This is a genomic window from Variovorax sp. GW822-FHT04A09, assembly GCF_058801005.1.
In genome coordinates this window covers 1852343-1905928 of sequence record NZ_JBXAMV010000001.1, presented here as the reverse complement: position 1 = coordinate 1905928, position 53586 = coordinate 1852343, and the positions used below count along the sequence as shown (strand labels likewise).

Annotated in this window: 60 protein-coding genes (1 of these 60 running past the window's edge); 21 read left to right on the top strand and 39 right to left on the bottom strand. The window is 68.0% G+C overall.

What is annotated here, in order from left to right; genetic code table 11:
• The 4 genes in view from AC1RLW_RS08735 to AC1RLW_RS08720 are tightly spaced (at most 10 nt apart) and all read left to right on the top strand, a layout consistent with a single transcriptional unit that may run on beyond the window.
• Positions 1 to 313 carry the 3' portion of a sugar phosphate isomerase/epimerase family protein gene (locus tag AC1RLW_RS08735; RefSeq protein ID WP_493192807.1) on the top strand. Its footprint begins 431 nt before the window's first position, so only the last 313 of its 744 coding nucleotides appear in the window; the start codon falls outside the window, past its left edge; its stop codon occupies positions 311 to 313.
• Positions 314 to 323: 10 nt separating this feature from the next.
• A complete protein-coding gene (locus AC1RLW_RS08730; protein WP_307694134.1) occupies positions 324 to 1277 on the top strand; it encodes a sugar kinase in 954 nt (317 codons plus the stop codon).
• On the top strand, positions 1277 to 2257 hold the full coding sequence (locus tag AC1RLW_RS08725; RefSeq protein WP_493192806.1) for a 2-hydroxyacid dehydrogenase: 981 nt from the start codon (positions 1277 to 1279) through the stop codon (positions 2255 to 2257). The genes AC1RLW_RS08730 and AC1RLW_RS08725 overlap by 1 nt, the downstream gene beginning before the upstream one ends.
• Position 2258: 1 nt before the next feature.
• Positions 2259 to 3287 carry a LacI family DNA-binding transcriptional regulator gene (locus AC1RLW_RS08720; RefSeq protein ID WP_062474737.1) on the top strand — a complete coding sequence of 343 codons (1029 nt, stop codon included), beginning with the start codon at positions 2259 to 2261 and terminating at the stop codon, positions 3285 to 3287.
• Here AC1RLW_RS08720 and AC1RLW_RS08715 read toward each other — a convergent pair.
• A complete protein-coding gene (locus AC1RLW_RS08715) occupies positions 3253 to 4914 on the bottom strand; it encodes a GMC family oxidoreductase (RefSeq protein WP_493192805.1) in 1662 nt (553 codons plus the stop codon). The genes AC1RLW_RS08720 and AC1RLW_RS08715 overlap by 35 nt on opposite strands.
• Positions 4915 to 5143: 229 nt before the next feature.
• Here AC1RLW_RS08715 and AC1RLW_RS08710 point away from each other — a divergent pair, with 229 nt between their 5' ends.
• Entirely contained in the window at positions 5144 to 5644 is a 501-nt protein-coding gene (locus AC1RLW_RS08710) for a hypothetical protein (protein WP_493192804.1), read from the top strand.
• 78 nt (positions 5645 to 5722) lie between these two features.
• Positions 5723 to 6370, top strand: coding sequence for a response regulator transcription factor (locus AC1RLW_RS08705; protein WP_139703137.1), 648 nt, complete (start codon positions 5723 to 5725; stop codon positions 6368 to 6370).
• A 12-nt stretch (positions 6371 to 6382) separates the two neighbouring features.
• Here the strand turns inward: AC1RLW_RS08705 and AC1RLW_RS08700 are convergent, their stop codons facing one another.
• From AC1RLW_RS08700 to AC1RLW_RS08690, 3 genes are all read right to left on the bottom strand, one after another.
• Positions 6383 to 7483, bottom strand: coding sequence for an agmatine deiminase family protein (locus AC1RLW_RS08700; protein ID WP_493192803.1), 1101 nt, complete (start codon positions 7481 to 7483; stop codon positions 6383 to 6385).
• A gap of 34 nt (positions 7484 to 7517) precedes the next feature.
• Positions 7518 to 8681, bottom strand: a complete 1164-nt coding sequence (locus tag AC1RLW_RS08695; RefSeq protein ID WP_493192802.1) for an agmatine deiminase family protein — start codon at positions 8679 to 8681, stop codon at positions 7518 to 7520.
• A gap of 77 nt (positions 8682 to 8758) precedes the next feature.
• Positions 8759 to 9652 (bottom strand): LysR family transcriptional regulator, encoded by an 894-nt coding sequence (locus AC1RLW_RS08690; RefSeq protein ID WP_493192801.1) that lies wholly within the window; start codon positions 9650 to 9652, stop codon positions 8759 to 8761.
• 98 nt (positions 9653 to 9750) lie between these two features.
• On the opposite strand from AC1RLW_RS08690, the gene AC1RLW_RS08685 reads away from it, so the two are divergent.
• Complete coding sequence (locus AC1RLW_RS08685; protein WP_493192800.1) at positions 9751 to 10818, top strand: agmatine deiminase family protein; 1068 nt, start codon at positions 9751 to 9753, stop codon at positions 10816 to 10818.
• Here the strand turns inward: AC1RLW_RS08685 and AC1RLW_RS08680 are convergent.
• Positions 10815 to 12560, bottom strand: coding sequence for an ATP-binding response regulator (locus AC1RLW_RS08680; protein ID WP_493192799.1), 1746 nt, complete (start codon positions 12558 to 12560; stop codon positions 10815 to 10817). The genes AC1RLW_RS08685 and AC1RLW_RS08680 overlap by 4 nt on opposite strands.
• A 159-nt stretch (positions 12561 to 12719) precedes the next feature.
• Between AC1RLW_RS08680 and AC1RLW_RS08675 the strand changes: the two genes are divergently transcribed.
• Positions 12720 to 13556 (top strand): MurR/RpiR family transcriptional regulator, encoded by an 837-nt coding sequence (locus AC1RLW_RS08675; protein ID WP_101492418.1) that lies wholly within the window; start codon positions 12720 to 12722, stop codon positions 13554 to 13556.
• Between the two features lie 24 nt (positions 13557 to 13580).
• Here the strand turns inward: AC1RLW_RS08675 and AC1RLW_RS08670 are convergent, their stop codons facing one another.
• Complete coding sequence (locus AC1RLW_RS08670; RefSeq protein WP_493192798.1) at positions 13581 to 14342, bottom strand: IclR family transcriptional regulator; 762 nt, start codon at positions 14340 to 14342, stop codon at positions 13581 to 13583.
• Between the two features lie 90 nt (positions 14343 to 14432).
• On the opposite strand from AC1RLW_RS08670, the gene AC1RLW_RS08665 reads away from it, so the two are divergent.
• The 5 genes from AC1RLW_RS08665 to AC1RLW_RS08645 are packed head-to-tail and all read left to right on the top strand — an operon-like array spanning position 14433 to position 20618.
• Complete coding sequence (locus AC1RLW_RS08665; RefSeq protein ID WP_070059491.1) at positions 14433 to 15230, top strand: enoyl-CoA hydratase; 798 nt, start codon at positions 14433 to 14435, stop codon at positions 15228 to 15230.
• Between the two features lie 6 nt (positions 15231 to 15236).
• On the top strand, positions 15237 to 17324 hold the full coding sequence (locus AC1RLW_RS08660) for an acetate--CoA ligase family protein (protein WP_493192797.1): 2088 nt from the start codon (positions 15237 to 15239) through the stop codon (positions 17322 to 17324).
• 38 nt (positions 17325 to 17362) lie between these two features.
• Complete coding sequence (locus AC1RLW_RS08655; RefSeq protein WP_493192796.1) at positions 17363 to 18331, top strand: tripartite tricarboxylate transporter substrate binding protein; 969 nt, start codon at positions 17363 to 17365, stop codon at positions 18329 to 18331.
• A 40-nt stretch (positions 18332 to 18371) separates the two neighbouring features.
• Entirely contained in the window at positions 18372 to 19562 is a 1191-nt protein-coding gene (locus AC1RLW_RS08650; RefSeq protein WP_493192795.1) for an acyl-CoA dehydrogenase family protein, read from the top strand.
• 24 nt (positions 19563 to 19586) lie between these two features.
• Positions 19587 to 20618, top strand: coding sequence for an acyl-CoA dehydrogenase family protein (locus AC1RLW_RS08645; RefSeq protein ID WP_493192794.1), 1032 nt, complete (start codon positions 19587 to 19589; stop codon positions 20616 to 20618).
• Between the two features lie 6 nt (positions 20619 to 20624).
• Here the strand turns inward: AC1RLW_RS08645 and AC1RLW_RS08640 are convergent, their stop codons facing one another.
• Positions 20625 to 21278, bottom strand: a complete 654-nt coding sequence (locus tag AC1RLW_RS08640; protein ID WP_493192793.1) for a TetR/AcrR family transcriptional regulator — start codon at positions 21276 to 21278, stop codon at positions 20625 to 20627.
• Between the two features lie 119 nt (positions 21279 to 21397).
• Here AC1RLW_RS08640 and AC1RLW_RS08635 point away from each other — a divergent pair, with 119 nt between their 5' ends.
• From AC1RLW_RS08635 to AC1RLW_RS08610, 6 genes are all read left to right on the top strand, one after another.
• On the top strand, positions 21398 to 21934 hold the full coding sequence (locus AC1RLW_RS08635) for a peroxiredoxin-like family protein (RefSeq protein ID WP_493192792.1): 537 nt from the start codon (positions 21398 to 21400) through the stop codon (positions 21932 to 21934).
• Between the two features lie 273 nt (positions 21935 to 22207).
• On the top strand, positions 22208 to 23662 hold the full coding sequence (locus AC1RLW_RS08630) for an MFS transporter (RefSeq protein ID WP_493192791.1): 1455 nt from the start codon (positions 22208 to 22210) through the stop codon (positions 23660 to 23662).
• A 40-nt stretch (positions 23663 to 23702) separates the two neighbouring features.
• The gene (locus AC1RLW_RS08625) at positions 23703 to 24362 is read left to right on the top strand and encodes an aspartate/glutamate racemase family protein (protein WP_493192790.1); all 660 of its coding nucleotides are present in this window, start codon (positions 23703 to 23705) and stop codon (positions 24360 to 24362) included.
• A gap of 269 nt (positions 24363 to 24631) precedes the next feature.
• Positions 24632 to 25384: a hypothetical protein gene (locus AC1RLW_RS08620; RefSeq protein WP_493192789.1), complete on the top strand. Its 753-nt coding sequence runs from the start codon at positions 24632 to 24634 to the stop codon at positions 25382 to 25384.
• Entirely contained in the window at positions 25381 to 26385 is a 1005-nt protein-coding gene (locus AC1RLW_RS08615; RefSeq protein WP_493192788.1) for a hypothetical protein, read from the top strand. Before AC1RLW_RS08620 ends, AC1RLW_RS08615 begins: the two co-directional genes overlap by 4 nt.
• A gap of 166 nt (positions 26386 to 26551) precedes the next feature.
• Positions 26552 to 28306, top strand: coding sequence for a carboxylesterase/lipase family protein (locus AC1RLW_RS08610; protein ID WP_493192787.1), 1755 nt, complete (start codon positions 26552 to 26554; stop codon positions 28304 to 28306).
• Between the two features lie 18 nt (positions 28307 to 28324).
• Here the strand turns inward: AC1RLW_RS08610 and AC1RLW_RS08605 are convergent, their stop codons facing one another.
• Together AC1RLW_RS08605 and AC1RLW_RS08600 are read right to left on the bottom strand one after the other, a co-directional pair.
• Positions 28325 to 28957: a response regulator gene (locus AC1RLW_RS08605; RefSeq protein ID WP_062476788.1), complete on the bottom strand. Its 633-nt coding sequence runs from the start codon at positions 28955 to 28957 to the stop codon at positions 28325 to 28327.
• On the bottom strand, positions 28954 to 30018 hold the full coding sequence (locus AC1RLW_RS08600; RefSeq protein WP_493192786.1) for a sensor histidine kinase: 1065 nt from the start codon (positions 30016 to 30018) through the stop codon (positions 28954 to 28956). Before AC1RLW_RS08600 ends, AC1RLW_RS08605 begins: the two co-directional genes overlap by 4 nt.
• Before the next feature lie 233 nt (positions 30019 to 30251).
• Between AC1RLW_RS08600 and AC1RLW_RS08595 the strand changes: the two genes are divergently transcribed.
• A complete protein-coding gene (locus AC1RLW_RS08595) occupies positions 30252 to 31337 on the top strand; it encodes an ABC transporter substrate-binding protein (protein WP_493192785.1) in 1086 nt (361 codons plus the stop codon).
• Positions 31338 to 31378: 41 nt separating this feature from the next.
• Here the strand turns inward: AC1RLW_RS08595 and AC1RLW_RS08590 are convergent, their stop codons facing one another.
• From AC1RLW_RS08590 to AC1RLW_RS08570, 5 genes are all read right to left on the bottom strand, one after another.
• The gene (locus AC1RLW_RS08590) at positions 31379 to 31837 is read right to left on the bottom strand and encodes a RidA family protein (protein ID WP_062476784.1); all 459 of its coding nucleotides are present in this window, start codon (positions 31835 to 31837) and stop codon (positions 31379 to 31381) included.
• On the bottom strand, positions 31834 to 32826 hold the full coding sequence (locus AC1RLW_RS08585; RefSeq protein WP_493192784.1) for a transglutaminase family protein: 993 nt from the start codon (positions 32824 to 32826) through the stop codon (positions 31834 to 31836). The genes AC1RLW_RS08590 and AC1RLW_RS08585 overlap by 4 nt, the downstream gene beginning before the upstream one ends.
• A gap of 15 nt (positions 32827 to 32841) precedes the next feature.
• A complete protein-coding gene (locus tag AC1RLW_RS08580; RefSeq protein WP_493192783.1) occupies positions 32842 to 33663 on the bottom strand; it encodes a basic amino acid ABC transporter substrate-binding protein in 822 nt (273 codons plus the stop codon).
• A 42-nt stretch (positions 33664 to 33705) separates the two neighbouring features.
• Positions 33706 to 36462 (bottom strand): circularly permuted type 2 ATP-grasp protein, encoded by a 2757-nt coding sequence (locus AC1RLW_RS08575; RefSeq protein WP_493192782.1) that lies wholly within the window; start codon positions 36460 to 36462, stop codon positions 33706 to 33708.
• Between the two features lie 78 nt (positions 36463 to 36540).
• The gene (locus AC1RLW_RS08570; protein WP_493192781.1) at positions 36541 to 40041 is read right to left on the bottom strand and encodes a transglutaminase family protein; all 3501 of its coding nucleotides are present in this window, start codon (positions 40039 to 40041) and stop codon (positions 36541 to 36543) included.
• A gap of 121 nt (positions 40042 to 40162) precedes the next feature.
• Here AC1RLW_RS08570 and AC1RLW_RS08565 point away from each other — a divergent pair, with 121 nt between their 5' ends.
• Positions 40163 to 42397, top strand: coding sequence for a DNA internalization-related competence protein ComEC/Rec2 (locus AC1RLW_RS08565; RefSeq protein WP_493192780.1), 2235 nt, complete (start codon positions 40163 to 40165; stop codon positions 42395 to 42397).
• A gap of 3 nt (positions 42398 to 42400) precedes the next feature.
• Here AC1RLW_RS08565 and AC1RLW_RS08560 read toward each other — a convergent pair whose 3' ends face one another.
• From AC1RLW_RS08560 to AC1RLW_RS08440, 25 genes are all read right to left on the bottom strand, one after another.
• A complete protein-coding gene (locus AC1RLW_RS08560; RefSeq protein WP_493192779.1) occupies positions 42401 to 42610 on the bottom strand; it encodes a hypothetical protein in 210 nt (69 codons plus the stop codon).
• Positions 42607 to 43203, bottom strand: a complete 597-nt coding sequence (locus tag AC1RLW_RS08555; protein WP_493192778.1) for an excisionase — start codon at positions 43201 to 43203, stop codon at positions 42607 to 42609. The genes AC1RLW_RS08560 and AC1RLW_RS08555 overlap by 4 nt, the downstream gene beginning before the upstream one ends.
• Positions 43200 to 43442 carry a hypothetical protein gene (locus AC1RLW_RS08550; protein WP_493192777.1) on the bottom strand — a complete coding sequence of 81 codons (243 nt, stop codon included), beginning with the start codon at positions 43440 to 43442 and terminating at the stop codon, positions 43200 to 43202. The genes AC1RLW_RS08555 and AC1RLW_RS08550 overlap by 4 nt, the downstream gene beginning before the upstream one ends.
• Positions 43439 to 43909, bottom strand: a complete 471-nt coding sequence (locus AC1RLW_RS08545; protein WP_493192776.1) for a hypothetical protein — start codon at positions 43907 to 43909, stop codon at positions 43439 to 43441. Before AC1RLW_RS08545 ends, AC1RLW_RS08550 begins: the two co-directional genes overlap by 4 nt.
• Positions 43906 to 44112 (bottom strand): hypothetical protein, encoded by a 207-nt coding sequence (locus AC1RLW_RS08540; protein WP_493192775.1) that lies wholly within the window; start codon positions 44110 to 44112, stop codon positions 43906 to 43908. Before AC1RLW_RS08540 ends, AC1RLW_RS08545 begins: the two co-directional genes overlap by 4 nt.
• The gene (locus AC1RLW_RS08535; RefSeq protein ID WP_493192774.1) at positions 44105 to 44638 is read right to left on the bottom strand and encodes a hypothetical protein; all 534 of its coding nucleotides are present in this window, start codon (positions 44636 to 44638) and stop codon (positions 44105 to 44107) included. Before AC1RLW_RS08535 ends, AC1RLW_RS08540 begins: the two co-directional genes overlap by 8 nt.
• Positions 44635 to 45300, bottom strand: a complete 666-nt coding sequence (locus AC1RLW_RS08530) for a hypothetical protein (protein WP_493192773.1) — start codon at positions 45298 to 45300, stop codon at positions 44635 to 44637. The genes AC1RLW_RS08535 and AC1RLW_RS08530 overlap by 4 nt, the downstream gene beginning before the upstream one ends.
• On the bottom strand, positions 45297 to 45587 hold the full coding sequence (locus AC1RLW_RS08525) for a hypothetical protein (protein ID WP_493192772.1): 291 nt from the start codon (positions 45585 to 45587) through the stop codon (positions 45297 to 45299). The genes AC1RLW_RS08530 and AC1RLW_RS08525 overlap by 4 nt, the downstream gene beginning before the upstream one ends.
• Positions 45587 to 47134 (bottom strand): hypothetical protein, encoded by a 1548-nt coding sequence (locus AC1RLW_RS08520; protein WP_493192771.1) that lies wholly within the window; start codon positions 47132 to 47134, stop codon positions 45587 to 45589. The genes AC1RLW_RS08525 and AC1RLW_RS08520 overlap by 1 nt, the downstream gene beginning before the upstream one ends.
• Positions 47131 to 47784, bottom strand: coding sequence for a hypothetical protein (locus AC1RLW_RS08515; RefSeq protein WP_493192770.1), 654 nt, complete (start codon positions 47782 to 47784; stop codon positions 47131 to 47133). The genes AC1RLW_RS08520 and AC1RLW_RS08515 overlap by 4 nt, the downstream gene beginning before the upstream one ends.
• Before the next feature lie 7 nt (positions 47785 to 47791).
• A complete protein-coding gene (locus tag AC1RLW_RS08510; protein ID WP_354342531.1) occupies positions 47792 to 48013 on the bottom strand; it encodes a hypothetical protein in 222 nt (73 codons plus the stop codon).
• Entirely contained in the window at positions 48010 to 48693 is a 684-nt protein-coding gene (locus AC1RLW_RS08505) for a hypothetical protein (protein ID WP_493192769.1), read from the bottom strand. Before AC1RLW_RS08505 ends, AC1RLW_RS08510 begins: the two co-directional genes overlap by 4 nt.
• Positions 48690 to 49223 carry an HNH endonuclease signature motif containing protein gene (locus tag AC1RLW_RS08500; protein WP_493192768.1) on the bottom strand — a complete coding sequence of 178 codons (534 nt, stop codon included), beginning with the start codon at positions 49221 to 49223 and terminating at the stop codon, positions 48690 to 48692. The genes AC1RLW_RS08505 and AC1RLW_RS08500 overlap by 4 nt, the downstream gene beginning before the upstream one ends.
• A 121-nt stretch (positions 49224 to 49344) precedes the next feature.
• Complete coding sequence (locus AC1RLW_RS08495; RefSeq protein WP_493192767.1) at positions 49345 to 49485, bottom strand: hypothetical protein; 141 nt, start codon at positions 49483 to 49485, stop codon at positions 49345 to 49347.
• Complete coding sequence (locus AC1RLW_RS08490) at positions 49482 to 49691, bottom strand: hypothetical protein (protein WP_493192766.1); 210 nt, start codon at positions 49689 to 49691, stop codon at positions 49482 to 49484. The genes AC1RLW_RS08495 and AC1RLW_RS08490 overlap by 4 nt, the downstream gene beginning before the upstream one ends.
• On the bottom strand, positions 49691 to 49843 hold the full coding sequence (locus tag AC1RLW_RS08485; protein WP_493192765.1) for a hypothetical protein: 153 nt from the start codon (positions 49841 to 49843) through the stop codon (positions 49691 to 49693). The genes AC1RLW_RS08490 and AC1RLW_RS08485 overlap by 1 nt, the downstream gene beginning before the upstream one ends.
• Positions 49840 to 50142 (bottom strand): hypothetical protein, encoded by a 303-nt coding sequence (locus AC1RLW_RS08480; protein ID WP_493192764.1) that lies wholly within the window; start codon positions 50140 to 50142, stop codon positions 49840 to 49842. The genes AC1RLW_RS08485 and AC1RLW_RS08480 overlap by 4 nt, the downstream gene beginning before the upstream one ends.
• Positions 50139 to 50486 (bottom strand): hypothetical protein, encoded by a 348-nt coding sequence (locus AC1RLW_RS08475; protein ID WP_493192763.1) that lies wholly within the window; start codon positions 50484 to 50486, stop codon positions 50139 to 50141. The genes AC1RLW_RS08480 and AC1RLW_RS08475 overlap by 4 nt, the downstream gene beginning before the upstream one ends.
• Positions 50483 to 50626 (bottom strand): hypothetical protein, encoded by a 144-nt coding sequence (locus AC1RLW_RS08470; protein ID WP_493192762.1) that lies wholly within the window; start codon positions 50624 to 50626, stop codon positions 50483 to 50485. Before AC1RLW_RS08470 ends, AC1RLW_RS08475 begins: the two co-directional genes overlap by 4 nt.
• Position 50627: 1 nt before the next feature.
• Complete coding sequence (locus AC1RLW_RS08465) at positions 50628 to 51071, bottom strand: HNH endonuclease (protein ID WP_493192761.1); 444 nt, start codon at positions 51069 to 51071, stop codon at positions 50628 to 50630.
• Positions 51071 to 51763, bottom strand: coding sequence for a pentapeptide repeat-containing protein (locus AC1RLW_RS08460; protein ID WP_493192760.1), 693 nt, complete (start codon positions 51761 to 51763; stop codon positions 51071 to 51073). Before AC1RLW_RS08460 ends, AC1RLW_RS08465 begins: the two co-directional genes overlap by 1 nt.
• On the bottom strand, positions 51760 to 51897 hold the full coding sequence (locus tag AC1RLW_RS08455; protein WP_493192759.1) for a hypothetical protein: 138 nt from the start codon (positions 51895 to 51897) through the stop codon (positions 51760 to 51762). The genes AC1RLW_RS08460 and AC1RLW_RS08455 overlap by 4 nt, the downstream gene beginning before the upstream one ends.
• Positions 51898 to 52053: 156 nt before the next feature.
• Entirely contained in the window at positions 52054 to 52494 is a 441-nt protein-coding gene (locus tag AC1RLW_RS08450) for a hypothetical protein (protein ID WP_493192758.1), read from the bottom strand.
• A gap of 267 nt (positions 52495 to 52761) precedes the next feature.
• Positions 52762 to 52923 (bottom strand): hypothetical protein, encoded by a 162-nt coding sequence (locus AC1RLW_RS08445; protein ID WP_493192757.1) that lies wholly within the window; start codon positions 52921 to 52923, stop codon positions 52762 to 52764.
• 43 nt (positions 52924 to 52966) lie between these two features.
• Entirely contained in the window at positions 52967 to 53554 is a 588-nt protein-coding gene (locus AC1RLW_RS08440; protein ID WP_493192756.1) for a helix-turn-helix domain-containing protein, read from the bottom strand.
• Positions 53555 to 53586 lie beyond the last annotated feature (32 nt).

Here is a 53586-nt window from a genome sequence, read left to right as displayed (position 1 = left end):
CGTGGCCGACCGCGCCGGCGTGCCGCTGGGCATGACCTTCGACATGGGCAACTGGCACTGGCTCGGCGAGTGCCCGCTGCAGGCCGCGCAGGCGCTCGGCCACCGCGTGCGCTACGTGCATTGCAAGGGCGCGCAGCGCCTGCCGCACAAGTGGGTGGCGGTGCCGCTGGGCGACTCGGTCGCGCCGTGGCGCGCGGTGCTGCGCGCACTGCCGGCCGACGTGCCCCACGCCATCGAATACCCTCTGGTGGGCGACGACCTGCCGGCCGTCACCCGCACGCAGATCGACTTCATCCGCGCCGCACGGGCGTAGGAACACACACATGACGCAACCCACCGCCTTCGACGTCGCGCTGTTCGGCGAAGCCATGCTGCTGCTCGTGGCCGACCGGCCGGGCCCGCTGGAAGACGCCCAGTCGTTCCACAAGCGCACCGCGGGTGCCGAGACCAACGTGGCCATCGGCCTGTCGCGCCTGGGCCTGAAGGTCGGCTGGGCCAGCCGACTGGGCACCGACTCCATGGGCCGCGCGCTGCTGGCCGCGATGCGCGCCGAGGGCATCGACTGCTCGCACGTGATCACCGACGCGACGCAGCGCACCGGCTTCCAGTTCAAGGGCCGCGTCACCGACGGCAGCGACCCACCGATCGAATACCACCGCAAGGGCTCGGCCGCCAGCCACATGGGCCCGGCCGACGTCGACGAAGCCTGGCTGCGCTCGGCGCGCCACCTGCACGCCACCGGCGTGTTCGCGGCCATCTCCGAGACCAGCCTGCAGGCCGCGCTCAAGTCGATGGACGTGATGCGCGCGGCCGGCCGCACCATCTCGTTCGACACCAACCTTCGGCCCACGCTGTGGTCGTCGACCGAGACGATGCGCCACTGGGTGAACGAACTCGCTTCGCGCGCCGACTGGGTGCTGCCTGGCATCGAAGAGGGCCTGCTGCTCACCGGCCACGACAAGCCCGAAGACGTGGCGAAGTTCTACCGCGAGCGCGGCGCAAAGCTGGTCGTCGTCAAGCTCGGCGCTGCGGGTGCGTACTACGACAGCGACGTGGCCGGCACCGGCCACGTCGACGGCTTCCCGGTGAAGGAAGTGATCGACACCGTGGGCGCGGGCGACGGCTTTGCGGCCGGCGTGGTGAGCGCGTTGCTCGAAGGTCGCAGCGTGCCCGACGCGGTGCGCCGCGGCGCCTGGATCGGCGCGCGCGCCGTGCAGGTGCTCGGCGACACCGAAGGCCTGCCGACGCGGGCGCAACTCGAAGAAGCGGGGCTCTGATGACCAAGAAGAATGTGCTGGTGTTCCGGGCCCTGCCCGAAGACCAGCTCGCGCGCCTGCAGGCCGTGCACCACGTCACCGTGGCCGATCCGCGCAAGGCGCCTGAGGCTTTTGCCTCTGCGCTCGCCACCGCGCACGGGCTGATCGGTTCGAGCTACAACGTCGACGCTGCGCTGCTGGATGCGGCGCCGCAGCTCGAAGTGATTTCGAGCGTATCGGTCGGCGTCGACAACTACCCGCTGGCCGAACTGCACAAGCGCCACATCGTGCTGTGCCACACGCCCGACGTGCTCACCGAGACGGTGGCCGACACGGTGTTCGCGATCCTCATGGCCACGCAGCGGCGCGTCGTCGAGCTGTCGACGATGGTGCGCGAAGGCCGCTGGACGAAGAACATCGGCGAGGAATTCTTCGGCACCGACGTGCATGGAAAGACGCTGGGCATCCTCGGTTTCGGGCGCATCGGCCAGGCTGTGGCGCGCCGCGCTGCGCTGGGCTTCGGCATGCCGGTGCTCTACCACGCGCGCCGCCCGGTCGACCTGGCCGCGCAGGCGCCCGAGCTGCAGGGCCGCGCCACGCACACGCCGCTGGACGACCTGCTCGCGCGCGCCGACATCGTGCTCGCGATGCTGCCGCTGACCGACGCCACGCGCGGCATGATCGACGCCGCTTTCTTCGCACGCATGAAGCCGGGCGCGTCGTTCATCAACGGCGGCCGCGGCGCCACCGTGAACGAAGCCGCGCTGCTCGACGCGCTCGACCACGGCACCTTGCGCGCCGCCGGCCTCGACGTGTTCGCGAAGGAGCCGCTGCCGGCCGACTCGCCGCTGCGCACGCACCCGCGCGTGACGCCGCTGCCGCACATCGGCTCGGCCACGCACGAGACGCGCCACGCGATGGCCGCGCTGGCCACGACCAATCTGCTGCAGGTGCTGGCCGGCCAGAAGCCCACGGCCCCCTACGACACCGCCGCCGCCTGACATGAAGCCCACAGGCCGCGCCACCATCGCCGACGTCGCCGAAGCCGCGGGCGTCTCCAAGGCCACCGTCTCGCGCTTTTTGAACCACCGCGAGCGCCTGCTGAGCCCCGATATCGCCGCGCGCGTCGAAGCCGCCATCGCCAAGCTGGCGTACTCGCCCAGCCCGATGGCGCAGGCGCTGAGCCACGGCCGTTCGCGGCTCATCGGCCTGATCGTGGCCGACATCACCAACCCGTACTCGGTGGCCGTGCTGCGCGGCGCCGAGAAGGCCTGCCAGGACGCAGGCTACCTCGTGATGCTGTTCAACCTCGGCAACGAGAGCGAACGCGAGCGCGAGGCCATCAATGCGCTGGCGGGCTACCAGGTCGACGGCTTCATCCTCAACACGCTGGGGCGCGGCAGCAACGTGGTCGATGCGGTCACGCTGCACGGCAAGCCGGCGGTGCTGGTCGACCGTCGGCACACGGGCATGCACACCGACTTCGTCTCGCTCGACAACCATGCCGCCATGCGCGACACCTGCGGCCACCTGGTCGAGGGCGGCTACCGCGAGCTGCTGTACGTCACCGAGCCGCAGAAGGGCGTGAGTTCGCGGCGCGAGCGCACGGCCGCCTTCGGCGCCTGCGTGGCCGCGCACGAGCCACGCGTGGCGGGCGAGGTCTTCGAATCGGTCGAGGGCGAGAACGACGCGCTCGACGAGGCCTTGCGCGCGCTGCGCCAGCGCGCCAAGCGCGGTCGCCGCGCGGCGGTGGTCGCGGGCAATGCCGTGGTCACGCTGCGCGTGGCGCAGGCCATGGCGCGGCTCGACTGGCGCTTCGGCGCCGACCTGGGCTTCGTGGGTTTCGACGATCCCGAATGGGCCTCGCTCATCGGGCCGGGCCTGAGCACCGTGGCGCAGCCGACCGACGAGATCGGCCGCGCGGCGGCCACCTGCCTCATCGAGCGCCTGCGCGGGCTCGACGCGGCGCCGCGTCAGTTGCTGCTGCCGGGCGAACTCATGGTGCGAGGCTCATCGACGGCACTGCCGTAGCGGATTCCGCAAAGGAGGCCGGCCCGCGCATCCAGCCGGCCGCGCGCTCCGCGATCATGACCGTCGGCGCGTTGGTGTTGCCGCCGATCAGCGTCGGCATCACCGAGGCATCGACCACGCGCAGGCCCGCGATGCCGTGCACGCGCAGTTGCGGGTCGACCACTGCCGCCGCATCCACACCCATCTTGCAGGTGCCCACCGGGTGGTAGATGGTGTCGGCGCGTGCGCGTATGTGCTGCTCGAGCTGCGCATCGGTGTGGGCGTCGGTGGTGTAGAGCTCACGGTGGCGGTACTTTTCGAGCGCGGGCGCGCGCATGATCTCGCGCGTCTTCTTCACGCCCTGCAGCAGCAGCGCCATGTCTTCCGGGTCGGCCAGGAAGCGCGGGTCGATGCGCGGCGCCGAGTCGGGGCTGGCATCGTTCAGCCGCACGTCGCCCCGGCCCTTGGGGCGCAGCACGCACACATGGCACGAAAAGCCGAAGCCCGCGTGCAGCTTGCGCGCATGGTCGTCGGTGATCGCGATCACGAAGTGCAGCTGCAGGTCGGGCCGGCGCAGCTCGGGCGACGACTTGATGAAGGCGCCGCCTTCCGCGAACGGCGTGGCTACCAGGCCCGTGCCGTCACGGCGCCACTGGGCGATGGCCTTCAGCAGGTGCAGCCCGCCGACCGGGCCGATGCCGAACATGTCGGTCTGCTTGGACTTGTAGGCGACGATGAAGTCGCAGTGGTCCTGCAGGTTCTGCCCCACGCCGCGCAGCGCATGCCGCACTTCGATGCCGTGGCGCGCGAGCTCGTCGGGGTCGCCGATGCCCGAGAGCATCAGCAGCTGCGGCGAGTTGAAGGCGCCGCCGCACAGCGCCACCTCGCGGCGCGCGCGAATGGTTTCGACGTTGCCGCCGCGCCGCACCTCGACGCCCACCGCGCGCCGGTCTTCGAGCACCACGCGCAGGGCCTGCGTGCCGGTCATCACCGAGAGGTTGGGGCGCTGGTCCATCACCGGGTGCAGGTAGGCCGCGGCGGCCGAGCAGCGCTCGCCGTTCTTCGCGCCGCCGTGGAACTGCGTGACCTGGTAGAGCCCCGCGCCTTCCTGCTCGGGGCCGTTGAAGTCGTCGTTGCGCGCAATGCCGCACTCGGCGGCGGCGCGCACGAAGGCCTCGGTGATGGCGCGCGGGCTTTGCTGTTCCGACACCTGCAGCGGCCCGTCGGCGCCGTGCAGCGCGCTGGCGCCGCGCTGGTTGCCTTCGGCGCGCAGGAAGTGCGGCAGCACCTCGTCGAAGCTCCAGCCGGCGCAGCCTGAACGTGCCCAGTCGTCGTAGTCCTCGCGGTGGCCGCGCACGTAGAGCATGGCGTTGATCGCGCTGGAGCCGCCCAGGCAGCGCCCGCGCGGCTGGTAGCCGCGCCGCCCGTTGAGGCCGGGCTGCGGCACGGTCTGGTAGGCGTAGTTGTTGATGCGCGGGCGGCCCGGCAGCATCGCCACCACGGCGGCCGGCGCCCGCACGAGGATGCCGCGTCCGTCGCCGCCGGCCTCGATGAGGCAGACCGTCACCGACGGGTCCTCGCTCAGGCGCGAGGCCAGCGTGGCGCCGCCCGAGCCGCCGCCCACGATCACGTAGTCGAATTCCGCCATGGCATCTGGTCCTTCTTGTCGTTGGATGTTGGGGGGGCCGTGCGCCGATGCGCGCACCGGCATTGTGGCCAGCGACCCCGGGGTCGGGCCCCACGGGTTTCCCCTGCCGTGGACGCACCTTGGGGCCTTTACCGATGCTTCACCCAGCGGACAAATTGCAACGCGCCGCCCGTGGCCCAATGCGCCTTCGGAGCGCCCGACCCTGCGCCCGCCCTTCAACGCTCTGCCCATGCACCTGCTTTCAGACGCGACGATATTCACCGAGGTCCGCTTCTGGGCGCTGGTGCTGTGCTCGCTGGTGCTGCCCGCCGCGATCTTCGTCACGCTGTTCGTACGGCGCGAGTTCTCCAAGACCACCGTGCTGGCCTTCGGCCTGCTGCTGATCGCGCTGGCGGGCGCGGACATCTTCCTGCTGCGCGCACTGGCGCGGCTGGCGCAGGCCACGCCTTCGCTGGCGGACGACCTCGTCTTCTCGTCGGAGCTGTCGATCGCGCTGTACATCTTTCCGGCGGCGTTCGGCACCCTCGGGCTGAACATGGTGTCGCACGTGCTCATGCACTACCTGAAGCAGAAGGAAGCGCGCTTCGAGGCCCACCGGCAGGCACCGACGTCGGCACCGCCACGGCGCCGAGGGTCGCGCGTGCTGCGCCACCGTCGCGTGGCATCGCGCATGTCGCCCCGGCCGGGCTCGCGCGCGGCGGCGGCGCGCCGTCCGCCCGCGGACCGCTGAGGGCGATACCCGGCGGGTTTCCTCCGGCGCCCACGGGGAACCGTGGGGTTCGACGCCGGTTGCCGCCAGAATCGAAGGATGCCCGCCACCATCCTGTTGATCGACGACCACGCGATGTTTCGCGAAGGCCTGTTCCTCGCGCTGCGCGAAGCCGAGCCGACGATGACCGTCGCCACGGCCCGCAACGGCGCCGAAGCGCTCGAGGCGCTCGCCACCTTGCCCCGGCTCGACGCGGTGATGACCGACTACTACCTGCCCGACCTCGGCGGTGCGGCGCTGCTGGCCGAGCTGCACCGGCGGCGCGGCGGCCTGCGCATCCTGGTGCTGTCGGCCTCCGAAGACCCGCAGGACATCGACACCGCGCTCGACGCCGGCGCGCAGGGCTTCGTGCACAAGTCGGCCGATAGCCAGCAGCTCATGGACGCGCTGCGCCGCGTCATGGCGGGCGAGCAGAACGTGGTGCAGGCCTCGCCGGCGGGCGGTGCGTCGCTGCCCGTGCTGTCGACGCCCACCGACGTGCTGAGCACGCTCACGGCGCGGCAGGCCGAGGTGCTGCAGCTCTTGTGCGAAGGGCTGCGCAACGCCGAGATCGCGCTGCGCCTGGCCACCAGCGAGAAGACGATCAAGGCGCACATCTCGGCGATCTTCGGCGCGCTCGGCGTGACCAGCCGCACGCAGGCCGTGATCGCGGCGCGGCGCGCGGGGATGCTCGGGCGCCCGCGCTAGCGCCGCAACGCATCAGCGCGGCTGCTGCTGCGTCGTGCAGTGGATGCCGCCGCCGCCCGCGGCAATGGCGTCGATGTCGAGCTGGACGATCTCGCGTTTGGGGAACAGCTCGCGCAGCAGCGAGCGAGCGTTGCCGTCGGCGCGCGCATCGCCGAACTGCGGCGCAATGACGGCGCCGTTGCAGACGTAGAAGTTGATGTAGCCCGCCGCGAATTCGTCCGACTCGTAGGTGCTGCGCACCGATTCCGGGCCGCGCAGCACTTCTACGCGCAGGCGCTGGCCGCGTGCATCGGTGGCCTGGCGCAGGATCTCCAGGTGGCGCCGGGTCACGGCGTGGTCGTAGGAATCGGGGTCGTCGTCCAGGCCCGCGACCACCACGCCCGGCGCGGCAAAGCGCGCATAGAAATCGGTGTGGCCGTCGGTGATGTCGCGGCCCGCGATGCCGGGCAGCCAGATGATCTTGCGCAGGCCCAGCAGGCGCTTGAGTTCGGCCTCGCAGGCCTCCTTGCGCAGGCCGGGGTTGCGGTTGGCGTTGAGCACGCAGCTCTCGGTGATGATCGCCGTGCCCGCGCCGTCGACCTCGATGCCGCCGCCTTCGAGCACGAGCCGCGTGCGCAGGCGCTGCACCTCGGCGGCGTCGGTCACGTACTCGGCCACTTCGGCGTCGCGCGCATGCGACTGCTTGTTGCCCCAGCCGTTGAAGTTGAAATCGACGCCGGCCCATTCGCCCGCGCCGTTGCGCACGAACACGGGGCCGGTGTCGCGCATCCAGAGGTCGTCGACCGGCTGCACCTCGAGCGTCACGCGGTTGCCGCACAGGCGCGCGGCCAGGTCGTGCTCCTGCTCGCGCACCAGCAGGTGCACGGGCTCGAAGGCGGCGATGGTGCGGGCGATCTGCGCCAGGTGCTCGCGCGCCGGCTTCAGCAGGCGCCGTCCCCAGACGCGTTCGCTGGGGCCGAAGGACATCCAGGTGGCGCGGTGCGCGTCGCCCTCGTCGGGCATGTGCCAGGTGTCGGGTGCTGCGGCCGTGGCCGTGGCGACCAGGCCCAACGAGGCCAGGGGCGCCAGGCCCATGCCGTGCAGCAGGCGGCGGCGGGTCAGGGGAAGGTGCATGTCGGTCTCCGGAATCAGGGGAGGGGGCGCGGCATCACGCCGGTTCCTGTTGCGTCGTGCAGTGGATGCCGCCGCCGCCCGCGGCGATGGCGTCGATGTCCAGCTGCACGATCTGGTGGCTGGGCAGGTGCGCGGCCAGTGCGGCGCGGGCCGCGCTGTCGGCCACGGCATCGCCGAACTCGGGCAGGAACACCGCCTTGTCGGTGAGGAAGAAGTTGACATAGCCGGCCGCGAACTCCTTGCGCGCAAAGGTGGGGCGCACCTGGCTCGGCGTTTTCAGCGTGACGATCTGCAAGGGGCGTCCGCGCGCGTCGGTGGCGCCGGTCAGCAGCTCCAGGTGGCGGTGTGTCACGGCGTGGTCGTACGATTTCGGGTCGGTGTCCAGCGCCGCCACGACCACGCCGGGCTTGAGAAAGCGCGCATAGAAATCGGTGTGGCCGTCGGTGATGTCGCGGCCCGCGATGCCCGGCAGCCAGATGATCTTGTCCAGCCCCAGCATGCGCTTGAGCTCGGCCTCCGCGTCGGCCTTGCTGACGCCCGGGTTGCGGTTCTTGTTGAGCACGCAGCTCTCCGTGATGATCGCCGTGCCCTGGCCATCGACCTCGATGCCGCCGCCTTCCATCACGAGGCTGCTGCGCAGCAACGGCACGCCCGTGAGGTCGGCCATGCGCGCGGCCACCGTGGCGTCGCGCGCATGGGCCTGCTGGTTGCCCCAGCCGTTGAAGTTGAAGCTCACGGCGGCGCGCTCGCCACGGGCGTTGCGCACGAAGACGCAGCCGGTGTCGCGCATCCAGAGGTCGTCGATGGCGTGTTCGATCAGGTGAACGTTGGAGCCGCACAGTTGGCGGGCCGTGGAAGCATCCGCGGGGTTCACCAGCATCTTGACCGGTTCGTAGACGCTGATGGCATTGGCGATGCGCGCCAACGCCTGGAACACCGGCTGGCGCATCTCGGCGGTCCAGATGGATTCGCGCGCGGCGAAGGCCATCCACACGGCGCGGTGGGCGTCGCCTTCGTCGGGCATGCGCCAGCCGGACGCGGGCGCCGGGGCGGGTGCCGGTGAAGGGGTCGGCATGGGCACGGGGAAGGGCGGCAGCATGCCGCTGCCGCTCCCACCACCGCCGCCGCCACAGGCGGTCACGAGTCCACCGAAAAGGCCCAGGCCGCCCAGGCCCAGGAGAGTGCGTCGCGTTGTCATTGGAATCAGGGTTATTACTAAGTTCTAAGAAGCCCCGAATTCTGTCGACGCCTATCTATCTACACAATTGATGTCTTTTAAAGGGATTGATCGATCTGGCTCATATCGCCAGCGTCTTCCTGCGCAAACAGCCGCAGGCTGTCGAACACCTCCCGCACCAGCGGCAGGCGTGAGGGGCCCTCGGCGCACGCGATCCAGAGGGTGCCCAGCGGCAGGCTCGGGCTGTCCGGCAACCGCCGCAATTGCCCGGTGCGCAAGGCGTCGTCGGCCAGCAGGCGCGACACCAGCGCGATGCCCCGGCCGCGCAAGGCCGCGTCGAGCACCAGGCGCGGGTCGTCGTAGATCGCGGCCTTGCGCAGGCCGCCGAAATGCGCGCGGATGAAGGGGCCGATGCGGTCGCTCGTGAGGTCTTCTTCGAGGCACAGCAGGCCCAGGTTGGCGTCTTCGTTCTGAGCGGGCGGGCCGACGGCCACGAGTTCGTCGGTGAGCAGCGGCACTTCGAACACGCCTTCCTGCCGCAGCGGCGCGCGGGTGATGGCGATGTCCACGTCGAGTTCGTCGATGAAGCGCGCGCTCTCGTCGACCGAGATGATCGGGCACAGGTCCGGGTGCGCCTGCAGCAGCCGGTCCACCCGCGGCTGCAGCCAGCCGCTGGCCACGGGCGCGGGGCACACCAGCGTGACGAGCCGGTCGTCCATGTAGGTCTCGATGCGGGCCAGCCCGTTGCGGATGTGCTCGAGCGACTTGCCCACGCTGTCCAGCAGCAGGCTGCCCGCCACCGTCAGCTCCACGCCGCGCCCCTTGCGCCGGAACAGCGGCTGGCCGACCTGCTGCTCCAGCTGCGAGATCTGGTGGCTGACGGCGGACTGCGAGACGAACAGCTCTTCCGCCGCGCGCGAGTAGTTGCCCAGGCGCGCCGCCGCCTCGAAGCCGATGAGGAACTTGAAAGAGGGCAGCCGGGTGTTGGACATATGAACGGGGTCGATGAATTCAGCCAAGAAATGTCGCTTTTTCATCGAAGGAATTCAAGTCAGAGTGAGCGTCCCTGCAATTTCTTCTGAAGGACCCTTTGATTTCCAACGATTTCGACGCTCGCCGCGCCGGCCTGCGCATGCCCGCCGAATGGGAGCCGATGGCCGCCACCTGGCTGGGCTGGCCGGTGCTCGACCACCGCGAGGCCCTGTGGGGCGCGCACTACGACGCGGTCTGCCGTGCGTTCGGCCTGCTGGCGCGCACCATCGCGCGCTACCAGCGCTGCATCGTGGCCGCGCACGCACCGCTGGCCGACGCGGCCCGCGCGGTCTGCGGCCCGCAGGTGCGCGTGGTGCCCATCGCGGCCGAGGACAACTGGCTGCGCGACTGCGGCCCGATCTTCCTCGTCGACGAGCACCACGTGAGCCAGACCGCGGTGGGCTTCCGCTTCAACGCCTGGGGCGAGAAGTACCACCCGCATGACGGCTGCCAGCGCGCCGCCGCGGACATCGCCGCGCTGGCCGGCGTGCCGCTGGTGCGTTCGGACATGGTGCTCGAAGGCGGCGCCTTCTACGTGGACGGGCAGGGCACGCTGCTCACCACCGAGAGCTGCCTGCTGCACCCGAACCGAAACCCGGGCCTGCGCAAAACGGAGATCGAGGCCGAGCTGCGGCGCATGCTGGGCGTGCACAAGATCGTCTGGCTGCCGGGCCACGCGGCCGAGGTAGAGACCGACGGCCACATCGACGGCATCGCGTCGTTCATGGCGCCGGCCCGCATTCTTTTCAATGCGGCCGACCCCGACCAGGGCGACTACTTTCGCGCGATGCAGGAGAACCGCCGCGCGCTCGAGCTGGCGACCGATGCGCAGGGTCGTCGCTTCGAGATCCTCGAGCTGCCCGTGCCGCGCGACGTGCACAGCTACGGGAGCGCGCGCTTTTGCGACCTCTATTCGAACTACATCCTCGTCAACGGCGCGGTGATCTCGACCGCCTTCGGCGTGCCGCGCGATGCGCAGGCGCGCGAGGTGTTCGCGCGTGCGTTCCCAGGCCGCCGCGTCGAGCTGCTGCCCATCGATGCGATCTCGCTGGGCGGCGGCGCCGTGCACTGCTCGACGCAGCAGCAGCCGATGCAGGGGAATCGCCTGGCCGTGCGCGGCTTCTAGGGCGCGATCAGCTGCGACACCGTCGCCTGCAGCTGCGCCGGGTCCACCGGCTTGTGCAGCATCTGCCAGCCGCGGGCCGCCACGTCGCTCAGGCGCCGTGGGTCGGTGTCGCCGCTCACGATCAGCGCGGGAATCGCGTCGTCGTTGTATTCCTCGTGCAGGCGGTCGACCACGTCGATGCCGGTCTCGCCCGCGCGCAGGCGGTAGTCGCTGATGATGAGCGCCGGCTTGCCGGGCTGGCGCGCGGCGAGCGCCAGCAGCTCGTCGCCGCCTTCGGCCGCGATCACCCGCAGGCCCCAGCTTTCGAGCAGCAGCTGCAGGCCCAGGCGGCTTTCGCCGTCGTCCTCGGCCACGAGCACGAGGCGGCCGGTGTCGGTCGGCAGCGGCGCAGGCGGCGCCTCGGGCACGGGCAGCGCCTGGTGCGCCAGCGGCACCGTCACCGAGAACACCGTGCCCCGGCCGACGCGCGAGCGCAGCGCCAGCGGATGGCCCAGCAGCGCGGCCGTGCGCCGCACGATCGCCAGGCCCAGGCCCAGCCCCTTGGTGCGGTCGCGCTCGGGGTTGCCGAGCTGGTGGAACTCCCAGAACACCTGCTCCTGCTCGGTGGGCGGAATGCCGGGGCCGGTGTCCCACACCTCGATGCGCAGCGCGTCGGCGCCCGCGCGGCGGCAGCCGATGAGCACGCCGCCGCGCGCCGTGTAGCGGATCGCGTTCTCCACCAGGTTGCGCAGCACGCGGTCGAGCAGCGCGGGGTCGGAGTGCACCACGGCATCGCCCGCGCGCAAGCGCAGCGACAGCGCCTTGCCCGCCGCCTGCGGCGCGAACTCCAGTTGGATCTGGTCGAGCAGGCGCGCCAGCGCAAACGGCCGCGCCTTCACGCGCACCACGCCCGCGTCGAGCCGCGAGATGTTGAGCAGGCCTTCGAACAGCAGCCCCATCGCCGCGGCGGCGCGGCCGATGCTGTCGACCACGTGCCGGCTCGCCGCCGGCAGCGCCTGCCCGCGCAGCACGCCCACGAACAGGCTCAGCGCATGCACCGGCTGGCGCAGGTCGTGGCTGGCCGCGGCAAGGAAGCGCGACTTGGCGAGGTCGCTGCGCTCGGCCGCGTCTTTCTCCAGGCGCAGCTGCCGCAGCAGGTAGAGGTTTTCGAAACGCAGCTCGAGCGAGTCGACCTGCGTGCGGTACATGCGCTGCGCGAAGGCCAGCGTGACGAACAGGTAGAGCACGCCGGCCGCCGACATCACGCGCAGCAGCACGTCGTCGAGCGTGGCCATCGCGAGGATCGCGGGCGCGAAGTACGTCACCTGGAAACCGTAGAGCAGGCCCAGGTCGATGCAGTAGGCGTAGATCGCGCCCGTGCCCATGGTGAGCATCGCCACCACGATGAACATCTGCTGCGGCAGCGACACCTGCAGCATCCACCCCGCGAGCGGCAGCCCCCACAGCAACCCGCCGAGCACCGCGCCCACCATCGCGCCGCGCCGCCAGCGCCGCAGCGCGCCCGGGTCGTGCTCTGCGTGCCGGTAGCGCGCCACCTGCCAGGCGCGAGCTGCCGTGAGCACCGCGTTGGCGCCGACCCAGGCCAGCAGCTGCTCGTGCGCAACCGCGCCCCACAGCGCCGCGACCACCAGCCCCGCCGTGAGCATCACGCCGAGCAGCGAGAACGGAAAGTTGCGCCGCAAGGCAGCCATGCGCGCGGCAAAGACGGGGTCGGCGGGCGTCGTGGGTGGGGTGGCGCTCATCGGTGTGTGGCGGGTGGGGGAGGTGGGATCGCCGAAGGTGGCGATCCCAAGGTAACGCGTGGCGTGGGGGGCGTCATGGGACTTTAGTCCAATGCGTGCGTTTGCCCGGGGCGCCGCAGGCGCATGGCATCATCGTGCGCCGCTTCCCACCGCCCACCCATGTCCGCCGATTCCTTCGTCCGCCGCGTTCGCAGCCAGCTCGACCAGCTGTCCGCGACCGAACGCCAGCTTGCCGATTTCGTCCTGGAGTTTCCCGGCGAGCTGGCCAGCTATGCGGGCAACGAACTGGCGGAGCTGGCGGGCGTGTCGCCCTCCACGGTGAGCCGCTTCATCCGGCGCATCGGCTACGAGAACTACGAAGAGGCGCGGCGCCAGGTGCGCGAAGAAAAGCAGACCGGCTCGCCGCTGTTCCAGAACGCCACCGAAGCCTCCAAGCGCGGCCACCTCGTGGCCACGCACTTCCAGCAGTCGCAGGCCAACCTGGCGAGCACCTTCGAACGCCTGAGCGACAAGCAGATGGCCGAGATCGTGAAGGCGATCATCGGCGCGGGGCAGGTGCTGATCTTCGGCACGCGCAGCAGCCACGCGTTCGCGCTGTACCTGCGCTGGCAGATCATCCAGGTGGTGCCGCGCGTCACCGCCATTCCGGGCCCCGGCGAGACGCTGGCCGAGCACCTGGCGGGGCTGGGCGAGCGCGACTGCGTGATCGTGTTCGGCACGCGCCGCCAGACGCGCCAGCTCGACACCCTGCTGGCGGGCGCGCAGCGCGTCGGCGCGAAGATCGTCTACATCAGCGACCGCGCCTCACCCGATTTCGCGGGCGCCACGTGGTCGCTGCAATGCGACTGCCGCGGCCCGGGGTTGCTCGACAACCACGCGGCCGTGATGGGCGTGTGCGACCTGATCGCCACGATGGTGATCGAGGCCGCCGGCTCGGCTGGCCGCAAGCGGTTGGCGGCGATCGAGCTGGGGCACGAGGAAAACGACGAGCTTTAAGAGGCCGCGCGGCCTCCGCTCTGTTTACTTCGCCGCCTCGTTGCGCGGCAACTGCGCCTTCAATAACAGCGCCATCTCTTTCTTGCGCGCCGGCGGCAGCCGCGGCGTGATCGCGCCGAAGCTGATCGCGGCCAACGTGGTGGCGGACGCCGCGAAGGTGCGCCCCACGCCCGACACCCCTTCGGTGAGCGTGTCCACGATGTCCGCATGGCCCGCCGCGCGCGTGCGCTTCACGGCCTGCTTCATGCGCTCGCGGGTGAAGCCGGCCTGCGCGTACTCGGCGGTGTGGCGCTCGAGGATGCGGTCGATCTCGGCATCGGTGAGCGCGGCCATCAGCGCCAGCCCGCCCGCGCCCAGGCCCAGCAGGCGGCGCCCGCCGACGTCGGTGGTGAACACCTTCACCGGAAAGTGCCCCTCCTCGCGATGCAGGCACACGCAGTAGTCGCCCTGGCGGATCACGAGGAACACGGTGTCGCCCGACATGCGCGCGAGCTTTTGCATGAGGGCGCGGCACGAGTCCACCAGCGGCACGCGCCGCATCGAGGCGAAGCCCAGCTGCATGGCGTCGATGCCCAGGCGGTAGGCCTTGCCGTCGGGGTCGCGCTCGGCGAACTGCTCCTCGGCCAGGCACGACAGCAGGCGATGCACGGTGGAGCGCTCCAGCCCCGAGGCGGCGATCACCTCGGTGAGCTTGATGCCTTCCTCGTGGTGCTCGGCCAGCAGGCGCAGCAGCTGCAGGGCGCGCCGCAGGCTCTGGGCGCCGGCGGTCTCTCTGGGTTTGTCCATATAGTGGGAAAAATAGGAATTAGTGTTTGGGATGCAGGAATTTCGAAGTCTAAACTGCGCCCGCCCCAGACACAGACCCGGAGACACACGATGGCGTACGACACCCTCGAAATCGAACACCACGGCGCCGTGCGCCGCATCCTGCTGGCCCGCGATGCCCAGCGCAACGCCCAGAGCCAGCAGATGCTGGACGAGCTCATGGCCGCCTTCGACGACGCCGCGCGCGACGACACGGTGAACGCCGTGGTGCTCGGCGGCAAGGGCGCGCACTTCTCGGCCGGCCACGACCTCAAGCAGGCGCAGGCCGAGCGCGCGAACTTCACGGTGGAAGAGCGCTGGGCCTACGAAGAGCTGCGCTACTTCGACTACTCGATGCGCATCTGGGACTTTCCCAAGCCCACCATCGCGCAGGTGCAGGGCGCCTGCGTGGCGGGCGGCTTCATGATCGCCAACATGTGCGACCTGGTGGTCGCGGGCGAGTCGGCCTTCTTCAGCGACCCCGTGGGCCACACGCTGGGCGCGGCGGCCACCGAGGTGCTGATCCATCCGTGGGTGATGGGCGCGCGCAAGGCCAAGGAAATGCTCTACACCGGCGGCAAGCTGTCGGCGCAGGAGGCGCATGCCATCGGCATGGTGAACCGCGTCGTGCCCGATGCCGAACTGGCCGACGCCGCACTGGCGCTGGCGCAGCAGATCGCCAAGGCGCCGCCGTTCGGGCTACGCCTGATCAAGCGCTCGATCAACCGCACGCTCGACGCGCAGGGCCTGCGCACCGCGCTGGCCGCGCACTTCGACACGCACCAGCTCTCGCACCTGAGCGAGGGCTTTCTCACGGCCCGCGACCGCGGCCTGGCTTCGGCCATCCAGAAGAACCCCGCCTCCGCCTGAATCAAGATGACCTTGCACCGTCTCGAACCCCTGCTGAACCCGGCCTCGATCGCCGTGGTCGGCGCCAGCGGCAATGCCGCGCGCATCGGCGGCATGCCGCTCGCGCACCTCACGAAATTCGGCTACCGGGGCGCGATCTACCCGATCAACCCGAAGTACGAAGAAGTCTTCGGCCTGCGCTGCTGGCCCGATCTCGAAGCGCTGCCCGCCGCACCCGACCTGGTGGTGCTCGCGCTGGCCGCGGCCGAGGTCACGCCGATGCTGAAGCGCTGTCAGGCGCGCGGCGTGCGCGCCGTCATCGTCTATGCCGCGGGCTTTGCCGAAGCCGGTGCGGCAGGCGCTGCATTGCAGGCCGAGCTGGAGGCCTTCGTGGCCACCACCGACATGGTGGTCGCGGGCCCGAACGCCATGGGCTTTGCCAACCTCAACACGCAGGCCCACACCAACTTCGCCTCGGTGTTCAACACCGCGCCGATGCAGCAGGGCCCGGGCCGCGTGAGCCTGCTCACGCAAAGCGGCAACGTGTGCGCCGCGGTGTACGCCATCGCGCGCCGGCTGGGCGTGGACTTCAGCCACTTCATCAACACCGGCAACGAAGCCTGCGTGGACTTCGCGCAGTACCTCGAGTACCTGGCACAGGACGACGCCACCGAGGTCGGCATCGGCTACATCGAGGAGCTGCGCGACGGCCCGCGCTTCATGGAGGCCGCGGCCGAGTTCGTGCGGCGCGACAAGCTGCTCATCCTCTACAAGGCCGGCGAGACCGAGAAGGGCTCCGAGGCCGTGCGCTCGCACACCTCGGCGCTGGCGGGCGACCAGCAGATCTACCAGGCGGCGTTTCGCCAGCTCAACATCATCCAGAGCCACGACTTCGCGCAGATGGCGCAGCTCGCGCACCTGGCCGGCTACCGGCAGCGCAGCGCCGGCAAGCGCGTGGCGATCATCACCATCTCGGGCGCGCTGGGCGCGATCCTGGCCGACAAGTTCATCGGCCAGGGGCTCGACGTGCCCACGCTGCCGCAGCAGCTGCAGGACCAGCTGCGCGCCGGCATTCCCGACTACGGCATGGTCTCCAACCCGGTCGACGTGACGGGCAACGTGGTGAACGACCCCGGCTTCGTGCGCACCGCGATGGAAGCGCTGGCGGTGTCCGACGCCATCGACGCCATCGTGGTCTACGCGCCGGGCTACATGCTCGACCGCATGGCCGACGACCTGTGCGCCGTGGCCGACAAGCACCCGCGCCTGATCGTCGCGATCGACACCGGCGCGGCGAAGACGCGCGATCAGTTGCGCGCGGGCGGCGTGCCGGTGTTCGAGGACATCGGCGTGGCCGTGTCGGCGCTGTCGCCCTTCCTGCTGTGGCAGGAGCGGCGCAAGCACAACCCCTGGCTGCAGGTGCGCAGCCAGCCCGCGCCCGCGCGCGCCGCGCTGGCGGGCCGGGCCGACGAGCACACCACCAAGCGCTACCTCGCGGAGTTCGGCGTGCAGCCGGTCGACGAGGCCGTGGCGCGCACCGCTGACGAAGCCGCGGCCGTGGCCGGGCGGTTGGGCTTTCCGGTCGTGCTGAAGGTGCTCAGTGCAGACATCGCACACAAGACCGAGGCCGGCGGTGTGCGCCTGCGCTTGGGCAACGCGCAAGAGGTGCGCAAGGCCTTCGACGAGGTGATGGCCTCGGCGCGCGCCTACGCGCCCACGGCACAGATCGACGGCGCGCTGCTGCAGAAGATGGAAGCAGGGCAGGCCGAACTCATCCTCGGCGCCACGCGCGACCCGGTGTTCGGCATGACGCTGACCGTGGGCCTGGGCGGCGTGCTCACCGAGCTGTACAAGGACGTGAGCCACCGCGTGCTGCCGGTCGACGAAGCCATGGCGCGCGACATGCTGGGCGAGCTGAAGGCCTTTCCGCTGCTCACGGGCTACCGCGGCCGGCCGCTCGGCGACGTCGAGGCCGCGTGCCGCGCCATCGCCGGGTTTTCACGCGCCGTGCTAGCGCTGCAGGAACAGGCAGACGAGGTCGAGGTCAACCCGCTGCTCGTGAAGGAACAGGGCCAGGGCGTGCGCGCGCTCGACGCGCTGGTCCTGGCTTCGTAGACACAACCACAACCATCGACAGAGACAGGAGACATCCCATGTTCAAGAAAGCACTGGCCTGCGTGGCCCTGGCCGCCGCCGCGCTCGCGGGCGGCACCGCCGTGGCGCAGACCTACCCGACCAAGCCCGTTACGCTCGTCGTGCCGTTCTCGCCCGGCGGCGCGGCCGACATCATGTCGCGCCTGCTCGCCGAGCGGCTGCACAAGCGCCTGGGCCAGCCCGTGCTGGTGGAGAACAAGCCCGGCGCCGGCACCATGATCGCGTCGGAGTACGTCGCCAAGGCCGCGCCCGACGGCCACACGCTGCTGCTCGCGGCCTCGTCGCTGGGCATCGCGCCCAGCCTGTACAGCAAGGTCAACTACGACCCGGTGAAAGACTTCGCGCCGGTCTCGCAGGTGGCCTCGGTGGTGCACGTGCTGGTGGTGCATCCGAGCATTCCGGCGAAGAACGTGGGCGAGCTGGTGAGCTGGCTCAAGGCAAACCCCAACAAGGCCAACTACGGCTCGGTGGGCGCGGGCACGTCGACGCACCTGGAGGCCGAGCTCTTCAACAGCGTGGCCGGCGTGAAGATGCAGCACATTCCCTACAAGGGCAGCGCGCCCGCGCTCACCGACATGATCGGCGGCCAGCTGCAGGTGATGTTCGATGCGTACGCGTCTTCGGGCCCCTTCATCAAGGACGGCAAGGTGCGCCTGCTGGCCGTGACCACGGCGCAGCGCTCGCAGTCGCTGCCCGACACGCCCACCGTCGCCGAGTCGGGCCTGCCTGGCTACGAAGCGATGCCGTGGCTGGGCGTGGTCGCGCCGGCCAGGACGCCTGCAGCGGTCGTGAACAGGCTGCACGACGAGCTGCAGGAAGTGCTCAAGGAACCCGAGGTGAAGGACAAGTTCCGCAGCCTGGGCCTGGACATCATCGGCAACAAGCCCGAGGAGTTCGCGGCGTTCCTGCGCAAGGACATCGTCAAGTGGGCCAAGGTCATCAAGGACTCGGGCGCGAAAGCGGACTGACCGCAGTCATCACCACGCAAGAACGAGAAAGCAGACAAGCATGCAAGTGGGTTACTCGGCGCAAGACGAAGCCTTCCGCCTCACGTTGCGCGACTGGTTCGAGACGCACTATCCGCGCTTCGTCGCGGCCTGGCCCGGCGGCGCGCCCGACGCCAACGAACTGACCTGGCGCCGCGCCTGGGAAGACCACGTGTGCCAGGCCGGCTGGTCGGGCCTGGGCTGGCCCGAGGCCCACGGCGGCAAGGCCTGGCCGCTCACGCGGCAGGCCATCTTCCACGAGGAGCAGGCCCGCATCGGCGCGCCGCTGGGCGTGAACATCATCGGCCACGGCATCCTGGCGCCCACGCTGATCCACTTCGCGAGCGAGGCGCAGAAGGCCCGCTACCTGCCCGGCATCCTGAGCAACCGCGAGATCTGGTGCCAGGGCTATTCCGAGCCTGGCGCGGGCTCCGACCTTGCGGCGTTGTCCACGCGGGCCGAGCGGCGCGGCGACCACTACGTGCTCAACGGCCACAAGGTGTGGACCTCGTTCGCACACATTGCCGACCACTGCTTCGTGCTCGCACGCACCGACGCCGCGGCCGCGCGCCACAAGGGCATCAGCTTCCTGCTGGTCGACATGAAGAGCCCCGGCGTGCGCGTGGAACCCATCCGCCAGATCACGGGCGAGTCGGACTTCAACGAGGTCTTCTTCGAGGACGTGAAGGTGCCGCTCGATGCACTCGTGGGTGAAGAGAACGGCGGCTGGCGGCTGGCCATGGCCGCCGCGAGCTTCGAGCGCGGCACCTACTTCATTCCGCGCCAGGTGCGCTTCACGCAGGAGCTGGGCGCGCTCACGCGGCTGGCGGCCAGCGTGCAAAGGGGCGGACGCCCCGCGCTCGATTGCCCGCACCTGCGGCGCGACCTCGCGCGGCTGGCGGTCGACAGCCACGTGCTCAAGCTCAAGTCGTACCGCGCGCTCACGCACGCGATGCGCGGCGGCCCGCCGGGGCCCGAAGGCTCGTCGACCAAGCTGCACTGGAGCGAGTCGCACCAGAAGCTGCTCGCCACCGCCATGGAAGTGCTGGGCGAGCGCGCGCTGGCCGGCCCCGAGCCCACGGGCGCCGACTCGCAGGCCGCGGCCTGGGTGCGCGACTACCTGTGGACGCGCGCCGAAACCATCCTGGCGGGCACCTCCGAAGTGCAGCGCAACATCCTGGCCGAGCAGATGCTGGGCCTGCCCAAGAACTGATTGAAGACGACGACACGACCCGCCATGGATTTCGCATTGAACGACGAGCAGCAGATGCTGCACGCGTCGGCCCACCGCTTCTTCGCCGACCACCACCCGCTCGCGCGCGCACGGCGCGCCTTGCCCTGGACCGATGCCACGCAGCAGTCGCTGTGGGTCGACATGGCCGGCATGGGCTGGATGGCGCTGCTGGTGCCCGAGGTGCACGACGGTTTGGGGCTCGGCATGAGCGAGGCCTGCATCGTGGCCGAGGCCGCAGGCCAGCAACTGCTGAACCTGCCACTGGCCGGCAGCGCTGTGCTCTTGCCGCTGTGGTTGCAGGCCTGCGGCGATGCACCGCCCGATGCGTTGTGCGACTGGGTGCATGCGGCGATGGCGGGTGAGCGCGCCTTCCATTGCATCGCGGACGGCGATGGCTGGATCGACCACGCGGGGCAGGCGTCTGATCTCGTGGTGGTGCAGGGCTGGCATGACGACACCGTGCCGCTGCGCGTCGCGCTGCGACCGATGCCCGAGGGCGCAGCATCCGATGCGCTCGACCCTACGTTGCGACAAGCGCCGGCGGCTCCTGCGCCGTCACTCGCGTGGGAGACGCTGCCCATCGCGCCCGAAGCACGCGCCCGCGTGCGCGCCGCGCATCGCGTCGCACTGTCGGCGGAACTCGTCGGCGTCGCGCAGGCCGCACTCGACCTCGCCAGCGCCTACGCCCGCGAGCGCGTGCAGTTCGGCAAGCCCATCGGCAGCTACCAGGCCATCAAGCACCAGCTCGCCAACGCCTGGATGGGCGCGGACAACGCGCGCCTGGCCGTGCGCTACGCCGCTGCCGCGCTCGACGGCGGCCAGCCGGACTGGCGCTTCGCCTGCGCCGCGGCCGAGTTCACGGCCATCGAAGGCGCGCAGCAGGCCACCCGCACCGCCATCCAGGTGCATGGCGGAATGGGCTTCACCTGGGAGCATGACGCGCACCTGTACCTGAAGCGCGCGCAGCACCTGGCGACGCGCCTGGGCGGCGCGTCGCGGGCGCTGGACCAGGTCGAGGCGCTCGCCCTGGCCTGAGCGGCCTCAGGCCTGCGGCGCGGCAGCGTCCGCGCGCAGGCCATCGATCAGCAGCGACAGGCTCGCCCGGAACTCGGTCTCCGCATCGCTGGCCGTGGCGGCGGTCGCGATCTCGATCAGGTGCGGAAACCGGTCCGCTGGCAGCGCCTGGAAGCGCGCGATCGTGTCGTCGGGCGATTCGTCGGCCTGCAGCGTGAGCGGCCCGGCGAGTTCCGCCTGTGCGGCGCCCATGATGAGCGCGGACACCGCGCGAAAACCCACGAGCAGGCGGGCGCCGCTGCGGCCGCTCTGGGCCAGCGTGCGCAGCAGGGCTTCGGTCACTTCGAACACCGCGGGCGAGCGGCTGCGCTTCGTGAGGATCAGCGGAATCACATGGGGATGGTCGCGGATCACGCGCCACAGCGCGATCGCGATGTCCTCCAGCGCTTCGTGCCAGGGCAGGCGGTCGTCGGTCTCCCAGCGCACCTTGCCTAGCACCGCCTCGACCACCAGCATCTCCAGCTCCTCGCGCTGCGAGACGTAGTTGTAGAGCGTCATCGCGCCGGTTTCCAGTCGGCTCGCGAGCGCGCGCATGGTCAGGCCGGAGAGGCCGTCCGCATCGACCAGCGCCAGCGCGGCCTGCTGGAGCTGTTCACGGGTGAATTTGGCGGGACGTCCCACGCTTGACTCCGTTCTCGAAGGGGTTGTAAAGTAATAAACGTACAGTGTACTTAAAAATCGGAAGACGCTTTCCAGCCACCCGGCCCGGCGTCTTCGCAACCCTTCCTGAAGGATCATCGATGAAGTTCTTGCCCGGCGATGTGGTGCCCGCCACGGCCCTGGAAACGATCCACGGAAAACCCTTGCAGCTGCCGGACGCCGGTTCGCGCTGGGTCCATCTGCAGTTTCGCCGCTTCGCGGGCTGCCCGGTCTGCAACTTCCATCTGCTGACCTTCGCCCGAAGGCAGGGCGAGCTGGCGGCGGCGGGCATCCGCGAGGTCGTGCTCTTTCATTCGTCCGCGCAGGAGATGCGCAAGTACCAGGCGCAGCTGCCGTTCGACTGCGTGGCCGACCCCGCCAAGGCGCACTATCGGCGCTTCGGCGTGGAAACCTCGCGGCTGGCGTTCCTGCATCCGCGCGTCTTCTGGAGCGGCCTGCGCTGGGTGCTCGCGACGGGCCGCTTCTACAGAAAGGCAGAGAACGGCATCACGGGCTTGCCGGCCGACGTGCTCATCGACGCGCGGGGCACCGTGGTGGCCGTCAAGTACGGCGGGCACGCGGACGACCATTGGGAGGTCGACGAGCTGCTGGCGCTGGCCGGCGCCGCGAGTGCCTAGACAGCGGCGCACGCCCTCGGTGCGCCAGCGCACACTGCAGGTGCGCTCGGGCGCCGCTTGCCAGCCCAACCCCGGAGAACCCGTCTTCCAGGCCTGAAAACTACCCGGCATGAAGCTTGCAAACGCTCGCAACTGAATGAAATTTGAATTTCAACTATTCAAAGTAGGTGAAATCCATATGCCATTCAGGCGCGATGCCGCCTACGATGCGATCCGCGACACCGGGCTGCACCGCGCAAGCAAGCACTTCATTCCTTCTCAAGGGGTTTTTCCATGGCTGGACCTGCACTCTCCTCCGGGCCCGACTCGCCCCGAGTCGCGGAGCTCGATCGCGCGCTCGACACCATCGGCGTCACGCGCTCGCACCACACGATCATTTTCCTGATCCTCATCGGCTGCCTGTTCGATGCCTTCGAGCAGAACGCGGTCGGCATCGTCGGCCCGATGCTGCGCGAGCAGTGGGGGCTGAGCGCCTCCGACATCGGCTTCCTGAACACCGTCACCTTCGCCTGCGCGGCCATCGGACGGATCATTTCGGGCTTCATCGCCGACCGCTACGGCCGGCGCGTGATGCTGTCGATCGACCTGCTGCTGTTCACGCTCGGCGCGGGCATCTGCGCGATGGCACCCAACTTCACGGTGATGGCGCTGGGCCGCGCGGTGGTGGGCTTCGGGTTGGGCGGCGAGATTGCCATTGCCGTGACCATGCTGGCCGAGTTCTGCTCGACCAAGTTCCGCGGCACGGCCGTGGGGATGGTGAATGTGGGCGCCGGCGGGCTCGGCAACTTCCTCGCACCGGGCTTCGGCCTGCTGGTGTTCTGGATGTTCCCGGGCGACAACGCCTGGCGCTGGCTGTTCGCCTGCCTCATGGTGCCGGCGCTGCTGGGTGCCTTCTACCGCCGCTACATCCCCGAGACGCCGCGTTTCCTGCTGTCGCAAGGCCGCGTGAAGGAGACCAACGCGGTGCTGTCCCGCCTCGCCTCGGGGAAGCTGTCGGGCAAGCCAGCGGCGCCTCAGCAATACATCACCGACGACGGCACGCTCGCGCAGGCTGCGCGGCCGAAGGTGCGCGTGACCGAGATCTTCCGCGGCGCGCTGGCGCGGCGCACGGTGCCGCTGTGCATCACGATCTGGATGACCTACGGCGCGCAGATCTCGGTGCTCACGCTGATGCCGACCATCCTCGTGACGCTGGGCTACAGCATGTCCAAGAGCCTGCTGTTCACGATGGTGATGCAGGGCGGCAGCCTGCTGGGCGCCATCGCGGCCTCGCTGCTGGGCTTCCACTTTCCGCGCAAGCGCGTGCTGACGGCCGGTGCCGTGTGCGCCTGCCTCGCGGCGCTGACCATCGGCTTCGTGGCCAAGAGCATCGTCGTGATCCTCATCGCGGGCGCGGTGTTCCAGTTCTTCGTGTTGCTGCTCAACACCACCATCTGGATCTTCGCGCCCGAGCTGTACCCGACGCGCGTGCGCGCCTTCGGCACGGCCTTCATCCTGGCCACGGGCACGGCGGCCGGCGCGCTGATGCCGCTGGTGGCGGGCCGCCTGTTCGACAGCTTCGGGCTGGTCGGCGTGTTCGGCCTGGCCGCCGCGATGTACGCGGTGTTCGTCGCCAGCGTGCAGTGCGTGCCCGAGACCTACGGCCAGTCGCCTGATGCGCTGCCGCTGCCCGGCGAGGCCGAGGCTGAAGACCGCGCACCGGGCGCGACGCTGGCCCGCTCGAACTGAACCGCGCACCGAACGATCTCCAAAGAAAGCGTTTTTCCGCATGCCCGACATCCTGCTCATCAACCCCAACGCCTCCGTCGCCACCACCGACATGATGGTCGGCATCGCGTCCGCCGAAGCGCCCGCCGGTTGCCGCGTGACCGGCCGCACGGCGGTGCAGGGCCCGCCGATGATCGTCAACGAAGACGAGCTGAACGCGGCCGCGCACGAGGTGCTGAAGGTGTGGAGCGCGGCGGCGGGCGAGGGCTGGGACGGCGTGATCGTCAGCGCCTTCGGCGACCCCGGCGTGGCGCTGTTGCGGCGCGAGGCCGGCGTGCCCGTGGTCGGCATCGCCGAAGCCTCGATGCTCGCGGCGGGCGAGGGCGGACGCCGCTTCGGCATCGCCACCGTCACGCCCGACCTCGTGGTGCCCATCGAGGCGCGCGCGGCCGCGCTCGGGTTGGGCGCGCAGTTCAGCGGCATCCGCCTCACGCAGGGTGATCCGCGTGCGCTCGCGGCCGATGCGAAGGCGCTCGAAGAGGCGCTGGCGCAGGCCGTGCAGCGCTGCATCGACGACGACGGCGCGCAGGCCGTGATCATCGGCGGCGGTCCGCTCGGGCAGGCCGCGCTCGCGCTCGCGCCGCGCTTCGAGGTGCCGGTGATCGCGCCGATCGGTGCTGCGATGCGGCTGCTGTGTTCGAAGCTCGCGGTCACACCGTGAGACGTTCGTCGCGGCGATGAGATGCGAGGCGTTTTGGCAATGAACGCCTTCTAGAATGAAACGACACACTTGTCCGCCAACGTCGGGCAAGCCGCATCGTTCGTTTTCTTTCTTGCATGCCTCACCTTCGACCGCGTTCCGCTTTCCTCGCTTTTCTTCTTCTCTCTTCCCTCGGCGCCGTCGCACAAACCGCGACACCCCAGCTGGTCCTCGTGCCGCATCACGAGCGCGCCCCGGAAACATCCCAGGCCCCCGCACTCGACCTTGCCGTGACGCGCTTCGCCGGCATGGCGTCGGGCTCGTACTACTGGCCCGAAGGCCTGCTGGCCGAGCAGCTGATCTCGGGCCTGGCCTCGCGCCCCGACCGCAAGCAGCAGGCGCTGCCTGACGGCCAACGACTGCTTTCGTCGTACCGCCGGCCCTACGACGGCGGCGAGCGCGCGGCCGTGCTGGTCGACGACCGCAGCGGTGACGTGCTGGCCGCCGCACTGGTGCATCGCAGCTGCGGCAAGGACTCGTCGTCGAGCGGTTGCCTCGACGACCAGCATGCCGTGCTCTCGGTCTTCCTGCGCCCCGGCCTCGACCGCACCAAGGCGCAACCGCTGGTCGCATGGAGCCAGCAGGTTCCCGACCGCATGCAGGGCGGTGAGGGCGTGGGCGAGAAGATCGCCACGACCGAGTACGTCACGATGGACGCCGCGCGCACCACGGCACGGCCCATCGTGCGGCCCAACAAGGCTTTCTCCGCGCAAGTGCCGCTGTACCCCAAGGCGCTGATCTACGGCACCGCGCAGGACGCACTGAGCGACGCCAAGGCCAAGCGCGTGCTGCGCCTGCAGACCGTCGACACGCCGCAGCAGGTGCTGGCGTTCTACAAGCAGCTGTCGCCGCCGCTGAAGGACATCGAGTCCAGCGACGGCTTCATCGCCGGCAGCCGCAACGGCCTGAGCTTCTCCGTCAGCACGACGGTCCCGCGCGACATGCCCGCGATCACGAACATCGAAGTGGAAATTTCCGAATGAAGAAGACATTGATTCCGGCGGCGCTCGCGTCGCTGGTGTTCGCCTGCGCGTTCGCAGCCCATGCACAAGACACGGCCGGCCCCGTCACGACGGAGCTGCCGCCGCCCACCCTGCGCCTGAGCGAGCAGACGCGCATCCGCAGCGCCGTGATCGGCCTGGTCGGCTACGCGCGCGGCAGCTACACCGAGCCCGACACGCTGATCGCGCAGCAGCTGCTCGAAGGCATGCGCTCGAAGTTCGACGTCACGCGCACCGTGTGGCCCGACGGCCGCCAGGTGATCGCGTCGGCCAGCGGCGGCGGCCACGGCGAAGAGCGCGCGGCGATGCTGATCGACGCCGACGGCCGCGTGCAGGCGGTGGGGCTGGTCAACGGCCACTGCCGCGCGGCTGCCAAGCGCGACGACCCCAAGGTGTGCAACCCCTTGCCGCAGACCGTGCTGTCGGTCTTCCAGCGCACCGGTGCCAGCCAGGCCGACGCCGCGCCGCTCGTGGCCTGGAGCAAGCAGCTGCCGTCGTTCCTCGCGGCCATGGCCGACAGCGACGATCCGGCGGACGTGGCCGCCGCGCAGAAGATCGCCAGCGTCGAATACATCACCGGCCAGCCGGGCGTGCCGGGCTGGCGCGCCGAGCAGCTGCCGCCGGGCTTCCCGGCGTCGTTGCATCCGTTGCTGGTGCAGACGGCCGAGGTGAACAGCACCGCCAGCGCCGGCAAGATCGTGCTGCCCAAGGGGCTGGCCGGCCTGCCGATGCGCACGGCCTACCAGAGCGCCCAGCGCCCCGAGGCGCGGTTGCCCGACGCCGAGGTCACGCTGCGCAGCTACGAGCCGATCGCCAAGCTGGTCGACGCCTACCGTGAACTCGCCAAGGGCGCGACGCTGGACGAGGAGGGCCGCGAGGTCGTCTTCAACGGCACCGACGGCGCGGGCCGCTACAGCGTGCGCCTGCGCGACGCGAAGGAGACCGGCGTGTACATCACCGTGGCGAGCTGGAAGCGCAAGTAGCAGCCGCCAAGCGTTGCATGGCCCTTTGCGGGCCGGATGTCAATCGGAGGATTCTTGCCGCCCCCCTGCGATGACACCGAGGCGGGCGGGGCAGGGTGCTCACGAGAATCGATGCATGACCGAGGCCGTCAGAGCCCGCCGCATCCACCTCGAGGAGACAACCACCATGCACCGCTCCCGTTCTCTCGCAGGCCTCGTTCGCCTGCTGCTTCGCACCACCGTCCTGTGGGCGCTCGCGATGCTCGCGGCGCCCACGCTGGCCGCCTACAACCAGAGCCTCACGCGCACGCTGGACGCCGGCCAGATCTACGGCAAGGTCGCGGCCAACAACACGCACGCCTTCCTGGGCATTCCCTTCGCGCAGCCGCCCGTCGGCAACCTGCGCTGGCGCGCCCCGCAGCCGCCGCAGCCGTGGAGCGGCGCGCGCGCCGCGACCACGCTGGCCGGCATGTGCGCGCAGGTCGGCAACCCCTTCGGCGAGCCCGACCCGGCCACCTTCGGCCAGCCCGTGGGCACCGAAGACTGCCTGTACCTGAACGTGTGGCGGCCGAACTCCAGCGCCGAGAACCTGCCGGTGTTCTTCTGGATCCACGGCGGCAGCAACACCAAGGGCTCGGCGCGCGAGCCGGCCTACGACGGCGCCTATCTGGCGCAGAAGGCCAACATGGTGGTGGTCACCGTGCAGTACCGCATGGGCATGCTGGGCTGGCTGAACCACCCGGCCATGAAGACCGGCAACGCGCTGGACGACTCGGGCAACTTCACCACGCTGGACCTCGTGCGCGCGCTCGACTGGGTGAAGGCCAACGCGCGCGCCTTCGGCGGCAACCCGGGGCAGGTGACGGTGGCGGGCCAGTCGGCCGGCTGCATCAACACCTGGGGCCTGCTGCAGTCGCCGCTGGCCGACGGCAAGTTCCACCGCGCGCTGTGCATGTCGGGCGTGCCCAACGCCTACCCGCCGGTGGTGGGCACGCTGGCGGCCGATTCGCTCATCGACAACCTGCTGGTCGACACCGGCCGCGCCTCGACCACGCTGCAGGCCGCGGCGCAGCGCCTGACGATGAGCCAGTCCGACATCGCCGCGCTGCTGCGCGGTGCGAGCGCGGCGCAGATCATGAAGTTCACGCCCAGCCCCGTGGTGCCGGGCCACTTCACCGACGGCACCGTGATCCGCGCGAGCGGGCTGCCCGGGCTGCTGGCGGGCAACTACAACAAGATGCCGCTGATGATCGGCTCCACGCACGACGAGGGCTCGTACTTCGCCTTCCTGTTCGGCATGGGCCAGCCTTCGCAGCAGGAGCTGTGGAACCTGAGCAACTACGCGGCGCCCGGCAGCGTCACCTTCAACCAGCTGATCAAGCCCGAGTTCCGGCCGATCTACACGCAGACGCATGAAGTGATCAGCTACGCGCTGGACAACGTGATCGACAACGTGATCCGCGTGCTGCGCCTGCAGAACGGCGACATCTACCGCTACAACTACAACTGGGACGACACGCCGCAGCCCTGGAAGGACACCTTCGGCGCGTTCCACGGCATCGACGTGGCGGCGCTGTTCGGCAACTTCGTGACCGACGAGCCGAACTTCATGCGCTTTGCCTGGAGCCCCGCGAACGCCAGCAGCCGCAAGGCGCTGTCGGACAAGTTCATCGGCCACGCGGCGAGCTTTGCCCGCTACGGCGCACCGAGCCGCATGTTCGACGGCCAGACGACCTGGAACAACTGGACCAACTTCGTGTGCCTGCTGTGCAGCAAGCGCATGGTCTTCGACAACCAGCCGCGCATGTCGGCCGACGATTACCTGTTCTTCTGGCCGCGCTATTCGCTGCTGTCGCCGCAGCAGCGGGAGTTCCTGTTCCAGCAGATCGACTTCAGCGCGCTGCCGGAGTCCGTCGATCCGCTGCGCGGCGGCACACGCTGAGTTTCCGAAGCGATCGATCTACTGGATGATCCCGTGGCGCACGGCATAGAGCACCAGCTCCGCCGTGCTGGCCACGCCCAGCTTGTCGAGGATGTTGCTGCGGTGCGTGCTCACGGTCTTCACGCTGATGAGCATCTCGTCGCCGATGGCCGTGAGCGACAGGCCCTTGAGCATCATGAGCATGATCTGGTGCTCGCGCACCGTGAGCCGCTGGTGCGCGGGGCGGTCGTCGCGGCCTTCGAGCTGGCCGCTGACCTGCGAGGCGGCGCGCGCGCTCAGGTACTGGCCGCCGGCCGCCACGCAGCGGATCGCGCGCACCAGCTCGGCGGGCTCCGCGTCTTTCGCGATGTAGCCGCGCGCGCCGGCCTGGATGGCGACCAGCGCGTACTGTTCCTCGGCGTACATCGACAGCATGAGCACCGGCAGCGCGGGCTGCAGCGCGCGGATCGAGGCCAGCACCTCCAGGCCGTTGCGGCCTTCCATGTTGATGTCCAGCAGCACCACGTCGAAGCGGCGCTGGCGCACCAGCTCGAGCGCCTCGGCGCCGTTGCCGGCCTCGGCCGTGGTGCGCAGGTCGGTCTCGTCGAGCAGCAGCCGCTGCAGGCCCGAGCGGAAGATCGTGTGGTCGTCGACCATCAGGATGTCGATCATGTGGGGCCGCTTTCCGGTTGCAGCAGCGGCACGCTCAGCGCCAGCCGCGTGCCCGCGCCGGGCGCCGCGTGGATGTGCAGCTCGCCGCCGATCTCGCGTGCGCGTTCGCGCATGCTGAGGAGGCCCAGCGCGCTGCCCTCGGGCGCGTCGGGGTCGAAGCCGCAGCCGTCGTCGTGCAGCGCGAGCCGCAGGCGCTCGCCGTCCACGCGCAGCCGCACGTCCACGCGCTGCGCCTTCGCGTGGCGCAGGACGTTCGTCAGGCCTTCCTGGAAGATGCGGTAGACCGCGGTGGCCTGCTTGGGCGCAAGCCGCAGCGCGGGCGCGTCGGTGTCCAGCGAATGCAGCACGCCCGAGCGGCGCGTGAAGGCCTGCAGCTCATGGGCCAGCGCCACCGACAGGTCCAGGTGGTCGAGCGCGCTGGGGCGCAGCGCCTCCGAGATCTGCTTGACCGTGTCGATGGTCTGCTGCGTGAGCGCGATCAGGCCCTGCGTGAGCGCCTGCACCTCGGGGTTGTCGGCGCGGCGCTGGATGCGCGTGGCGTCCATCTTGATCGAGGTCAGCATGCCGCCGAGCACGTCGTGCACGTCGCGCGACAGCGCCAGCCGCTGCTCCTCGAGCTTGTTGGCGGTGTAGGCCGCCAGGGCCTGCAGCTGCTCGCGCGAGCGCTGGCGCTCTTCCTCGTTGCGCACGCGGTCGGTCACGTCCACGCCCACGCCCATCACGGCCGGGCGGCCCCGGTGCTCGATGCGCGAGCCGTGGACTTCGACGAAGCGCACGCGCCCGTCGCGGTGCAGGCCGCGCGTGATGAAGTGCATGCTCGGCGGATTGCCCGCCAGCCGGATGCGGATGCGCGAGCGCACGACTTCCACGAAGTCGGGCGGCACGATCTCGGCCAGCGACATGCCGGTCATTTCCTCTGCGGTGTAGCCCACGATGGCGGCCCAGGTCGCGTTGCAGTAGACGAAGCGGTCGTCCTGGATCACGTAGATGCCCGCCACCGCCTGTTCGACGATGGTGTCGAAGGGCATGTCCTGCAGGCTCTCGCGGGCGGGTGCTGTCATGGGGGCGGGCGGTGGCGCGCTGCATGATAGGTCGCGGGCCGCGCCGCACGGCCGCCCCCGAGGGTTTGCGAGCAGCAGGGTTCCCCGTAGCGCCGGCCGGAAATGTCCGATGGCCGCCGCGTGCGGTGCGCCGCCAAGATCGGGGCCCGCCTGCTTCAGGCTGCCCCACGGCCGGCGACGCTGGCAAGGACGACACGACGATGGTCTACCGCTGGCTTGCGCCTCTGCTCCTCATGCTCCTTGGCCTGCCGGGCCGCGCCGACGAGATCGTGGTGGGGCAGTCGCTGCCGCTGAGCGGGCCGCTCGGCGAGGCCGGGCGCAACGTGAAGGACGGCATCGACGCCTACCTGGCGCGCGTGCAGCGCGAGGGCCTGCTCGGGCGCCACAAGCTGGTGTGGCGCGCGCTGGACGACGGCTACTCGGTGGAGCGCCACACGCAGAACATCCGGCAGCTCGTGGTGCAGGACAAGGTCGATGCGCTGGGCCTGTCGGCCGGCACCTCGCACATCGACGCGGCCTACCCGACGATGCGCGAGGCGGGCACGCCGCTGATCGGCGCGATGACCGGCGCCTCGGCGCTGCACGGCGCACAGCGCGCGCTCATCTACCACCTGCGCGCAAGCTACGCCGACGAGGTGCGCCAGCTGGTCGCGCAGGCGGTGTCGGTGCGGCAGCGGCGCGTGTTCGCGGTCTGGCAGGACGACGGGCTGGGGCGCGACGCCTTTGCCGCGCTCGAGATCGCGCTGCGCGGCGCCGGCATCGAACTCGTGGGGCAGCAGGGCGTGGCGCTGGCGCAGATGGACGGCGCCGCGCTGGCCGCGAGCGTGCGCGCGGCCAAGCCCGATGCGCTCTTCGCGCTGTGCGTGACGCCGTGCGGGGTGAAGCTGTTGTCGGGGCTGGCGGCAGAGAGTGGTGTTACGAGGCCGACGCCGTACATGCTCTCGATCGTCAACGGCGAGGTGCTCGCCAAGAGCGTGGGGCCGGCGGCGCGCGGCACGGTGATCTCGCAGGTCATGCCCAACCCGCGGCTGGCGACCTCGCCGCTGGTGCAGCGCTACCAGCAGGACATGCGCAGCCACATGGGCCGCGACGAGTTCAGCTACTTCTCGCTGGAAGGGTACGTGGTGGCGATGGTGACGGTGGAAGCAGCGCGCATGGCGCTGGCCGCTTCACCACGCCGCTCGATGCAGGACGCCATGAAGCTGATGCTTCGGCGTGAGATCGAGGGGATTCCGGTGTCTGGGGGCGACGATCCGGGAGTGCGTCCGCATCCTGTGACGTTGTCGATGATCGGCAACGGCGGACGGCTCATTCACTAAAGATGAGCCGCCCGGCGGAAGCGGGCGGGAACGAAAAAAGATCAGCCGATCTCTGCGATCAGCTCGATCTCGACGCAGGCGCCCATCGGGATCTGCGCCACGCCGAAGGCGCTGCGTGCATGCGCGCCCTTTTCGGGGCCGAACACTTCGGCGAAGAACTCGCTGGCGCCGTTGGTCACCAGGTGCTGTTCGGTGAAGGTGCCGACCGAGTTCACAAGGCTCATCACCTTGACGATGCGCTTGACCTTGTTCAGGTCGCCCACGGCCGCATGCAGCGTGCCGAGCAGGTCGATGGCGATGGCGCGTGCGGCCTGCTTGCCTTCGTCGGTGCCGATGTTGGCGCCGAGCTGGCCGACCCAGACCTTGCCGTCCTTCTTGGCGATGTGGCCCGACAGGAACACGAGGTTGCCGGTCTGCACGAAGGGCACGTAGGCGGCGGCGGGGGCGGACACCGGAGGCAGGGAAATGCCGAGGCTGGAAAGCTTGTCGTAAACGCTCATGGAGACTCCTGATCTGAGGATGGTGATGACGATGACGGGGGTGATTGTGTCTGTGTTTGCGCCGCCGACGCCGGCAGCTGCACCACTTCCCCCACGGGTTGCACGGTCACGCCGACATGCAGCGTGTGGCGCGCGCCGCCATGCAGCACGCCGCGCATCGGCGAGACGTCGGAATAGTCGCGCCCGATGGCGAGCGTGACGTAGTCCTCGCCGGGCTGGCGGCCGTTGGTGGGGTCGAAGTCGGCCCAGCCACCCACGCTCTCGGGGCCTTCGCCCTCGCCGGGCAAATACACCGACACCCACGCATGCGAGGCGTCGGCGCCCACCAGGCGCGGCTGGCCCGGCGGCGGCTGCGTGAGCAGGTAGCCGCTCACGTAGCGCGCCGGCAGGCCCATCGCGCGAAAGCACGCGATGAGGATGTGGGCGAAGTCCTGGCACACGCCCTTGCGCTGTGCCAAGGCTTCGACGGCGGGGGTGTTGATCTCGGTGCTGTCGGCGTCGTAGGCGAAGTCGCGGTACATGCGCTCGGTGAGGTCCATCGCCACGTCGAAGGTGGGACGCTCGGGCACGAAGCTGGCGCGCGCGTAGGCAACGAAGTCGTCATGGCGCGGCACGTACGGCGAGGGAAAGACGAACTCCGAGGCGGGGTCGAAGGGCGCGTCCTTGCGAAAGCGGAAGCGCTCGCGCACGGTCTCCCAGGGCAGCTCGCGCGCCACGGCGGGCGAGAGCACGGGCGCCGACGTTTTCACCACGCTCTCGGCCGTGACGATGAGGTGGTCGTGCGTGCTTTCGAGCGCGAAGAAGGCGCGCGTGTTGCCGTACAGGTCGGGCACCTCGTTGCGTTGTGCGGGCGCGGGGTCGATCGTGAGCTGGTGGCTCACGAGCTCCTGCGAGGCGGTGGCCAGCGGGCGCAGGTGCGCCAGGTGCTGCGCCGTCTCGACCGCCGGCGCGTACGCGTAGCGCGTTTCGTGGGTGACGTGCAGCAGCATCGCGCGGCTCGCTGTTTACTTGGACTCGGCGCCGAAGTGCGAGGCGTAGATCTTGGCGTAGGTGCCGTCGGCCTTGATGTCGGCCAGGCCCTTGTCGATCTTCGCCAGCAGCTCGGCGTTGCCCTTCTTCACGGCGATGCCGTACTGCTCGGTCGAGAAGCCGGCGTCGCTCACGGTCTTGAAACCACCGCCCGGGTTGTTCGCCAGGTAGTGGGCGACCACGCCGTTGTCGGCCACCACGGCCTGCACGCCGCCGGCCTCGAGTTCCTTGAGTGCCAGCGGCGTGGATTCGAAGCGCTTGATGTCGGTGCTCGACTTGCCCAGCAGCTTGCCCACCACTTCGTCGCCGGTGGTGCCGTTCTGCACGCCGACCTTGAGCTTCTTGATGTCGTCGAACTTCGCGACCGCCGAATCGCTCTTCACCGCGATGAGCTGGCGGGCCTCGAAGTAGGGCTGCGAGAAGTCCATCGTCTGGCGGCGCTCGGGCGTGATCGTGATGGCCGACACCAGCAGGTCGCGGTCGCCCAGCTCGAGCGTGTTGAAGATGCCTTCCCACGGCGTGTTGACGAACTTCACCTCGATGCCGGCCTTCAATGCGATGGCCTTCACGACATCGATGTCGAAGCCCACGACCTCGCCTTTTTCGTTCTGCGATTCGAAGGGCGTGTAGGCCGCGTCGGTGCCCACGACCAGCACGCGCGGCGCGGCGGCGGGCGGCGGTGCCGAGGCGGCTGCGGGCGCGGCGGGTTCCTGCTTGCCGCAGCCGGCGAGCGCGAGGCCGACCAGGAGGCTGGCGGCGGTCAGTGTGAGACGGCGGTTGAGGGCGATGCCGGACATGGAAATGCCTCCTTCGAAATATCGTTGTGTGTATCTGTGGAATCAGGCGCCCACGGAGCGCAGCGATTCCGACGTGAGCGTGAAGTAGCGCGTGCCGATGGCGTCGGACACGTGGTACGCCGCGGTCTCGCAGGTGGCGAGCAGTTCGACCAGCGCGGGGTAGTCGGCGCCGGGGCCGGCCGCGCACAGGTGTTCGAGCGTCCAGGTGGCGGGGTCGGGCAGCTCGTACGACAGGGCCGTGAGCTTGCCTGGTGCGCTGCCCGCGAGCCGCGCGATGCGCCCGCGCAGGGTCTGCGTGACCCAGGCCAGCGAACGCGGGTTCTCGGCGTCGAGCACCAGCAGGTCGACCAGCGTGGCGACGTCGCGGCGCTGCTGGTAGCGCGCATGGAAGGTGATGGTGCTGTCGAACAGCGCCACCATCGCCTCGAAGCCGCTCACCTCGTGCACGGCGCCGTTGGCGAAGCCGGCCTCGAGCGCGCTCGAGAGAAAGCCCAGCCGCTCGATGTGGCGGCCGATCGACAGCAGCCGCCAGGCGTCGTCGCGCGTCATGCGGTCGGTCTGCGCGCCGGTCATGGCGGCCAACGCGGTGCTGGCGGATTCGAGCGCGCGCAGGGCGGCGCTGGCGGCAAAGCTGCCTTCGCCGGCCTGCTCGGCCGCGCGCCGCAGGAAGTCGCTTTCGGCGCGCACGATCTGGTTCCAGTTGTCCTGCGACAGCCGTTCGCGCACGGCCGCCGCGGCCTGCCGGATGCTGCGCAGGCTGTAGCCGACGCTGCCACCGTGGTCGACGTCGCCCAGCTCGGCGATGAGCGCGCGTTCGAACACGCGGCGTGACTGCGGCGCGCTCGGCGCTTCGGCCGGCACGAGCGCATTGCGCACCGCCATGCGGTGCAGCCATTCGAGCAGCGGGCGCGAGGACTGGTCTTCGCTGCCCAGCAGGTTGAGCGTGAGCCGCGCCAGGCGCACCGCGTTCTCGGCACGCTCGGTGTAGCGGCCGAGCCAGAACATGTTCTCGGCCGCGCGGCTGGTGACCGGCGCGCGGTGCCGCGCGAGCGAAGCCGGCGTGGCGTGCGGCTGCAGCAGCGTGGTGCGGTCGACCTCGCCGTGCGTCTGTACCCAGACGTCGGCACTGCTGCCGCCGCGCTGCATCGAGGCGATCTGCGCATCGGGGCCCGCCAGGCGTGCCAGGCCGCCGGGCAGCACGCGCCACGACTGCGGGCCGTCGCTCACCGCGAACACGCGCAGCATCAGCGCGCGCGGCGCGATGTGGCCGGGGCCGAGGTCGCTGGCCCAGGTCGGCATCTGCGACAGCGGCAGGTAGCCCTGCACCGTGTGGACGTCGCCTTCGCGCACGATGCGGCCCGCCCATTCGTCGATTTCGCGGCGGCCGAGCTGGCTGCCGAACACGGCGTCGAAGCTGGAGCGCCCCTGGAAGCCGGGGTAGGTCGGCTTGATGGCGCTTTCGCCCAGCTGCGGCAGCACGGCCTCGAGCGAGGCGCGTTCGCCGCACCACCAGGTCGGCAGCGCCGGCAGCTTGAGCTTCTCGCCGATGAGCCGCAGCGCCAGCCCCGGCAAAAAGCCCAGCAGCGCGGGCGACTCGAGGAAGGCCGAGCCCGGCATGTTGGCCACCAGCAGGTTGCCCGCGCGGATCGCCTGCAGCAGGCCGGGCACGCCGAGCGTGGAGTCGGGGCGCAGCTCCAGCGGGTCGAGGAACTGGTCGTCGAGCCGCTTGATGAGGCCGTGCACCGGACGCAGGCCCTGCAGCGTCTTGAGGTACAGGCGCTGGTCGCGCACCGTGAGGTCGCTGCCTTCGACCAGCGTCAGGCCGAGGTAGCGCGCCAGGTAGGCGTGCTCGAAGTAGGTCTCGTTGTACGGGCCGGGCGTGAGCAGTGCGATGTGCGGCGGCGAGCCCGAGGGGCACATGCGCTGCAGGCCTTCCATCATGGCGCTGTAGGTGGCGGCCAGCCGCTGTACCTGCAGCGCCTCGAAGGCCTGCGGAAACTGCCGCGTGATCGCGAGCCGGTTCTCCAGCAGGTAGCCCAGGCCCGAAGGCGCCTGCGTGCGCTGCGAGACCACCCACCAGTTGCCGTCGGGGCCGCGCGCGAGGTCGAAGGCGGCGATGTGCAGCCAGGTGTCGCCCGCCGGCTTCACGCCGTGCAGCGCGCGCAGGTAGCCGGGGTGGCCGCGCACCAGCGCCGGCGGCAGCAGGCCTTCGGCCAGCAGCTGCTGCGGGCCGTAGGCGTCGGCCATCACGCGGTCGAGCACGCGCACGCGCTGCTGCACGCCGGCCTCGATCTGGGCCCAGCTCTCGGGCGAGACGATCAGCGGGAACAGGTCGAGCGACCACGGCCGTTGCGGGCCGTTGGCGTCGGCGTACACGTTGTAGGTGACGCCGTTGTCGCGGATCTGCCGCTCCAGGCTGACCGCGCGCCGCGGCAGGTCGTTGATGCCGCCGGGGCCGAGCTGTTCGAAGAAGGCGTTCCAGGCGGGGGTGAGCGGGGGCTGCTCGCTGGAGGGTGAAGGTTCCTGTGCCTGTGATTGCGAGGAGGACTGTGACTGTGACTGGGATTGCGATTGCGATTGCGACGGAGCCGGTCGCTCCTCGGCGGCGTCGTACAACAGCGGGGCCGCGGCGGGAGTCGGGGCTGCGCCCGACACCGGCCGCGAGGGCGCCGCGGGCGTCGCCTGTCCCCGCAATTCGTCGAAATGCCCAGGCAGGGCCGCCGGCGCGAGCGAAGACGCCAGCGCCGCCGGATGCTCCGGGGCCTGGGCGTCGAACAGGGATTCGTTCAGGGGTTCCACAGGGGGGAGATTGTCACATCACCGTCACCGGGGCCGATCCGGCGGTGCGACAGGGTTCCCCCTGAGTCCTCGGGCCGGTCAGCGCCGCAGGTCCAGCGTGAACGGAAACTCCCGGCTGCCCGGCAACTCGATGGTGGCCGGCGGCGTGCGCAGCAGGCCCGGCGTGTGGCCGGTGCGCGTGAAGCGCGAATGGCGGCGGCTCTCGGCCTCGTAGGCGTTGACGGGGAAGGTGTCGTAGTTGCGGCCGCCCGGGTGGGCGACGAAGTACTGGCAGCCGCCCAGCGAGCGCTTCATCCAGGTATCGACGAGGTCGAAGGTCAGCGGCGCGTGGGCCGGGATGCTCGGATGCAGCGCCGAGGGCGGGTTCCAGGCCTTGTAGCGCACGCCGGCCACGAACTCGCCGGTGACGCCGGTGGGCTGCAGCGGCAGCACCTTGCCGTTGACGGTGACGACGTGGCGGCTTTCGTTCAGGCCGGTCACGCGCACCTCGATGCGCTCCAGCGACGAATCGACATAGCGCACCGTGCCGCCAGCCGAGCCTTCTTCGCCCATCACGTGCCAGGGCTCGAGCGCGTTGCGCAGCGACAGCTCCACGCCCATCGACTGCATCTGGCCCACGAGCGGGAAGCGGAACTCGAAGTGCGGTGCGAACCAGTCGGCATCGAAGGCAAAGCCGGCCTGGCGCATCTCGCTGATGACGTCGTCGAAGTCCATCTTGACGAAGGTCGGCAGCAGGAAGCGGTCGTGCAGCTCGGTGCCCCAGCGGGTGACGGGCGCCTGGTAGGGCGCGTCCCAGAAGCGGGCGACCAGCGCGCGGATCAGCAGCTGCTGCGCGATGCTCATGCGCGCATGCGGCGGCATCTCGAAGGCGCGCAGCTCCAGGAGGCCGAGGCGGCCGGTGCTGGAGTCGGGCGAGTAGAGCTTGTCGATGCAGAACTCGCTGCGGTGTGTGTTGCCCGACACGTCGATCAGGATGTTGCGCAGCGTGCGGTCGACCAGCCACGCGGGCATGTTCTGGCCGTAGATCTCGCGGTTCTTGGCGATCTCCTTCAACGCGATTTCGAGCTCGTAGACCTGGTCGTTGCGCGCCTCGTCCACGCGCGGCGCCTGGCTCGTCGGGCCGATGAACATGCCCGAGAACAGGTAGCTCAGCGACGGGTGGTTGTGCCAGTACAGCAGCAGGCTGGCCAGCAGCTCGGGCCGGCGCAGGAAGGGGCTGTCGGCGGGCGTGGCGCCGCCCATCACGAAGTGGTTGCCGCCGCCGGTGCCGGTGTGGCGGCCGTCGGTCATGAACTTCTCGGCCGACAGGCGCGTCTCGAACGCGGCGTTGTAGAGGAACTCGGTGTGGTCGACGAGTTCCTTCCAGTTGTGGGCCGGGTGGATGTTGACTTCGATCACGCCCGGGTCGGGTGTCACGGCCAGCATCTTCAGGCGCGGATCGCGCGGCGGCGGATAGCCTTCCATCACGATGCGCACGCCCAGTTGTTGCGCGGTGGCTTCGACGGCGGCGACGAGGTCGAGGTAGTCCTCCAGGCGCGCCAGTGGCGGCATGAAGACGTAGAGCACACCCGAGGCGCTGCCTTTCTTCTCGGCCGCGGGGCCGTTGGCGCGGCGCGGGTCGCGCACCTCGACGCACAGCGCGGTGCGCGTGACCCAGTGGGCCGATTCGCCGCGCAGCGGCTGGCGCGTGGCGGGTGTGGCGGCATCCGCAGCAGCTGCTGCATCGCCCTTCGCCGCATCGCCGGGGCTTTGCATGCGCAGCGACGCGGCCACCACGGGCGGCGTGCCGAAGGTGTAGGGCACCTCGCCCAGGTCGGCGCCGGCCACCGGGGTGGCGGTGGCATAGCGTGCGCGGTAGTCGGATGCGCTGGGCAACGCGGCGCGCGGCGCGGTCGGGTCGCGCTCGATGAGATACGGGTAGTCGCCCTTGCTGGCCCACGGCTGCGAATCGAGCGGCAGGCGGTAGCCCATGGGCGAGTCGCCCGGGATCAGGAACAGGCGGTCGTCGCGCAGGAACCAGGGGCCGGTCTTCCAGCCGGGGCCGGCGAGCGCGGGCGCGTCGCCGTTGGCGTTGCCGGGCTCGATGGGCAGCATGTAGCCGATCACCGCGTCGAGCTTCTGAGTGAACACGCGGCGCAGGCGCACGCGTTCGAGTTCGTCGTCGAGCTTGGAGTCGAAGGGGTCGACGTTCACCGGCAGGCGGCGTTCGCGCCACAGGTAGTAGTAGGTGTCTTCGTAGCCGGGCTGGATGTAGCGCTCGGTGAGGCCCAGCTTGTGCGCCAGCACGGTGGTGAAGCGGCGCGCGTCCTCGCTCGTGTAGTGCGTGGGAAAGCGTTCGTCGGCGAACAGCTCGGGGTCGTGCCACAGCGTCTGGCCGTCGGCGCGCCAGAAGATCGACAGCGCCCAGCGCGGCAGTTGCTCGCCCGGGTACCACTTGCCCTGGCCGAAATGCAGGAAGCCGCCCTGGCCGTACTCGGCGCGCAGCTTGTGCACGAGCTCGGTGGCATAGCCGCGCTTGGTGGGGCCGAGCGCGTCGGTGTTCCATTCAGGCGCGTCGCGGTCGCTGGTGGCGACGTAGGTGGGCTCGCCGCCCATCGTGAGGCGCACGTCGCCGGCGACAAGGCGCGCATCGACCGCGTCGCCGAGCGCGAGCACCTCGGCCCATTGTTCTTCGGTGTAGGGCTTGGTGACGCGCGGCGATTCGTAGATGCGCGTGACCTTCATCTCGTGGCTGAACTCGACCTCGGACTCGTCGACGCCGCCCTCGATGGGCGCGGCGCTGGAAGGCGTGGGTGTGCAGGCCAGCGGGATGTGGCCTTCACCGGCCAGCAGGCCCGAGGTGGCATCCAGGCCGATCCAGCCGGCGCCCGGCAGGAACACCTCGCACCAGGCGTGCAGGTCGGTGAAGTCGACCGTGGTGCCGCTGGGGCCATCGAGGGCCTTCACGTCGGGCGTGAGCTGGATCAGGTAGCCCGACACGAAGCGCGCGGCCAGGCCGCAATGGCGCAGCAGCTGCACCAGCAGCCAGCCCGAGTCGCGGCACGAGCCGCTGCCGTTGCTCAGCGTTTCTTCCGGCGTCTGCACGCCGGGCTCCATGCGGATGAGGTAGCTGACGTCCTTTTGCACCTGCTGGTTGATGCCGACCAGGAAGTCGATGGTGCGCTGTTCCTTGCGCTCGATCCTGTCGAGGTAGGCCTGCAGCAGCGGCGTGGGCTTCTCGGTGACGAGGTAGGGCGCCAGCTCTTCGGCCTGCGAGGCCGTGTACTTGAAGGGGAAGTTCTCGGCCTGCGGCTCCAGGAAGAAGTCGAAGGGGTTGTAGACCGCCATCTCGACCACGAGGTCGACCGTGACCTTGAACTCGCGCGTCTTCTCGGGGAACACGAGCCGCGCCTGGTAGTTGGCGAACGGGTCCTGCATCCAGTTGACGAAGTGCTCGGCCGGCTCGACCCGCAGCGAGTACGAGATCACATTGCTGCGGCAATGGGGCGCGGGGCGCAGTCGCACGACTTGCGGGCCCAACTGCACCAGGCGGTCGTATGTGTAGTGGGTGACGTGGTGGAGTGCGGCGTGGATGGACATGCGTAGGGGCGTGCAGTGCAGCGAGGTTGCATCGAAAAGATGTCTCTGGTGAGACGCATACTAGCCCAGTTGCCAAGCAATTAACGCGCCATCGAGCGTGGGTTGGGGGAGGGTTTGCATCATGGATTCCGGGGTGTGGGGAGGGCAGTCGCGGCGAGCGTCCAACGCTGTCGCGGGTGGGGCGGGGGCCTTCGTTGCGCTGGGCGGTACGCTGCTCGGCGCGGCGGTGCAACTGCGTCAGCCGCTGTTGTGGGCGGCGGGTGTCTACGTCGCGTTGCTGCTGGCGGGGCTCGGTGGCGGATGGCTGTTGTGGCGGTGGCGTGGGCCTCGGCTGTTCGTGCTGATGCTGTCGCTGGCCTGCGGTGCGATGGCCGGCGCGGGGCTCGCTGGATGGCGCGCGACGGCCTATGCGAACGGGTCGCTGGACCCGCAACTGGAAGGGCGCGACCTGCGGCTCACGGGCGTGGTCTCGCAGATGCCGCAGCCCGGCGAGATCGGAACGCGCTTCCGTTTCGATGTGGAGACGGCGCAGTGGGCCGAGGCCTCACGTGATGCTGCGCCACCGACGGTGCCGTCACGCATCGCGCTCGCCTGGTACGGCGAATACAGCGGGATGTGGGAGCAGCCCGCCGAACGTCGCGCATCCGTCGCACGCACCGTGGGCGAGGTGCATGCCGGCCAGCGCTGGCAACTGACCGTGCGCCTGCGCGCGCTGCACGGCAACCTCAATCCGCATGGCTTCGACAGCGAACTGTGGGCCTGGGAGCAAGGCGTGCATGCGCAGGGCCATGTGCGCGCCGGGGCGCGCGACCCCGCGCCGCGCCTGCTGGGCACGACGTGGCGGCACCCGATCGAGCGGGCGCGCGAAGCCGTGCGCGATGCCGTCTTCGCCCGCGTGGACGACCGGCGGCAGGCCGGCGTGATCGCCGCGCTCGTCACCGGCGACCAGGGCGCCATCGACCGTGCCGACTGGGACGTCTTCCGCGCCACCGGCGTCGCGCACCTGATGTCGATCTCGGGCCTGCACATCACCTTGTTCGCGTGGTTCGCGGCGCATGTCGTGGGCGCGCTCTGGCGGCGCAGCAGCCGGCTCATGCTGCGGCTGCCCGCGCAACAGGCCGCGCTCGCCGGCGGCGTGTTGCTGGCCGCGCTCTACGCGCTCTTCAGCGGTTGGGGCGTGCCCTCGCAGCGCACGGTCTGGATGCTCGCGGCCGTGGCGCTGCTGCGCCTGACCGGTCGGCGCTGGCCGTGGCCGCACGTCTGGCTGCTGACGGCGGCGGTCGTGGTGGCCGCCGATCCGTGGGCGCTGCTGCAGGCCGGCTTCTGGCTCAGCTTCGTCGCGGTGGCTGTGCTGTTCGCCTCCGCCACGGCCGTGCCGGGCGAAGGGCGGGTGGGCGCGCTCACGCGCCTGGGCCGCTTCTTTCGCGAGCAATGGACGATCACGCTGGCGCTCACGCCGCTGAGCTTGCTGCTGTTCCAGCAGGTGTCGGCGGTCGGGCTGGTGGCCAACGCGCTCGCGATCCCATGGGTGACGCTGGTGATCACGCCGCTGGCGATGCTCGGCGTGGCGGTGCCGCCGCTGTGGGACGTGGCCGCTGGGGCGGTGAAGCTGTTCGCGCTGCTGCTGCAGGCACTCGCCGGCCTGCCGTTCGCCACGCTGTCGATGGCCGCGCCACCGCCATGGCTGGCCGCAGGTGGCGTGGCGGGCGGCGTGCTGCTCGCGATGCGCCTGCCGTGGTCGATGCGGGCGCTCGGGCTGCCGCTGCTGTTGCCGGTGCTCTTGTGGCAGCCAGCGCGGCCCGCCGTGGGCGAGTTCGACCTGCTCGCCGCCGACATCGGGCAGGGCAACGCGGTGCTCGTGCGCACCGCCACGCACAGCCTGCTGTATGACGCCGGCCCGCGCTACGGGCTCGACAGCGACGCGGGCCACCGCGTGCTCGTGCCGCTGCTGCGCGCACGCGGCGAACGGCTCGACCTGCTGTTGCTGAGCCACCGCGACATCGACCACACCGGCGGCGCCCCCGCCGTGCTCGCCATGCAGCCGCAGGCCGCGCTGCTGAGTTCCATCGAGGCGGGGCACCCGCTGCAGGCGCTGCGCCCCGCGCGCCGCTGCGAGGCCGGGCAGCGCTGGACCTGGGACGGCGTCGACTTCGAGGTGCTGTTTCCCTATGACAGCGACTACCTCGGCTTCACGCGGCCCAACGCCGTGTCGTGCGTGCTGCGCATCGGCAACGGCCGTGCCACGGTTCTATTGGCGGGCGATATCGAGCGCCTGCAGGAGGCCGCGCTGGTGTCGCGCACGCCCGGGCTGTCGGCCGACGTGCTGCTGGTGCCGCACCACGGCAGCAGTCTCTAGGTTTCATGCGGCCTGCAGCCTGATGTGCGGGATTTGTGCGGGCTTCCTGTGAATGAAAGACCTCACTTCCGACCGAAGCCACAGCCGATTTCTCGGCGTAGAGGTCGGCGCTTCATCGGGAAACCCGGGCAGTTTTACCAGAACGTCACGCGCATGACGCAGCGAACAGTGGTTCATGGAAGCGATGTCTTCCAGGGTCAGAAGGTCGTTCATTTTTTCTCCCATGCGGCTCGGATCAGTTTCACCATGCGAAAGTGTCCAGGCCAATTTGAAGGGGCGTATCGTTCATTCAGGCGCGGGAGCAGCGCATGGATGTGAGCAGTCTCCATTGCTCTGCAGGCGTAGTCTGGGACTGGCATGAAAGCTGTGGCGTCGTACCGCTTCTCACTCATGTAGTGGGCCCGAAGACGAAGACCTACGTTTGCTGACATGCCGATATAAACCAGCCTCCCCTCGTGGAAGAGCGCGTATATCCCAGTCGCGCCGCAATTCTGGTGTTGCTCATGATTTGGTATACGATCAATTGCCGGGGAGATAATCCATTGGCGACAATCCTCTGCCGACACAGTGTCGAGGTCGATAGGATTGGTCGTTGGCAACGGCGCCGGCTCTAACGTCTCCACCAGGGAATTCCGCACTTCATCCCAATGTCGCGCATCGGGGTCTACGTAGTAGGTTCGACCGACCTTGACGGGAGCCGGGACGATTCTTCCTGAGCGCACCCATAGGCGCAAGGTTCTGTCTGCGGGAGGTGGATCGAACTGTTGTTCAGCCCACAGTGCAAGGGATACACGTCGAGCGCTCATCGCCCCTCCTTCTCGCTGCCTATCTGGGTGGCAGGTTGGTCTTCGGGTTTTCCGTCACCGCAGTGTGGGCACCAGTGCACGCCGAAGCCTGGCTCATCGGGATTCGGCGTGTAGCCGGGTATCGCTGGCCCGGGCAGGATCACGGTGCCGCCGAATGCCCTGATGTGCTTGTGCGGGCCGAGGCCGTACATCGGGAAGCAGGGCACGCCATCCGGGTCGGTGCAGTATTCGCAGCTCATCCCTGCGTCCCTCCATCGCGATTCCTTATTGCAGCGGCAAGGCGCGCGGCTTCTTCGAAGGATTCGTCGCTCACGTATGACAAAGTCCCATAGCCGTCCACGCTGTAGCCGATCAACTGCGCCACTTGCATACGCTCATCGGGCGTGTAGTCGTCGCGCGCTGCCTCGTTGAGTCCGTAGCCGTGCCGGCGAGAGTTCTCCAAGAGTGCATAGACGATGCGGTTCTCTTTGAAGCGAATCACCCCGTCAGCGGCAAGCACGACCGGCTGCATGGGCTCCAGCTTTGCAGCGCGCTCTGTGGCGGCGTCGAACATCGCGCGCATCTGGTTGGCCGAGTAGACGCGCGTGACGGACGGATCGTCCTTGACCTCGTCATCCAGCTCGTCGGGCGGATAGAACTCTCCGTGGAATGGCACATAGCCAACTGGCTCCGGCATCAGCGCCTCGAAGGCTTCGGTGGTGGTCATGAGAGCTGTCCTTTCTCTGCCGGCGTGTTGCACGAGAATTTGCAGGCTGGGCATTCCTGCCCGTAGTCGTTCTCTCCCATGAGTCCGCAGCCGTTCGGGCAGAGCCCGCTGCGGATCTTGAAGTCGCTCTCGATGTAGCGCTTCAGGTCGTCTTCGTTCCCGCCGATGATTGCGAGGCGGTCGGGGCTGACTCGTTCAACCATTTGCCGTCTCCCCGCCCGTAGCTCGGGCCTGATCGATGGCGGCGTCGAGGTCGTCGGCGCGCAGTGTGTCGCCGATGCCGTCGATCACGCTCCACTTCTGGCCTCGGCGCAGAAGTTGGTAGCGCTCTGCGTCATCACCCAACTGGTCGCGCTCGGCTCCTGCAATGACGTGCGCGCGCTGCGAACGCTCAAGGGCGCCCCTCAGCCGCTCGATCTCCGCGTCGCGTGCCTTGAGGGCGGATTCGTGTGTGGCAAGCAGTGCACGAATGTTGTCGGGGCAGCACGCCACCACATGGGCTGCATTGGCTTGCTGCATGCCGCTGACGTGCGGGAACTGAAGGCAGATCACTGCGGGTGTTGCCAGCTTGCCATTGATGTCGGCTTGAACCGGCAATTCAACATAGCCTTCATCGTCGGTGTGGGCTGGGCCGATGTACCAGAGGCCAGGCGTCGGACCAGCAGCCAGCGCTGCACGAATGGCCTCCAATGCCTCGGCCCTCACATCTTGGGTGGTTGGGGTGGTCATGCTGCTATGCGCTCCATCGCGTGTTGGAAGTTCGCCTCGAAGACGGCGCGGGCGAATCCGGCTGGCGTCTTGCTGCGGATAGCCGCCCGGTCGTCGCCGGGCGATGCCTTATGGATGCGGTCATCAGGGGGGGGCAGATCGTCGGCGACGCGCGGCTGCGGCATCACGAACCCATTGCCCGACCAGATGCACGTCTTCTTCGTGTAGTTGTCTCCCAGCTCGAAGCCGGTGAACTGCCACGGGTGGAAGTAGTGGCTGGGCTTGCCGATGTGCGGGATGCTGGACAACACGCCAACTGGGTTCTCCAGCATGTACGGAGCGCCCGACCAAGCCGCAGCCTGGCGGCATGCCTCGAACATCTCCAGCGTGTCGCGCAGGGCCATTCCGCCTTTGGTGGCGAAGTCGCGTGCGCCTGCGCCAGTGACATGCGTGCATGGCGAGAAACAGGCCACGAACACGATGCGCCGGCCCTCGGGTGGGCGCCAGGTGCGGCAGTCGCCCCAGACGTAGTGAATCAGACCCTCGACGCGCTCGCGGCGGATCGAGTGCTGCACATCAACGCAATAGCATTCGATGCCGGCCTCTGCCCACGGCTGGGCCATGATGCCGGACTCGTCGCACAGGAAGACGGCGATGGGGGGTTGCATGTCGTCGCGCTTCACTTGCCCCCTCCATCCGTAGAAGAGCCGATGCCGTGGGCACGCACAACGCCTTCTTTCTTCAGCGCATCGTCGTATTCCTCTGCCTTCTGAAACTCGCGCATCCCACCCTTTTCGAGTCGGTCGAGCCAGTAGCCGATAACGGTCAAGTGGTAGACGCGGCGCAGACGCTTGAACACCTCATTGCCGAGCAGACCGGCCAGCCACCACGTAGCACCGAGCGCGCAGAGCAACACGATGCTGGCGGCAAGCACCATCACGCCGAGGCCAAGAACAGTCGCGTATGCCATCACGCACCCCCTTGGTCAGGCTGAGCGGCCTTGAGGGCGGCACCCTTGAATTCCTCTGGCGTCAAGCAGGATTGCTGATTGGTGCTCAGATGGTGGACGATCACTCGCGCCCGGCTGATGGCCTTGTCCCGTTTTTCGCCCTCGATGCGCTGTGCCATATAGAGCAGGTCGTGCAACTCTCTCAATGGGTCGTGGCCCACCGCGCCCGTCTCTGCCTGCACAGTGGTGGCAGGGGTGGCGCGGTTTCGTTCAATCAGCGTGGCGTAGCGGGCGAGGGCGACGGGGCTGAGTACAGCTGTGCGCTTGTGGCCCCAACCTGCGTCTTGGTCGTAGGCCCCATCGCCGTCGAAGAACAAGCGCATGCGCCCGTCGTGGTGCTCTTCCAGCCACGCCACCGTGCCCACCTTGCCCGTTGCCGGTGCTGCCTGTGCGAGGGCGGCGGCCACCGCCTGAACGACGTTTGCCCCCACAGGCGCATCCACCATCCCGAGCACGATGTTGATCAATTTGCCGCGTGCTTCACATTCCTCGCGCAACGAAAGGACCTCTGTTTGGGCGGAAGCGGCCTTCATGCCGCGGAGCTCGCCTTCATCGACCCATACCAGAACGTCATGCCGCGCAATCATGTCGTAGCAGCCCGAGGGAGTGCTGGGCAGACCGTTGATAACCCCGCGCAGCCAATTCCACGGCATGGAAGGTGAAGCCCAGCATTGATCCGATGCATGGCCCCACTGTGCGCAGTGAATGCAATATGGTGCCTCCTGATCGCCTTCCGCTACGGCTGGAGCAACGCCCACCACCATGGCGCCGCAGGTAGTGCATTCAATGGGCGGCTTTCCCGCAGTAGGAGTGGCGGGCCAGCGAGCCTGCGCGGCTTCAAAGATTGGGTCGAGCCATTCGTCGCCTTCCTCGACGGCATCCATGCTGCTCAGTAGGTCGCCGAGATATTCCATCGTGGCGGCACTGCTCTCGCCGATGATCTCGACGGGTGCATTTGGAGTCCCGGCCAGGATGGAAGCGCGAGCGACGTACGCCTCTGCCAAAGAACGAGCCAAGTGCACGACTGCTCGGCATTGGTCATGCGCTTGGGCTGCGTCTTCGATCAAATGCAATGCCACCAACGGAACCGCCAGCCCCGCTCCTGCGTCAGGAGATGCTGGGGATTCCTCGCGCGAGGCGACGCCCTTCAGATGCTCAAACGCCTCCCGAATGATTCGACGGCAACGCTTGGCAGCAATCACAGCGTGGTTGATCGTCGCGGGCACGTAGGTGCCGAAGGAGTCAAGGTCGGCGTCTTTGTAGTCCTGCGTCCGCTTTTGCTCCAGGTTTTCCATGTCGCGATCAATGCGCGCTAGTGCATCGCGCAAGAACAGCATGCGCTCCTGCCCCCGCGCATCGATAGCGCCTACTACTGCCTCTCCAGCGACAGGGGGGAGGGTGGCAGGCAGGCAGTCTGCGAATTCAGGGCGCTCGGCGAGTTGGGCGGCGAAGACCTCAGCAGTCAGGCCGATGCGCTTGGCTTCCGCGAAAAATTCATCGATCGTCATGCTTTCTCTCCTTGAGTTGGAGCGGAGGGAAGGGGAGCGATGCGCATGAAGTGCGTGTAGGGCGCCTGTTCGCTCGGGCCCCGGCTTCCGGGTGGTGCGCACATATAGAAGTTCTCGAAGCTCTCGGAGTGCTTCTGCCAAGCGCCGTCTTCCAGGTAGTCGAAGTCGTGGCGCTCGGGATGCTCGGCGTCTTCAGGGTCGAGCCAGCCGACGACAAGCAACTCGCCTTCTGGTGCGCTGGCAATGTCTTGCCACCCCTCGCTCACCCCTGCATCGGCTCCGTTGAGAGCGGCACGCAGACGGTCGAGTTCGGCAAGCAGTGCAGCAATGCTCTTCGGGTTGCACGCGGCGATGAAGGCGGCGTTCTTCTGGCCCCGCACATCTGTCGCTCCGGCGTCGTCTTCGGCCTCCCACTCTTCGACTTCGGCGACATCGCTGTTCACCGTGTCGCAGATGGCGTTTCCCTTGGAGTCGATCAGAACGAAGGAAGCGAATCCGGAGCGGGCGTCAGGCCCTCCATCGCCGTACTCGCCATCGTTCTTTGTGGAATCGACGTCCCAAGGTCCAGGTGTGGGCCCTGCTGCAAGCGCATCACGAATGGCGCGCTCATCCTCAAGGCGGGGATTGATTTGCATACTGGGGGTGGGCATGGGGGCCTCAGTTCAGTTCTTCGATTGCTTGATTGATGGCGTTGATCTGCTCCAGCAGTTCAAGCACCGGCTGAATGGCCCAGTCCACACGCCCATCGTCCATTGCGTTGAACATCGGAACCATGCGGTCGCGCAGCTTTGCAACTGTTTCGCGACGGGCCTTGCGTAGAAGCGTCATGCGCCCGACGTGCAGCACCTTGGCTTCGTCGCTCAGATCCGGAAGACTCATGCCGCCACCTCTTCGCGGTTGCGCTTCGCCTTCGCGGCCTTGGCATCACGAGCGGCGATGATCTGCTTGGCAGCGTCTTCGTCATGCTCGGCAGCAGTGACGGCGAGGGCGGCGTCTACGATCTTCTTGAGCGCGCCGACAGTAGTGGCGGAATCAATGGCGATGAACTGGTCTTCCAACCATGCCCCGCGCTGCTCTTCCTGCTCCTGCGTGCGCTCCGCAGGCTTTGCGTACTGCTCCGCAGCCCAATCGACATACTTACTGTCGTCCCACAGGCCGGAGAAGATGTCCCCAGCAAAGCCTAGCATCGACAGGCACTTGACCATGCCGTCCGTCACCGACTTCTTGCCGGCGTCTTCGTCCACCACGAGGCCGTTCTTCGATTGATAGGCCGCCTTGGTGCCGCCCATCTGGTCGAAGGTTTCGCTGCGCACGCCGTCACGGACGTACCAGACCGACACCACGGCCACATGCAGCACGTCGGTGTCGCTCAGGCGCTCGAAACGCTCCGACTTCACCACGACGCCCCAGCCGATGCCGATGGGACCGAATTCCTCGGTGGCTCGCTCGATCAGCCAGTAGGGCTTTGGGCTGCTGCCCTTGTAGGGCTTCCCCGAAATTGGACGCACTGCTTTCGGGTCAGTGACGCAAACTGAGTTCCAAAGATTTTTGTTGCTCATGACCATGTCTTTCCGCTGATGATTTTGTGAACGGCGCCATAAGAAACTCCGTGGTGCTTTGCCAGACTCATGATTGAGTTGCCCCGACGAACGCCAGACTTTCCTATCGAATAGGCCGCACGAATGTCTGCCACCTGTTGCGCCGTCAATTTGCTAGTACCGACTTGTTCCCCGTGCTGCACAGACTCCGGATGGGCTTTGGATTTGTGCCTAACACCGCTAGCGGATCGGCCTTTGGCGCGCATGTCGGCCATGTTCTCCAGGTGCGTGCAAATGAATAAGTGGTCCGGATTTACGCAAGCCGGGACATCACATTTGTGTCCGACAAACATTCCTTCAGGAATCGGGCCGTGAGCACGCTCTGCGGCAAGGCGGTGCGCGTAGACAAGTTTTCCATCCACGGAAAGAACTCCATAGCCGGAGCGACTCTTGGCACGCTGCCAAATAATGCAATCAGGCTTGCCAGTGATGGGTTTGACGGCGCGCGGGTCCGTCGTCTTGACGGCATCCCAAAGTGCTTTGTTTGTCATGGTGTTTCTCAGAATGGAAGCCGTTGCACAGCGATGCGCCATGCAGCCTTGATGGCATAACTACGAGGCTGGAAGCGCTTGTAGAGCCGGTACACGTTGATGAAGTCGCGTGCTGCACTCATCACAGCCGCCCGAAGTGAAGAGCGACCAGCGCAACAACGCCGATCAAGATCAGAGTCCAGGTGCAAAGAAGCACCACGACTACAGGAGCAGAGAAAGCGGGGTCTTCGTTGCCGATGGGGCTGTAGATGTCGTTGTTCATGCGGCCTCCCGAGCCGTCTCTGGCATTGCTGCGCTGATCCAGAAGCCTGCTGCGTTGGTGCACATTCCTTTTGCACGCATCTCCTCTTCCGTCAGGCAGCGCCGGTCCTTGCCGTGTTCGCCAGTGCGGTGCTTGTCGAAAGCAAACGACGAGTTGAAATAGGTCTTGCAACCTTGGCACTGGTTGCGGTCGCCGGATAGCTTCATCACTCATCCTTCATCGCCACACGGGCGTCAATTGGTGCTTGCAGAGCGTCATCAGCAACAAGCTGAAGATCACTTTCGGTAGGTCCGTCAGGGTCGTAGCTCATGCCTATGGCTAGAGCGATGGCAGTGAGCCAAATGAGAGGGCGGCTCATGAAAGTCCCTTCCACGGATGGAAGGCAGCGAACGGCGAGCGGTCGGACGGATCAAGCGATGCCTCTCCAAGCCCATGGAATGCATCCGCGTCCGGAAGCTCCAGATCAAGATCGCATGCCACCGTCAGCAAGCCGTCTTTCGATTCCTGCTGTTCAGGAGCGCATTGACCGATGAGGAAATTCACCATGTCGAACAGCTCGCGGTCGCTCATGCCACCAGCGCGGTAGACAGCGCGCATTTCGTCGCGCAGGTAGCGAAGACGCCGTTCGCGGTGTTGGAGATTGGTGAAGGCATTCACGATGCTTCTCCAGTGGCCTTGTCACGCTCAAGCTGCGCGTTCTCATCCGCCTCGCAGCAGCCGCCGTTGTAGTCGGGACTCGTCTCAGTCCACTGCCAGCCGCAATGGCTGCATACGTGCGATTGGTCGCTCTCCACGTAGACATTTGCCACACTGCTCACATGCCGCTTGATGTCCTTGACGATTTCGTCACAGCGCTCCTGCATGTCATGCTCAATACGCTTTTGTGCGTCATGGCCACGACCGTAGAGCAGGCCAAGGCCGATATGCACACTGCCGAGGCTCCCCAAGTCGAGAGGCTCTACGACAACGCGAAAGTTTTCCTTGATGCCAAGTGCCTTCATTTCGTCACCTCCAGAGCAGGCACATTGCCCGCTTGATAAGCAATCAGCAGCGCTCTAAAGCAATGCAGTGAGGCTTCTCCTGAAAGCTCGTTGACAACGAGTACAGGCGCTTCGTCTTGGGAGTCGAAGAGGAACGACATTTCAGTACGCCTCAGCTTCCAAGCGAGTGATGTTTTCGCGATGGCGACGTGTATTCGCCTTCCCGCATTCACGACACATGCGCCACCTCATGTCTGGGCCATAGAAGCGAGTGTTCTCACTGGTGAACTCATGCCCATTAGTGCAATGCGTTGCACGCAGTCGATTCCTGCCCTTTTGGTCGCGGTCAGCGATGTTTTCAATTTGCGACCCAACGAAGAGATGGCTCAAATTGACGCAGGCTGGGTTGTCGCATCTATGCAAGACGCATTCGCCATTCTTCAGAGAGCCATGCGTCTTCTCCCAAATCCATCGAGCGGCTATGTACCGCTTGTTGTTTTCCTGGAAGTACGCTCGGCCTGTTTTGGTATTCAAATGAGTGCGAATCTCGATGCAACCCGCGCTTGTCTTTTCGCACTTCGCCTCGAAGCGTTTGATGGGGGTCATCAGTAGTTCTCCGCTTCAAGTCTGGTAATCCAGAAATGAATTCCAGGAGCGCACTCTTCTTGCCAGTCGTCGCTGAACGAGTCGGGCAGCACGCGCTGACCAACGACGTATTCGGTCTTGCCGTCGTGGTTGCTGATGGCCTTTTCTTTGCCGAAGATTTCCAGCACATCAACGAACTCGGCGCGGCACTTGCGACCGAACGCATGCGAGCGTTTTGCTTCTTCGGGGATGCGAAGCTTCACGATCACGCCGTTCTGGCACTTCTTCCACCCAATGAGCGCGCCTTCAGGAAGGATGCGGGTTTGCGCAATGGCGGCTTCGCCATCCTTGGCACCGCGCAGGTTGGCACCGCTCAGGTTGGCACCGCTCAGGTTGGCACCGCTCAGGTTGGCACCGCTCAGGTTGGCACCGCTCAGGTTGGCACCGCGCAGGTAGGCACCGCTCAGGTTGGCATCGCTCAGGTTGGCATCGCTCAGGTTGGCACCGCGCAGGTAGGCACCGCTCAGGTTGGCACCGCGCAGGTAGGCACCGCTCAGGTTGGCATCGCTCAGGTTGGCACGAGCCGTCGTCGCCTTCTCCAGCGCATGGCGCATGTAGAGGCCAGATTCCAAGCCTTCAGGCGCATCGCACTCAAAGAGCACGGTGTCGCTGTTGTAGCGAGAAACGATCTTGATCTTGGCGGCGGTGCTCATGCTTGCACCTCACGAACCACATACCGCACAGCGCCGTATGCCAGGTCAAGGCGGTTGCGCTTGGCACGATCTGCCTGCTTGCTCATGGGCTTGCCCACGGGCTGCTTCGTCTGGATGTCGATTACTTGGAACATTCACTACTCCTGTTGGTGGGCGAGTGAGTGAAGTCTAAACAGGTTAGACGTTAAGGTCAAATGAATTTAGACATGAGCCCGAGTATTTTTGTAAGGATGAACCCTTAGGCCGAAAAAAAGCCGCCTCGGTGGGCGGCTCGTTGGGGTGTGGTCTGGTTATTTGGAGGCGTCTCGCCGCAGTGACTCCACTTGCTTCTCAAGCTCGGCAGCCGGCTTTCCTTTGATGGATTGAACGACGTAGGTCGTGGCCCATACGATCTCTATCTGTCTGTTGCGGTAGTCCCCGTAAAAGCCGTCTAGACCGTCGGCAATCTGGGAGATGGCTACCCCTTTGTATTGGTCCATGAGGACGCGGTCGATCTTGTCTGTGATCTTCTTGTAGCACTCATAGGACGCCTTGGTATCGTCGCAGAGATACAGGGGCGCCACCGTGGAAACCAGGGACGCCCCTTGTAGAAACCCATTCACCCAAGACAGCTTTGCTGTGGAGTCCATGGACTGCCAAAGCTCGCCGCTGAAGTTTTTGGCATGCGCGGGCGTCGGTTGTGCCGCAAGTACGCAAACGAGCGTCGCCGCAGCAAGGAGGGCTACTCGCACTTGAAAAGCACCTCAGCTTCAGGCCATCCGCCCATGGGCTTCGCCTGAGTCTCTTTCACATCGATCACGCGGGCAGTCTTCGGCGCACAGCTCTCGTTCGCCTCTGCCACAGCCCGAGTCTTCAGGGTGGAGGTGGGAACCATGAAGCTCCCGCCCTGATGCGTGACCTTCCTCAGGCCATCGGTCAGGGGGATAACGCCTGTTGTGGGGACGGCGCAGCCAGTCAGTATGGATGCGGCAAGAAAGAACGGTAGCTTCATATTTCCCTCAGATGTCCAGGCTCCTGCCTGTTTTATCGATATAGACGCTCAACTGGTACATGCACTTGGTGGCTGGCACGAAAGCGCGCTCGGGGGCGTCGATGTAGTCGCCCGCCAGGCCGTATGAATATTTCAGATCTGCGCCTTCTGCAAGATACAGAAGGCTCACCAGCTCTCCCTTCCTCGCCTGCAGCAGCAGCCCCTCCAGTTCGTCAACGAGAGCCCTTTTTCGGCGGTTTATCGGCAAGCTTAGTAACAGACCCATTTCGCTTTTCCCTCTGAATAGGAGGGCGGACGGTTCCGCCGCCCCGGAAACCCTTTCCTGCGGTCATCTCAGTATCAGTGTGTACGGAACTACTACTTTCCGTATTTTCCCTTGGTTTTTCACTTGAACTGAGGGCTTCCCCTGTTGAGGTCTTGGGAATGCGAGTGATAGCCATAAACTTTTCGGCCTGAGCGTCGGACGCGCTTTCTTGGATGTAGGCCTTCCAGATCGCATTTAGGGTGCGCTTCTGCTGCTCGTCCATCCCGTCGAACGCCTCTGCGAACTTCACCCCCTCGGCGCTCAATGAGTCCTCCCATAACAGGCTGTCGGCACTCACGCCGTAGAGCTTGGCCAGGTCGCGCAGCGTCAGCGCGTCAGGAATACCTCGGCCCGTCTCCCACGCGGAAACAGTCGCTTTGTTGAGAGAGAAGCGGGTCGCTATGTCCTGCTGAGTGAACCCCTTGTTCTGCCGAGCAGAAGCAAGGCGCATCCCCAGCCCACGGCGCGCGGGGTCAATTTCAGATTTATCAGCCATGAAATCAGGGTAGACCCCGACCCTGAAGGCGG

Bases quoted from the DNA above. Each gene is read 5' to 3' on its own strand.
- AC1RLW_RS08490 (WP_493192766.1), bottom strand. From the start codon at position 49,691: ATGAAGCTATCCGGCGACCGCAACCAGTGCCAAGGTTGCAAGACCTAT.
- AC1RLW_RS08630 (WP_493192791.1), top strand. From the start codon at position 22,208: ATGGCTGGACCTGCACTCTCCTCCGGGCCCGACTCGCCCCGAGTCGCG.
- AC1RLW_RS08590 (WP_062476784.1), bottom strand. From the start codon at position 31,837: ATGAGCGTTTACGACAAGCTTTCCAGCCTCGGCATTTCCCTGCCTCCG.
- AC1RLW_RS08670 (WP_493192798.1), bottom strand. From the start codon at position 14,342: ATGGACAAACCCAGAGAGACCGCCGGCGCCCAGAGCCTGCGGCGCGCC.
- AC1RLW_RS08525 (WP_493192772.1), bottom strand. From the start codon at position 45,587: ATGGCATACGCGACTGTTCTTGGCCTCGGCGTGATGGTGCTTGCCGCC.
- AC1RLW_RS08455 (WP_493192759.1), bottom strand. From the start codon at position 51,897: ATGTTCCAAGTAATCGACATCCAGACGAAGCAGCCCGTGGGCAAGCCC.
- AC1RLW_RS08520 (WP_493192771.1), bottom strand. From the start codon at position 47,134: ATGACGATCGATGAATTTTTCGCGGAAGCCAAGCGCATCGGCCTGACT.
- AC1RLW_RS08475 (WP_493192763.1), bottom strand. From the start codon at position 50,486: ATGAAGGCACTTGGCATCAAGGAAAACTTTCGCGTTGTCGTAGAGCCT.
- AC1RLW_RS08650 (WP_493192795.1), top strand. From the start codon at position 18,372: ATGCAAGTGGGTTACTCGGCGCAAGACGAAGCCTTCCGCCTCACGTTG.
- AC1RLW_RS08540 (WP_493192775.1), bottom strand. From the start codon at position 44,112: ATGGTTGAACGAGTCAGCCCCGACCGCCTCGCAATCATCGGCGGGAAC.
- AC1RLW_RS08485 (WP_493192765.1), bottom strand. From the start codon at position 49,843: ATGAGCCGCCCTCTCATTTGGCTCACTGCCATCGCTCTAGCCATAGGC.
- AC1RLW_RS08655 (WP_493192796.1), top strand. From the start codon at position 17,363: ATGTTCAAGAAAGCACTGGCCTGCGTGGCCCTGGCCGCCGCCGCGCTC.
- AC1RLW_RS08625 (WP_493192790.1), top strand. From the start codon at position 23,703: ATGCCCGACATCCTGCTCATCAACCCCAACGCCTCCGTCGCCACCACC.
- AC1RLW_RS08700 (WP_493192803.1), bottom strand. From the start codon at position 7,483: ATGCACCTTCCCCTGACCCGCCGCCGCCTGCTGCACGGCATGGGCCTG.
- AC1RLW_RS08570 (WP_493192781.1), bottom strand. From the start codon at position 40,041: ATGTCCATCCACGCCGCACTCCACCACGTCACCCACTACACATACGAC.
- AC1RLW_RS08710 (WP_493192804.1), top strand. From the start codon at position 5,144: ATGCACCTGCTTTCAGACGCGACGATATTCACCGAGGTCCGCTTCTGG.
- AC1RLW_RS08690 (WP_493192801.1), bottom strand. From the start codon at position 9,652: ATGTCCAACACCCGGCTGCCCTCTTTCAAGTTCCTCATCGGCTTCGAG.
- AC1RLW_RS08675 (WP_101492418.1), top strand. From the start codon at position 12,720: ATGTCCGCCGATTCCTTCGTCCGCCGCGTTCGCAGCCAGCTCGACCAG.
- AC1RLW_RS08665 (WP_070059491.1), top strand. From the start codon at position 14,433: ATGGCGTACGACACCCTCGAAATCGAACACCACGGCGCCGTGCGCCGC.
- AC1RLW_RS08715 (WP_493192805.1), bottom strand. From the start codon at position 4,914: ATGGCGGAATTCGACTACGTGATCGTGGGCGGCGGCTCGGGCGGCGCC.
- AC1RLW_RS08470 (WP_493192762.1), bottom strand. From the start codon at position 50,626: ATGTCGTTCCTCTTCGACTCCCAAGACGAAGCGCCTGTACTCGTTGTC.
- AC1RLW_RS08510 (WP_354342531.1), bottom strand. From the start codon at position 48,013: ATGAGTCTTCCGGATCTGAGCGACGAAGCCAAGGTGCTGCACGTCGGG.
- AC1RLW_RS08555 (WP_493192778.1), bottom strand. From the start codon at position 43,203: ATGAGCGCTCGACGTGTATCCCTTGCACTGTGGGCTGAACAACAGTTC.
- AC1RLW_RS08720 (WP_062474737.1), top strand. From the start codon at position 2,259: ATGAAGCCCACAGGCCGCGCCACCATCGCCGACGTCGCCGAAGCCGCG.
- AC1RLW_RS08680 (WP_493192799.1), bottom strand. From the start codon at position 12,560: ATGAGCGCCACCCCACCCACGACGCCCGCCGACCCCGTCTTTGCCGCG.
- AC1RLW_RS08550 (WP_493192777.1), bottom strand. From the start codon at position 43,442: ATGAGCTGCGAATACTGCACCGACCCGGATGGCGTGCCCTGCTTCCCG.
- AC1RLW_RS08660 (WP_493192797.1), top strand. From the start codon at position 15,237: ATGACCTTGCACCGTCTCGAACCCCTGCTGAACCCGGCCTCGATCGCC.
- AC1RLW_RS08500 (WP_493192768.1), bottom strand. From the start codon at position 49,223: ATGACAAACAAAGCACTTTGGGATGCCGTCAAGACGACGGACCCGCGC.
- AC1RLW_RS08495 (WP_493192767.1), bottom strand. From the start codon at position 49,485: ATGAACAACGACATCTACAGCCCCATCGGCAACGAAGACCCCGCTTTC.
- AC1RLW_RS08560 (WP_493192779.1), bottom strand. From the start codon at position 42,610: ATGAACGACCTTCTGACCCTGGAAGACATCGCTTCCATGAACCACTGT.
- AC1RLW_RS08635 (WP_493192792.1), top strand. From the start codon at position 21,398: ATGAAGTTCTTGCCCGGCGATGTGGTGCCCGCCACGGCCCTGGAAACG.
- AC1RLW_RS08615 (WP_493192788.1), top strand. From the start codon at position 25,381: ATGAAGAAGACATTGATTCCGGCGGCGCTCGCGTCGCTGGTGTTCGCC.
- AC1RLW_RS08730 (WP_307694134.1), top strand. From the start codon at position 324: ATGACGCAACCCACCGCCTTCGACGTCGCGCTGTTCGGCGAAGCCATG.
- AC1RLW_RS08585 (WP_493192784.1), bottom strand. From the start codon at position 32,826: ATGCTGCTGCACGTCACCCACGAAACGCGCTACGCGTACGCGCCGGCG.
- AC1RLW_RS08600 (WP_493192786.1), bottom strand. From the start codon at position 30,018: ATGACAGCACCCGCCCGCGAGAGCCTGCAGGACATGCCCTTCGACACC.
- AC1RLW_RS08440 (WP_493192756.1), bottom strand. From the start codon at position 53,554: ATGGCTGATAAATCTGAAATTGACCCCGCGCGCCGTGGGCTGGGGATG.
- AC1RLW_RS08465 (WP_493192761.1), bottom strand. From the start codon at position 51,071: ATGACCCCCATCAAACGCTTCGAGGCGAAGTGCGAAAAGACAAGCGCG.
- AC1RLW_RS08645 (WP_493192794.1), top strand. From the start codon at position 19,587: ATGGATTTCGCATTGAACGACGAGCAGCAGATGCTGCACGCGTCGGCC.
- AC1RLW_RS08595 (WP_493192785.1), top strand. From the start codon at position 30,252: ATGCTCCTTGGCCTGCCGGGCCGCGCCGACGAGATCGTGGTGGGGCAG.
- AC1RLW_RS08705 (WP_139703137.1), top strand. From the start codon at position 5,723: ATGCCCGCCACCATCCTGTTGATCGACGACCACGCGATGTTTCGCGAA.
- AC1RLW_RS08460 (WP_493192760.1), bottom strand. From the start codon at position 51,763: ATGAGCACCGCCGCCAAGATCAAGATCGTTTCTCGCTACAACAGCGAC.
- AC1RLW_RS08605 (WP_062476788.1), bottom strand. From the start codon at position 28,957: ATGATCGACATCCTGATGGTCGACGACCACACGATCTTCCGCTCGGGC.
- AC1RLW_RS08515 (WP_493192770.1), bottom strand. From the start codon at position 47,784: ATGCCCACCCCCAGTATGCAAATCAATCCCCGCCTTGAGGATGAGCGC.
- AC1RLW_RS08695 (WP_493192802.1), bottom strand. From the start codon at position 8,681: ATGACAACGCGACGCACTCTCCTGGGCCTGGGCGGCCTGGGCCTTTTC.
- AC1RLW_RS08565 (WP_493192780.1), top strand. From the start codon at position 40,163: ATGGATTCCGGGGTGTGGGGAGGGCAGTCGCGGCGAGCGTCCAACGCT.
- AC1RLW_RS08545 (WP_493192776.1), bottom strand. From the start codon at position 43,909: ATGACCACCACCGAAGCCTTCGAGGCGCTGATGCCGGAGCCAGTTGGC.
- AC1RLW_RS08725 (WP_493192806.1), top strand. From the start codon at position 1,277: ATGACCAAGAAGAATGTGCTGGTGTTCCGGGCCCTGCCCGAAGACCAG.
- AC1RLW_RS08505 (WP_493192769.1), bottom strand. From the start codon at position 48,693: ATGAGCAACAAAAATCTTTGGAACTCAGTTTGCGTCACTGACCCGAAA.
- AC1RLW_RS08580 (WP_493192783.1), bottom strand. From the start codon at position 33,663: ATGTCCGGCATCGCCCTCAACCGCCGTCTCACACTGACCGCCGCCAGC.
- AC1RLW_RS08535 (WP_493192774.1), bottom strand. From the start codon at position 44,638: ATGACCACCCCAACCACCCAAGATGTGAGGGCCGAGGCATTGGAGGCC.
- AC1RLW_RS08610 (WP_493192787.1), top strand. From the start codon at position 26,552: ATGCACCGCTCCCGTTCTCTCGCAGGCCTCGTTCGCCTGCTGCTTCGC.